This is a genomic window from Pseudomonas sp. FG36, from assembly GCF_057809275.1.
Genome location: NZ_JBMDJQ010000004.1, coordinates 1 through 57,671, shown reverse-complemented (window position 1 = coordinate 57,671; position 57,671 = coordinate 1). Strand labels below are relative to the sequence as shown.

The following is a 57,671-nucleotide window of genomic DNA, read 5'->3' as shown; positions in this document are numbered from 1 at the left end:
CGCGGCGCCCGCCAGCAATTGGCCGCCGCTGGGCTGGTCGAGCCCGGCCAGCAGGCGCAACAAGGTGCTTTTACCGCAACCACTGCGACCAACGATGGCGACGAACTGGCCAGCCGGAATGTGCAGATCGATCCCGCGCAGCACTTCGCGCTGGCCGAACGTACGACGCAGGTCCCGGGCCGCCAGGGGGATGCCACGCAGCAGGCGTGGCGGCTGTGCCTTGAGCACGGTCATCATGCGCCCTCCTTCTTCGCCACCTGGTACGCCGGGTGCCAGCGCAGCCACACCCGCTCCAGGCCCCGGGCGGCCAGGTCGGCCAGCTTGCCGAGCACCGCGTACAGGACGATGGCCAGCACCACCACATCGGTCTGCAGGAACTCGCGGGCGTTCATCGCCAGGTAGCCAATGCCGGCATTGGCCGAGATGGTCTCGGCGACGATCAGCGTCAGCCACATGAAGCCCAGGGCGAAGCGCACGCCAACCAGGATCGAGGGCAGCGCCCCCGGCAGGATCACCTGGCGGAACAGCGCGAAACCCGACAGCCCGTAGCTGCGTGCCATCTCCACCAACGCCGGATCGACGTTGCGGATCCCGTGATAGGTGTTCAGGTAGATGGGGAACAGCGTCCCCAGGGCCACCAGGAAAATCTTTGCCGACTCGTCGATGCCGAACCACAGGATCACCAGCGGGATCAGCGCCAGGTGCGGCACGTTGCGGATCATCTGCACCGAACTGTCGAGCAGGCGCTCGCCCCAGTTCGACAGGCCGGTGATGAAGCCGAGCAACAGGCCGAGACTGCCGCCGATCACGAAGCCCAGGCCGGCACGCCAGCCGCTGATGGCCAGGTGGGTCCAGATCTGGCCACTGCGCACCAGCTCGACGCCGGCACTGACCACCGCGCTCGGCGCCGGCAGGATGCGGGTCGACAGCCAGCCTGCGCTGACCGCCAACTGCCATACCGCCAGCAGCAGGATCGGCAGGGCCCAGGGCGCCAGGCGCTTGGACCAGGTGGTGGTGGATGCACGACTCATGGCCCCGGCCCTCAGCTCTGCGACACGGATTTGGGCAGGATGTCGTTGGCGACCATTTCACCGAACGGGCTCACGTAGCCGCCGGTTTTCGGCTGCTCCGGGCGCTGCACGTCCAGATGCGGGAACAGCAGCTCGGCGACGCGGTACGACTCTTCGAGGTGTGGATAGCCCGAGAAGATGAAGGTATCGATGCCAAGATCGGCGTATTCCTTGACCCGCGCCGCGACGGTCGGGCCATCGCCCACCAGCGCGGTGCCGGCGCCACCACGCACCAGGCCGACGCCGGCCCACAGGTTCGGTGCCACTTCGAGCTTGTCGCGCTTGCCACCGTGCAGCGCGGCCATGCGCTGCTGACCCACCGAGTCGAAGCGCGCCAGCGACGCCTGGGCGCGGGCGATGGTGTCGTCGTCCAGGTGCGAGATCAGCCTGTCGGCGGCAGCCCAGGCCTCCTCGTTGGTTTCCCGCACAATCACGTGCAAGCGAATGCCGAAGCGCACCTCACGGCCCTGGGCGGCCGCTTTCTCACGTACCGCAGCAATCTTCTCGGCCACCGCGGCCGGCGGCTCGCCCCAGGTCAGGTACAGCTCGACCTGTTCGGCGGCCAAGTCCTGGGCAGCGTCAGACGAGCCACCGAAGTACAGCGGCGGGCGCGGCTGCTGGATCGGCGGGTAGAGCAGCTTGGCGCCTTTGACCTGGATGTGCTTGCCGTCGTAGTCGACCGTTTCGCCTTCGAGCACCTTGCGCCAGATACGGGTGAATTCCACCGACGCCTCGTAGCGTTCCTGGTGGTTCAGGTGCAAGCCATCACCGGCCAGTTCGTCCGGATCACCACCGGTCACCAGGTTGAACAATGCACGGCCGTTGGACAGACGATCCAGGGTCGCGGCCTGACGGGCGGCGACGGTCGGCGAGATGATCCCCGGGCGCAGGGCCACCAGGAACTTCAGGCGCTCGGTCACCGGGATCAGCGACGCCGCCACCAGCCAGGAGTCCTCGCAGGAGCGTCCGGTGGGGATCAGCACGCCGCCGAAACCCAGGCGGTCGGCGGCCTGGGCGATCTGGCTCAGGTAACCGTGGTCGACGGCGCGGGCGCCTTCGCTGGTGCCCAGGTACTTGCCGTCACCATGGGTAGGGAGGAACCAGAAAATGTTAAGGCTCATTGGAGTTGTCTCCTCAAGGGTGGCTCATGCCGGGGCGACGCCCCGGCGCAGGCGAAACGTTCAAGGCGCACTGGCGACCTTGGCCGGGGGTGTCCAGATCACGTCCTTGATGCTCAAGGGCTTGGGAATCAGCTTCAGGGCCTGGAAGGTGTCGGCAATCTTCTGCTGTGCGGCGATCACTGCCGGGGTCAGCGGCGCGGCTCCGTAGCCTTGGCGCTTGACCGAAGTCAGGGTGATGTCGGCAGGCAGGCCGAGCAGCGGCGCAACCTGGTCGGTGACCTGCTGCGGATTGGCCTGGGACCATTCGCCCACGGCGCGCACCTCTTCAACCAGCGTGTTGATCACCGCCGGGTGCTGGGTCGCATAGCTGCGGGTGGCGAGGTAGAACTGGTGATTGTCGACCAGATCCTTGCCGTCACGCAGGGTGCGTGCCTGCAACTGTTGCTCGGCGGCGGCCTGGTACGGGTCCCAGATCACCCAGGCATCGACACTGCCGCGCTCGAAGGCGGCGCGGGCATCGGCCGGGGGCAGGTAGACGGGCTGGATATCGGTGTACTTGAGACCGGCGTCTTCCAGGGCACGCACCAGCAGGTAATGCACGTTGGAACCCTTGTTGAGGGCGACTTTCTTGCCCTTGAGTTCCTTCACCGACTGGATCGTCGACCCCTTCGGCACCAGGATCGCCTCACTGTGTGGAGCTGGCGGCTCATAGGCGACGTAGAGCAGATCGGCGCCCGCGGCCTGGGCAAATACCGGCGGCGTTTCGCCGGTCACGCCGAAGTCGATGGAGCCGACGTTGAGCCCTTCGAGCAGCTGTGGACCGCCGGGGAACTCGGTCCATTGCACGTCGATGCCCTGTTCCTTCAGGCGCTTTTCCAGCGAGCCCTTGGCCTTGAGCAGCACCAGGGTGCCGTATTTCTGGTAACCGATACGCAGGCTCTCGGCCTGGGCTTGGCTGATGGCGCCGAAGGACACAGCCGCCGCGAACAGGGCGACCAGACCACGACGCAAGAAGACTGTGCGCATGGCGCTCTCCTGTGCGAGTTGGGTTCGGGTAGCACCTGCTTGCCTCGTTGGCGGGCGAGTAAGGTGGGGACAGCGATGGAGCGGTCAAGCCTGGTTCAGATACTCCAGCGGGCACTGATCAGGCGTTCGTTGAGCACGCCGGGGGCGACAGGTTGGGGCCGGCGCGCCATGGCGCTGTGGAATGTTTCCAGCGAATCCTGCAGGCGCTGCTCCAGGGCAGCGGCCAGTTGCGCGGGTCGGGTGCCCTCACCGTAGGCAATCTGGCTGTCGTCGGCGAAGATCCCTTGCAGGGTCTCCTGCGCCTTGAGGGCCGACAGCACGGGTTTGAGCGCGTAGTCCACGGCCAACATGTGGGCGATGCTGCCACCGGTTGCGATCGGCAATACCACCTTGTGTTCCAGGGCCCGCTCGGGCAGCAGGTCGAGCAAAGTCTTCAAGGCCCCGGCGAAGGACGCCTTGTACACCGGGGTGGCCACCACCAGGCCGTCGGCCTGGGCTACAAGTTCGTTGAAGTGGCGCACCTGCGGGCTGTCGAAACGGGCATGCAGCAGATCCTCGGCGGGAAACTCACGCACCTGGAAGGTCACCACTTCGACGCCCCGCTCTTGCAGCCAGTCGCGCGAGCGTTCTAGCAGCACGCCGGAGCGTGAACGAAGACTGGGGCTACCACCGACAGAGACAACCAGCATTGAAAGCGCTTCCTTCGATTCGATTGCAGGGCCGCGAGGGGTTGTCCCCGCTGGATGTAACGACATTAACAGCTCGTCACATATACCTATAAATCATATTTTTTCATTTGTTTATTCCATTTATGAATTTTTGACTTGTTGTAGCCACGCAATAAAAAAGGGCCGTCGAAACGGCCCGAAGATCCCTGCTTGGCTAAGAGCAATGCAACGAGGAATGCTTCAACGATTGGGTTGCGGGGTCAGCCGCAGATAGGGTTTCACCGCTCGATATCCTTTCGGGAAACGACGTTTGATTTCATCTTCGTCCTTGAGCGAAGGGACGATCACTACCTCATCGCCGTCCTGCCAGTTGCCCGGCGTGGCGACCTTGTAGTTGTCGGTCAGCTGCAGCGAATCGATCACCCGCAGGATCTCGTTGAAGTTGCGCCCGGTACTGGCCGGATAGGTAATGGTCAGGCGCACCTTCTTGTTCGGGTCGATGACGAACAGCGAGCGCACGGTCAGGGTGTCGCTGGCATTGGGGTGGATCAGGTCGTACAGGTCGGACACCTTGCGGTCGGCATCGGCGATGATCGGGAAGTTGACCACGGTGTTCTGCGTCTCGTTGATGTCGTCGATCCACTTGTGGTGCGAGTCCACCGGGTCCACCGACAGGGCGATGGCCTTGACCCCGCGCTTGGCGAAATCATCCTTGAGCTTGGCGGTCAGGCCCAGTTCGGTGGTGCACACCGGGGTGAAGTCGGCCGGGTGGGAGAACAGCACGCCCCAGCTGTCGCCCAGCCATTCGTGGAAACGGATCTTTCCGGCGCTGGAATCCTGTTCGAAATCGGGGGCGATATCGCCGAGTTTGAGGCTCATGGAAGCGGCTCCTGTGCTGTGTCTGGCCTTGTGGGTTCAATGTGCCTGCTTCCGAATAAAAATAAAAAGAATAAATATCGATTTATTTATAACCAGATTGCATACGGATTCGCAGACACAAAAAAGCCTCGCACAAGGCGAGGCTTTCTTTGTGCAGCTACGACTTACATGAAGGCGTAAGTGTAGTTGACGATGAAGCGAGTCTGGTCCTGGTCTTTGGTGAACTCGCTGGTCGAGCCACCGCTGCCACGGTACACGCCTTGGCGCAGGCTGAAGCCCAGGCCTTTGAAGGTGCCTTGCTGGATGGTGTAGTCGACGCGAGCGTCACGCTCCCACTCGTTGTAGGTGCCGTGGCCACTCTTGTAGCGAATGTCGTCACCACGCAGGTAGGCGACGGAAGCCTTCAGGCCTGGTACGCCCAGCGCAGCGAAATCATAGGAGTACTGACCGAAGTTGGTGTTCTCGCCAGCACGAGCGAACTGGTTGATCATGCTGTCGGTGAACAGGTAGAAGCTGGAACCGCCAGCGCCTTCCGAAGTACCGCTGTCGTTTACCAGGTTGCCCTGGCCCATCCAGACGAAGCCGCCATCGTCGCCAACTTGCTGGCGACCGAGCATCAGCGCGTGGCCACCCAGGGTGTAGGTGAACATGGCCGACCAGGTCTTGTTGTCGACCTTGCCGGTGTTCTTGGCGTAGCCGCCGTTGTTGCTGAAGTTGTAGGTGGCGTCGTGGCCGTTCTTGCCGTCGCTGCTGCTGTCGAAGTAGCGCAGGTCGGTCTTGAACGACTGGTCGTCAGCGATCTTGAAGACGTGGGTGGCGCCCAGGAAGTGCTGCTTGTAGAAGTCTTCCAGGTTCGAGTAGTAGTACTGCAGGGTCAGGTCTGGAGTGAGCTTGTAATCAAGGCCACCGTAGCGGAACTTGTTGCTTTCGGCCGTGGCGCCTGCCACGGACAGACCGGTACGGTTGCTCGAGGCACGACCCATGGCGTGAGTCAGCTGACCGGCGTTGATGGTCAGGTTGTCGATTTCCTTCGATTGGATGGTGCCACCCTCGAAGGTTTGTGGCAGCAGACGGCCATCGTTGGAGACCAGAATCGGCAGGTTCGGCGCGAGAGCGCTACCGAAGTGGGCTTCGGTCTTGGAGAAGCGAGCCTTGGCATTGGCACCGAAACGGGCCCACTGGTCTGCGGCACCTTTACCGTCATCCGGGAAGAAGCCACCTTTGTGATAACCCTTGCCGCCGTCCAGACGGATACCCCACAGGGCCTGGGCGTCAACACCGAAACCGACGGTGCCCTCAGTGAAGCCCGAGATGTAGTCGAGCTTGAAGCCCTGGCCAGACTCACGCTGATCCGGGCGAGGGTTGCCGTGGGCTTCACGGTTATCGTTGTTGAAGTACATGGTGCGCGAGCTCAGGGACAGCTTGCTGTCCTCGACGAAACCTGCAGCGCCTGCTTGTTGGGCGAGAACCCCCAGTGCCACGGCCAGAGCCAGGCTGGACTTGTACATGTTTTGCTCCTCTACGTTCTAATTTTTGTGCGTCTCAAGCGGCGGAGTCTGCTGCCCCACTCACCCGGATTGGCGATTTAGCACTAAAGCGTGACCGCCAAGTCAATCGCTAACGATCGATTCGCGACTTTGGTCTAACCCGTCGATCTGCGCTACAGGATAATGACAATCCTATAAATCCAAAATGACCGTTTTATGAATCTGTAAGATTTTTACGGAATAACATCGGAACCATTCCTACAAATCGTTGTATCGACGCCGTCAATCATACCTTTAGGTTATGTGCAAACGTTTGCAGGGGTGGCGACCGACGGCCTCCCGTCGGAACCGATCAAGCCTAGCTGGCTTGGCAGATTCCGCCACCAGCACTGCCGCCCCACACGGGCAGGGGTCAGAGCGATTGGCTTTTAAGCTAATTCTAAAAAGTTATTTATTTCATATTTCTTAGATCATCTAGTCTTCTCGCCATCTATCCCCGAATGCCTGACGAGAGGTTCAACCATGATCCCGCATGCTCCGCTGCGCCTGTTCGCCGCCCTGACCCTCGCCAGTGCCAGCTGGCTGGCCCAGGCCGCCGACCTGACCGTTGCCTACCAGACCACCGTCGACCCGGCCAAGGTGGCCCAGGTCGACGGCACCTATGAAAAGGACAGCAAGGCCAGCATCGACTGGCGCAAGTTCGACAACGGCGCCGATGTGATCACCGCCGTTGCCTCGGGCGACGTGCAGATTGGCTACCTCGGCTCCAGCCCGCTGGCCGCCGCCGCCACCCGCAAATTGCCTGTGGAAACCTTCCTGATCGCCACCCAGATCGGCGCCGGTGAAGCCCTGGTCGCCCGCGACAGCATCAAGACCCCGCAGGACCTGGTGGGCAAGAAAGTCGCCGTGCCGTTCGTTTCCACCGGCCACTACAGCCTGTTGGCCGCGCTGAAGAGCTGGAACATCGACCCGTCGAAAGTGCAGATCCTCAACCTCGCGCCACCGGCGATCATCGCTGCCTGGAAACGCGGCGACATCGACGCCACCTACGTCTGGGACCCGGCCCTGGGCGTGGCCAAGGAGAACGGCAAGGTGCTGATCACCTCCGGCGAGCTGGCCGAGAAAGGCGCGCCGACCTTCGACGCCTGGATCGTGCGCAAGGACTTCGCCGCCAAGCACCCGGAGATCGTCAAGTCGTTCGCCAAGGTCACCCTCGACGCCTATGCCGACTACCGCAAGGACCCGCAAGCCTGGCTGGCCAACAAGGACAACATCGCCAAGCTGGTCAAGCTGTCTGGTGCCAAACCCGCCGATATTCCGGTGCTGCTGCAGGGCAACGTCTACCCACTGGCCGCCGACCAGGCCAGCGCACTCGGCGCACCGACCACCCAGGCGCTGACCGATACCGCGACCTTCCTCAAGCAGCAGGGCAAGGTCGATGCCGTGCTGCCGGACTACGCGCCCTACGTCAGCGCCCAGTACCTGCCCAACTGATCCGGAGCCCGTCATGGCCTTGCTCGAGCTGGAGCGCATCAGCGCACAGTACCCCGGCGCCACCACCCCGGTGCTGGCAGACATCAACCTGAGCCTGGGTCCGCGCCAGCTGCTGGTGGCCCTCGGGCCTTCCGGCAGCGGCAAGACCTCGCTGCTCAACCTGATCGCCGGCTTCGTCGCCCCCAGCGGCGGGCGCATCACCCTCGATGGCGCACCGGTGCAAGGCCCGGGCGCCGAGCGCGGCGTGGTGTTCCAGGACGATGCCCTGCTGCCCTGGCAGGACGTGCTCGGCAACGTCGCCTTCGGCCTGGAGTTGGCCGGCGTGCCGCGTGCGCAGCGTGAAGCCAAGGCGCGTGAAATGCTGGCGCTGGTCGACCTGGCCGGCTTCGGTGAGCGGCGTGTGTGGCAATTGTCCGGCGGGCAGAAGCAGCGCGTGGGCCTTGCCCGGGCGCTGGCCGCCGACCCGCGAGTGCTGTTGATGGACGAACCGTTCGGCGCCCTCGATGCCTTTACTCGCGAACAGATGCAGGAGCTGCTGCTGCAGGTCTGGCAGCGCACCGCCAAGCCAGTGTTCCTGATCACCCACGACATTGAGGAGGCGGTGTTCCTCGCCACCGAGCTGGTGCTCCTGGCGCCCAATCCGGGGCGTGTGGTCGAGCGCCTGCAACTGGACTTCGGTCAGCGCTACGCCGCTGGCGAGTCGGCCCGGGCGATCAAGTCCGATCCACGCTTCATCGAAACCCGCGAGCACGTGCTGGCGCGGGTGTTCTCGCAACGTCAGGAGTCCGCATGAGCAGTATCGAATTGCCAGCCGCCGCCAAGCAGGCAGCCCGGACGCCACCTGTCGTGAAAACCCGCAAGCCCTTGCCGACCCGCTGGATCAGCGCACTCACCCTGGCCTCGCTGCTGTTGGTGTGGTGGCTGGTTACCGCCGCCGGCTGGATCGAGCCGCTGTTCCTGCCCTCGCCCGCCGATATCCTGGCCAAGGGCTTGACGCTGCTCACCCAGGGCTACATGGACGCCAGCCTGTGGCAGCACCTCGGCGCGAGCCTGGGGCGCATCGGCCTGGCGCTGCTGGCCGCCACCCTGACCGCCATCCCGGTGGGCATCGCCATCGGCTACAACCGCGTGGCCCGCGGCATCCTCGATCCGCTGATCGAGTTCTATCGACCGATCCCGCCGCTGGCCTACCTGCCGCTGATCGTCATCTGGTGCGGCATAGGCGAGCTGTCGAAAGTGCTTTTGATCTACCTGGCGATCTTCGCCCCGATTGCCATCGCTACCGCTACCGGCGTGCGCACCGTCGACCCCGCCAAGCTGCGCGCGGCGCAGTCGCTGGGCGCCAGCAAAATCCAGCTGATCCGCCATGTGATCCTGCCTAGCGCACTGCCCGACATCCTCACCGGCATCCGCATCGGCCTCGGTGTGGGCTGGTCGACACTGGTCGCCGCCGAGCTGATCGCCGCCACCAGCGGCCTGGGCTTCATGGTGCAGTCAGCGGCGCAGTTCCTGGTCACCGATGTGGTGGTCCTGGGGATTCTGCTGATCGCCCTGATCGCCTTCGCCCTGGAGATGGGCCTGCGCGCCCTGCAGCGCAAGCTGGTGCCCTGGCACGGCCAGAGCCATTGATCACCGAATGACCACGCCGGCAACCCGGCACCTGCAACGAGAAACCACATGAGCCTGACCGTTACCCCCTTGAGCCCGGCACTGGGCGCGCAGATCAGCGGCGTGGACATCAGCCGCGACATCACTGCCGAACAGCGTGACGCCATCGAGCAGGCGCTGCTCGAGCACCAGGTGCTGTTCTTCCGCGACCAACCGATCACCCCCGAGCAACAGGCGCGCTTCGCCGCCCGCTTCGGCGACCTGCATATCCACCCGATCTACCCCAATGTGCCGGAGACACCACAGGTGTTGATCCTCGACACCGCAGTCACCGACGTGCGCGACAACGCCGTGTGGCACACCGACGTGACCTTCCTGCCGACCCCGGCGCTAGGCGCGGTGCTCAGCGCCAAGCAGTTGCCGGCCTACGGTGGTGACACTCTGTGGGCCAGCGGTATCGCTGCGTTCGAGGCGCTGTCGGCGCCGCTGCGCACGATGCTCGACGGCCTGACCGCCACCCATGATTTCACCAAGTCGTTCCCGCTGGAGCGTTTCGGCACCACGCCCGAGGACCTGGCCCGCTGGGAGGCGACCCGACGCAACAACCCCCCACTGTCGCATCCGGTGGTGCGCACGCACCCGGTCAGCGGACGCAAGGCGTTGTTCGTCAATGAAGGTTTCACCACGCGGATCAACGAATTGAATGAGCAGGAGAGCGAGGCGCTGCTCAAGCTGCTGTTCGCCCATGCGACGCGGCCGGAGTTCAGCATTCGCTGGCGTTGGCAGGAAAATGACGTGGCGTTCTGGGACAACCGCGTGACGCAGCACTTTGCAGTGGATGACTACCGGCCCAGCCGGCGGGTGATGCATCGGGCGACCATCCTGGGGGATGCGCCGTTCTGAAAGATCGAGGGGAGGCCTTTGGCCTCCTTTCGCTGGCAAACCAGCTCCCACAGGTATTGCGACAACCCTGTGGGAGCCAGCGAAAGGGCCGCAAGGCGTCCCCAGCGATCTACCTGACCAGATGCAGGTACTGCATGTGCCGCTCGTACTGGTCGAGGATGTCGTTGATGATCTGTTCCTTGCTGTAGCCCACCAGGTCGTAGTTCTGGCTGCCCTCGGACAGGTGCACCTCCGCACGGTAGTAGCGGCGGTTCTTCAAGTCCTGGGTGCCCAGCCCGCCCAGGGCGAACGATGGCGTGAAGTAACCGCGCATCTGCACCTGGTAGATGAACGGCTGTTCCTCGCCATGACCGATCTTCAGGCTGACGTTGTCGTGGCTCGGGTCGTCCTGGGTGATCAGCACCAGGCCCTTCTGCTCGAACACCTCGCGCACTTCGGCAATGGCCGGGCGCACCACGTCGTCCATGAAGCGATACACCTCGTCCCGAGACGGGAAGTGCACCGCCTGGCTCAGACGCTGGCGCCAGCCGCCGCGCCCGCGCCGGGATTGGGCGAACGGCGCCAGCGAATGCATCTGCGCGATCTGCCGCTGGCTTTCCAGGTAGAAGGCCTTGTGCAGCCCCCACATCATGCACAACAGGATCAGCGAGAACGGCAGCGAGGTCAGCACCACCGCCGACTTCAGCGAATCGATGCTGCCGGCGAACAGCAGGCTGCTGGTAATCAGCGCGGTCATCGCGCCCCAGAAGATCCGCAGCCAGTTCGGGCCGTCCTCGTCGGCGCCACCGCCCTTGGCCGACAGCGTCGAAAGCACCACGGTGCCAGAGTCGGCAGAAGTGACGAAGAACACGAAGCTGATGAACACCGTCACGGCGATCACCGTCTTGCTCCACGGGTAGGTTTCCAGCAGCAGGTACAGGCTCATCGACGGGTTTTCGAGGGCTGACTGGCCGAGCGCGGTCATGCCGTGGTTGATCACCTGGTCGAGGGCGCTGTTGCCGAAGATCGACATCCACGCCAGGGTGAAGCCCAGCGGGATCAGCAGCACGCCGAAGACGAACTCGCGAATGGTCCGGCCTCGCGAGATACGGGCGATGAACAACCCCACGAACGGCGCCCAGGCAATCCACCAGGCCCAGTAGAACACCGTCCAACCGCCCAGCCAGTCGCGCTGCTCGCCGTAGGCGTACACATCGAAGCTCTTGCGCGGCAGGGCGCCAAGGTAGTCACCGAGGTTCTGGATCAGGGTGTTGAACAGGTGCTGGGTGGGCCCGGCGAACAGCACGAACAGCAGCAGCGCGCAGGCCAGGAACAGGTTGATGTCGCTCATCACCCGCACGCCCTTCTCCACCCCGGCGACCGCCACGGCCACGGCCGCGCCCATCATCAGGGTGATGAGGATCACCTGTACCCATTGGCTGTGGCTGATGCCGAACAGGTAGTCCAGGCCTGCGTTCAGGTGCAGCACGCCAAAGCCCATGTCGGCGCCAAGGCCAAATACCGTGGCGATGATGCCGAAGCCATCCACCGCGTAGCCGATCGGCCCGTTGATGCGCTTGCCGATCAGCGGGTACAGCGCCGAGCGCAGGGCCAGTGGCAGGTTGTGACGGTAGGCGAAGTAGGCGAGCGCCATGCCGACGAAGGCGAACACACCCCAGCCGTGCAGGCCCCAGTGCAGGAACAGGATCTGCATCGCCTGCCGCCCGGCCTCGGCCGTGCCCGCCTCGCCCTGCGGCGGCTGGAGCATGTGGGTCAGCGGTTCGGAGACGCAGAAGAAGAACAGCGTGATGCTGATGCCGGCGGCGAACAGCATGCCGGCCCAGGACAGGTAGCTGAACTCGGGTTCGTCATGGTCGGCGCCGAGCTTGATCTTGCCGTAGCCCGACAAGGCGGTGACCACCACGAAGACCAGGTACAGGGTCATGGCCAGCATGTAGTACCAGCCGACCGTGTTGGCCGCCCAGTTCTGCGCGGCCAGCAACCACTCGCCGGCAGCCTGGGGCTGGGCGATGACGATCAGGCCGAAAATGAGGATGAAGCTTGCCGCGAAATAGAACACGGGGGGGTTCATGCGGATCTTGCCGTTGGCAAGGTCGGGGGTCGGTGCACTCATTGAACGGGCACCTCGTCACGGGACGTGAGGTTCGGATTGAACGGGTTCAGCAAAGGCGATTCCTCCTTTTGAACACCGGCAATGGACCAGCGTTTTTCGTTGAACAAGCGTTCAAGTTAAACATGGATTGGATTTCAATGCGACCCGATGCCGCTCCAGGGCGTGATCGAGGTGGGGGCGGGAAGTCCCGCCGCCACGCCTCATAAGCCTTGAGCTAGAGGGCTTTCTTACCCTCGCAATCCAGCTGCAGGTTCGCCTGGGTAATGTTGCTGTCAGCCGGCACGCTGCGGGTCAGCCAGACATTGCCGCCAATGGTCGAACCCTTGCCGATGGTGATCCGCCCGAGGATGGTCGCGCCGGCGTAGATCACTACGTCGTCCTCGACGATCGGGTGCCGCGCCAGGCCCTTGTGCAAGGTGCCGGACTCGTCGCTGGGGAAGCGCTTGGCGCCCAGGGTCACCGCCTGGTAGATGCGCACTCGCTCGCCGATGATCGCGGTCTCGCCGATCACCACGCCGGTGCCATGGTCGATGAAGAAGCTCGGGCCGATCTGCGCACCGGGGTGGATGTCGATGCCGGTGGCCGAGTGCGCCAGCTCCGAACTGATCCGCGCCAGCAGCGGCAAGCCGGCTCGATAGAGGTGGTGGGCCAGCCGGTGGTGGATGATCGCCAGGATGCCCGGGTAGCACAGCAGCACCTCGTCGACGCTGCGCGCCGCCGGGTCGCCGTGGAAGGCGGCAAGTACGTCGGTGTCCAGCAGCACGCGCAGCGCCGGCAGGGCCGCGGCGAAATCCTGGATCAGGCGCAGGGCGTGGGTATCGACATCGACCACATCGGTCTTGCCATGGCGCGCCGCGTAGCGCAGCTCCAGACGGGCCTGGGCCAGCAGCGCGGTGAGGGCGGCGTCGAGGGTGTGGCCCACATAAAAGTCCTCGCTTTCCTCGCGCAGGTCCACCGGCCCCAGGCGCATGGGGAACAGCGCGCCGCACAGCTGCTCGAGGATTTGCCGCAGCGCCTCGCGCGACGGCAGTTCGCGCCCGCCCTGCTCGCCGCTGCTGCGGCCATTGCTGCTGCGCCACTGCTCGCGGGCGTTGCGCAGGCCACTGACGATACCCTGCAACTGCCAGTGCCCGGTTGATGGTTGTTCGCTCACGGTGTTTCTCCTGCCAGGCGGCTTTCTCGGTATGCATACGCTCCTACAAGGAGGTGCAAAACACGATACGTCAAATCTGCCTCTTGGAAAAAACAACGCTTTATTCCATCCTGAGCTAAGTCGGGTATAAGCCGCTGCAATTTGCAGTTTGGGAATAACAACCTGATTTTTTATTATTTCCCGGCCTATGAAGCCCACCTCTATAGTCGCCACCTCACTACTTCCACAACAAGCGCGGGGCATGCCATGACCAAATTCGCCAAACCCCTTCTCAACGCCAGCCTGGCGCTCCTGCTCGGTGCCGGCCTGCTCGGCCAGGCCTTTGCCGGTGAGCAGTTGAAGACCATCCAGGAAAAAGGCGTGATCAACGTCGGCCTGGAAGGCACCTACCCACCGTTCAGCTTCCAGGACGAAAACGGCAAGCTGACCGGCTTCGAGGTCGAGCTGTCCGAATTGCTGGCCAAGGAGCTGGGGGTCAAGGCCAAGGTCCAGCCGACCAAGTGGGACGGCATCCTCGCCGCACTGGAATCCAAGCGCCTCGACGTGGTGATCAACCAGGTGACCATCTCCGAGGAACGCAAGAAGAAGTACGATTTCTCCGAGCCCTACACCGTTTCCGGCATTCAGGCCCTGGTACTCAAGGGCAGTGACAACGAGAAAAACATCAAGACTGCCGCCGATCTCGGTGGCAAGAAGGTCGGTGTCGGCCTGGGCACCAACTATGAGCAATGGGTCAAACAGGATGTGCCGACAGCCGATGTGCGCACCTACGAAGATGACCCGACCAAGTTCGCCGACCTGCGCAACGGTCGTATCGACGCCATCCTGATCGACCGCCTGGCTGCACTCGAGTACGTCCAGAAAACCGCCAAGGACAAGAAACCGACCGCACTCGCTGGCGAGAAATTCTCCAAGCTGGAATCGGGCGTGGCCTTGCGCAAAGGCGAACCTGAACTGCTCGACGCGCTGAACAAGGCCATCGACAAGCTCAAGGCCGACGGCTCGCTGGCCAAGCTGTCCGAGAAATACTTCGGTGCCGATGTCACCAAATGATCGCTGAAAGCCTGCAACTCGTTGTCGATTCCGCGCCCTTCCTGTTGAAGGGCGCGGGTTATACCGTGCTGCTCAGCGTCGGCGGCATGTTCTTTGGCCTGGTGCTGGGCTTTGCCCTAGCGCTGATGCGGCTGTCGAAGATCCTGCCGCTGGACTGGCTGGCGCGCATCTATGTGTCGTTCTTTCGCGGCACGCCGCTGCTGGTGCAGCTGTTCGTGATCTACTTCGGTCTGCCGCAGATCGGCATCGAGCTCGATCCGATCCCGGCCTCGTTGATCGGCCTGTCGCTGAACATGGCGGCGTACATCTGCGAAATCCTCCGCGCGGCAATCTCCTCGATCGACCGTGGCCAGTGGGAAGCCGCCGCCAGCATCGGCATGACCCGCACCCAGGCCATGCGCCGGGCGATCCTGCCGCAAGCCCTGCGCACTGCGCTGCCTCCGCTGGGCAACAGCTTCATCTCGCTGGTCAAGGACACCGCCCTGGCGGCGACCATCCAGGTGCCCGAGCTGTTCCGCCAGGCGCAGCTGATCACCGCACGGACCTTCGAGGTCTTCACCATGTACCTGGCTGTCGCGGTGGTCTACTGGATCCTCTGCAGCATCCTGGCGCACTTCCAGAACCGCATGGAAGCGCGGGTCAACCAGCACGACCAGGAGCATTGAGATGATCGTAGTAGAAGGCCTGACCAAGCAGTTCAAGGGCCAGACCGTGCTCAACGGCATCGACCTGAGCGTGCAACCCGGCGAAGTGGTGGCGATCATCGGCCCCAGCGGCTCGGGCAAGACCACCTTCCTGCGCTGCCTGAACCTGCTGGAAACCCCCGATGCCGGGCGCATCCAGATCGGCGATATCAGCATCGATGCCAACCGCCCGCTTGGCGGCCAACAGGGTGCGATCCGCCGCCTGCGCCAACAGGCCGGGTTCGTGTTCCAGAACTTCAACCTGTTCCCTCATCGCACCGCCCTGGAGAACGTCATCGAAGGGCCGGTGATCGTCAAGAAGACGCCCCGCGACAAGGCCATCGAGCTGGCCAAGCGCCTGTTGGCCAAGGTCGGCCTGGCAGGCAAGGAGGACGCCTACCCCCGGCGCCTGTCCGGCGGCCAGCAACAACGGGTGGCCATCGCCCGCGCCCTGGCCATGGAGCCGGAAGTGATCCTGTTCGACGAGCCCACCTCGGCGCTCGACCCCGAACTGGTCGGCGAAGTGCTGGAAACCATTCGCGGCCTGGCCGAGGAGAAGCGCACCATGATCATCGTCACCCACGAGATGAGCTTCGCCCGCGATGTCGCCAACCGGGTGATCTTCTTCGACAAGGGCGTGATCGTCGAGCAGGGCGAGGCCAAGGCGCTGTTCGCCAACCCGAAGGAAGAACGCACACGTCAGTTCCTGCGCAAGTTCCTCGGCACCGCCGCCGGCCAGGAGTGAAGCCGATGCGCGGGGCTCACACCTCGCGCAGGTTGTGGCAACGCCTGAAGCGCGCTTCCAGGTTGCGATCGGGCATCTGGTGGCTGCGCAGGGCGTTGAGGGTCTGCTCCACATAATCGCGCGTGGTGCCGTAGCGCCCCTTGGCGCTGGCGAGGATCTGGCTGAGCAGGGTGTCCGGCAGGTTGCCCGCGTAGCACGGCAGGTGCCGCTCGAGCACGAAGCCCAGGGCCTGCACCTTGCTGCCATCGTCCAGGCGGCAGCTCAACCAATGCGGACGATAGGCCGGGAACGGCATCTCTCGCTGCCACAGCGCCATCAGCGAGTCGTACAGGTTGGTTTCGTCCAGACGGAAGGCGAAGCCGCTGCAGGAGCCGCCACGGTCCAGGCCGAACACCAGGCCCGGGCACTCCGGGGTGCCACGGTGTTCGTGGGACCACAGGTAGAGGCCGCGGTGATAACCATGCACCCGCGCCCGCTGGCGCTCGACCGAGTTGCATTCGGGGCGCCAGATTAGCGAACCATAGGCAAACAGCCAGACCGGGCCGCCCTCATGTTGCGACATCGTGTCCTGCATCGAGCGATGCAATTGTTCGGCGGTGAGTTGTTGGCCGAAGTCGAGCGACGGCGGATAGGAGATTTGCCAGGATGAACTTTCAAGTGTCGACATGAGCTGCCGCCATTATTTCCTGTGAACTACCAAAGTGCGAGTATTACAGTGCCTTTTCGGTCGTTGTCGCGGGGCAAGCCCGCTGCCACCAAGGCACATCAGGGTCGCGTGGGAGCGGCGATGCGGCGGCCCGACTTGCCCCGCGCCTTGCCTTGTGCCTAACGTAAGGCAAATCGCTCTTTGCACTCAACCCCGAAAACAGGATTTCATTAAAGCATCCGCTGAACGGAAACTAATAGTCCGAGTATAGCGAAACTTATTACCCGTACCGGTAACAATCTTCGCCATATAATCAACAGGAAAACACTTGGTTATTAAACCCGGCACGCCCTTGCAGCGTGCCGTGTTACTTCACCCGCGTGGCGCGTAGGCAAACACATCAGCCCGCATACGGTGGGCATCCATGCCGGCCTCGACCAATGCGTCGAGGGTGGCGTAGACCATGTTCGGCGAGCCACTGGCATAGACATGCACCTGGTTGAGGTCGCCGATGTCCTCGCATACCGCTTCGTGGAGCAGGCCACACCGCCCCTCCCAACCGCACAGATCGCTGACCACCTTGTGCAGGAACAGGTTCGGCAGACGTTCCCACTCGGCCCAGTGCTCGATCTGGTAGAAGTCTTCAGGCCGGCGTACACCCCAGTACAAGTGCACCGGGTGCTTGAAACCCTGCGCCCGGCAGTGCTCGATCAGGCTGTGCATCTGCCCCATGCCGGTACCGGCGGCGATCAGTACCAGCGGACCATCGGGCAATTCCGCCAGGTGAGCATCCCCAAATGGCAGTTCGATGCGGGCCAGGCCATTGCGCTGCAACTGTTGGATCAACTGCACGGCACTGCTTTCGCGGGCCAGCACATGCAGTTCCAGCTCACGCCCACCGTGGGGCGCCGAAGCGAGCGAAAAAGCCGCCTTGTCCATGCCCTCGCGCTCGATCATCAGGTATTGCCCGGCGTGGTAGCGGGGCGGCTTACCGGCCGGCGCGCGCAGGCGCACGCGCCAGACATCGCCACCGATCTCGACGCACTCGCTCACGGTACAGGCCAGCTTGCGCAGCGGCAGCTCGCCCAGGGCCAGCACACCATCCCACAGCAACACACAGTCCTCCAGCGGCTCGGCGATGCAGGTGAACAGCTCACCGTGATCGCGCACCTGGCCTTCCTGGCGAACACTGCCTTCCACCAGCAGCGCGGCACACACATGGCAGTTGCCGTTGCGGCAGCTGTTCGGGCAGTCATAGCCCAGTCGCCGTGCCGCATCCAGAATCCTTTCACCCGGTTCGACCGCCAGTACCGCCCCGGAAGGCTGCAAGGTTACCTGCATCAATCTATTCCCAACTGGTCCCACAACTCATCGATACGGCGGGTGACGGCCTCGTCCTTGACGATGACCCGGCCCCATTCGCGTGTAGTCTCGCCCGGCCATTTATGCGTGGCGTCCAGGCCCATCTTTGACCCCAGCCCCGACACCGGCGACGCGAAGTCGAGGTAGTCGATGGGGGTGTTGTCGATCATCACCGTATCACGCTTGGGGTCCATGCGCGTGGTGATGGCCCAGATCACATCGTTCCAGTCACGGGCGTTGATATCGTCGTCGGTGACGATAACGAACTTGGTGTACATGAACTGTCGCAGGAACGACCACACACCCAGCATCACACGCTTGGCATGGCCCGGGTACTGCTTCTTCATGGTCACCACCGCCATGCGGTACGAGCAGCCTTCCGGCGGCAGGTAGAAGTCGGTGATCTCGGGGAACTGCTTCTGCAGGATCGGCACGAACACTTCGTTCAGCGCCACGCCGAGAATCGCCGGCTCATCCGGCGGCCTGCCGGTGTAGGTGCTGTGGTAGATCGGCTTTTGCCGGTGGGTGATGCGCTCGACGGTGAACACCGGGAAGCTGTCCACTTCGTTGTAGTAGCCGGTGTGGTCGCCGTACGGGCCTTCCGGGGCCATCTCGCCGGGGTGGATCACGCCTTCGAGGATGATCTCGGCGGTGGCCGGTACCTGCAGGTCGTTGCCACGGCACTTGACCAGTTCGGTGCGGTTGCCACGCAACAGGCCAGCGAAGGCGTATTCGGAAAGCGTATCCGGGACCGGGGTCACGGCACCGAGGATGGTCGCCGGGTCCGCGCCCAACGCCACAGCTACCGGGAACGGCTGGCCAGGATGCTTCTCGCACCATTCGCGGTAGTCCAGCGCCCCGCCGCGGTGGCTCAGCCAGCGCATGATCACCTTGTTGCGGCCGATCACCTGCTGGCGATAGATGCCCAGGTTCTGGCGGTCCTTGTTCGGCCCGCGGGTCACGGTCAGGCCCCAGGTGATCAGCGGCGCAACATCGCCAGGCCAGCAGTGCTGGATCGGCAGCTGGCCGAGGTCAACGTCATCGCCTTCGACCACGATTTCCTGGCATACCGCGTCCTTGACCACCTTCGGCGCCATGGACACGACCTTCTTGAAGATCGGCAGCTTCGACCAGGCGTCCTTCAGGCCCTTCGGCGGCTCCGGCTCCTTGAGAAACGCCAGCAGCTTGCCGATTTCGCGCAGTTCTTCGGTCGACTCGGCGCCCATGCCCATGGCCACGCGCTCGGGGGTGCCGAACAGGTTGCCCAGCACCGGGATGTCGAAGCCAGTGGGCTTTTCGAAGAGCAAGGCCGGGCCCTTGGCGCGCAGCGTGCGGTCGCAGACTTCGGTCATTTCCAGAACTGGGGAGATGGGAACCTGGATGCGCTTGAGTTCACCGCGCTGTTCCAGGCCACGAATGAAGTCGCGCAGATCGCGATACTGCATGCAAGGGCCTCGTGTTGGGCGTATCGGTCGGGGTGCAGAGTGTAGCGCCGTTCACGCCTTGTTTGGGGGCAAAAAATGAAAAGGGGCCGCTTCGCGATCCCATCGCCGCTTTGCCGGCGATGGGCTGCAAAGCAGCCCCTTTCAGTACCTGGCCGGGAAGCTTACTTGCGCTTCATCGACAGGAAGAACTCATCGTTGGTCTTGGTCTGCTTGAGCTTGTCGACCAGGAACTCGATGGCGGCGATCTCGTCCATCGGGTGCAGCAGCTTGCGCAGGATCCACATGCGCTGCAGTTCGTCGTCGGCGGTCAGCAGCTCTTCGCGACGGGTACCGGACTTGTTGATGTTGATGGCCGGGAACACACGCTTCTCGGCGATGCGGCGGTCCAGGGGCAGCTCCATGTTGCCGGTACCCTTGAACTCTTCGTAGATCACTTCGTCCATCTTCGAGCCAGTCTCGACCAGCGCGGTGGCGATGATGGTCAGCGAACCGCCTTCCTCGATGTTACGGGCGGCACCGAAGAAGCGCTTCGGCTTCTCCAGGGCGTGGGCATCGACACCACCGGTCAGTACCTTGCCGGAGCTCGGGATCACGGTGTTGTAGGCACGCGCCAGACGGGTGATGGAGTCGAGCAGGATGACCACGTCTTTCTTGTGCTCGACCAGACGCTTGGCCTTCTCGATGACCATTTCGGCAACCTGCACGTGGCGGGTCGGCGGCTCGTCGAAGGTCGAGGCGACCACTTCGCCGCGCACGGTGCGCTGCATCTCGGTCACTTCTTCCGGGCGCTCGTCGATCAGCAGGACGATCAGGTGGCACTCGGGGTTGTTGCGGGTAATGTTGGCCGCGATGTTCTGCAGCATGATGGTCTTACCGGCTTTCGGCGGTGCGACGATCAGGCCACGCTGGCCTTTGCCGATCGGGGCGCACAGGTCGATGACGCGACCGGTGAGGTCTTCGGTGGAGCCGTTACCGGCTTCCATCTTCAGGCGCTTGTTCGGGAACAGCGGCGTCAGGTTTTCGAACAGGATCTTGTTCTTCGCGTTTTCCGGACGGTCGAAGTTGATGGTATCGACCTTCAGCAGCGCGAAGTAACGCTCGCCTTCCTTCGGTGGGCGGATCTTGCCGACGATGGTGTCGCCGGTGCGCAGGTTGAAGCGACGGATCTGGCTGGGCGAAACGTAGATGTCGTCAGGGCCGGCCAGGTAAGAGGCATCCGCCGAACGCAGGAAACCGAAACCATCCTGGAGAATCTCCAGCACGCCGTCACCCGAGATCTCTTCGCCGCTTTTCGCATGCTTTTTCAGCAGGGCGAAAATCACGTCCTGTTTGCGCGAACGGGCCATGTTTTCGATGCCCATCTGTTCGGCCATTTCCAAAAGATCGGTAATCGGCTTTTGCTTGAGTTCTGTCAGGTTCATAAGGGGAGTGACGTAATCATGTAAGGAAGGGAAAAATTAAGCAGTTGGCTTAATGAGGCCGCGCCGCTAGATGGCGACAGGATCGCGTACTGATTCGAATTAGGGATGCTTCGGCGACGGCGTGCAGAGGGCACTGGAGAAGCAGTGCGAGGCCGAATGTAACACTTGCTTTTTTCGACGTCTAGTGGTTTTGGCCAGTGTTTTACGGGGCTATCCGACTGGATGGTCGCAAGGCCGGGGCTCGCCAGCCCTCAGGAAAACCACCTACAACAGATAAAGAAAAGCCCCGCATTTGCGGGGCTTCTTCACATCACAGGCTGGCGTCGAGGAACGCTTTGAGCTGCGACTTGGACAACGCGCCGACCTTGGTGGCCTCGACGTTGCCGTTCTTGAACAGCATCAGCGTCGGGATGCCACGCACGCCGTGCTTGGCAGGGGTTTCCTGGTTTTCGTCGATGTTCAGCTTGGCGATGGTCACCTTGCCTTGATATTCCGAAGCGATGTCGTCCAGTACCGGCGCGATCATCTTGCATGGGCCGCACCATTCAGCCCAGTAGTCGACCAGCACCGCGCCTTCAGCCTTGAGTACGTCGGCTTCGAAGCTGGCGTCGGTGACATGTTTGATAAGATCGCTGCTCATGGATATCTCCAGGTCGTAAGCACAAAAAAACGTTGCCCATCATAGCCGCACCCAGGCGCGACAGGAAGCCACAGACGATTGAGTGTAACTATAGTTGTGCAAGACGCCACGAATCGAAACTGTCATATCACGGTCATAACATTGCTATGACATTGCCATGCATCAAGCCTTGCAGTGCCGCTCGTTGGCGTAGGACCACGATCGTGGCACGATTGCCGGGTTAACGACCGAGAACCTCCAGACCATGCCGCATACCACCGCGAAGAACCTGTCTCTGATCGCCGCCATCGACCTGGGCTCCAACAGCTTCCACATGGTCGTGGCCAAGGCCCATCACACGGAAATCCGCATCCTCGAAAGGCTTGGAGAAAAGGTTCAGCTCGCCGCCGGCATCGACGATGAGCGCAGGCTCAGCGAAGAAGCCATGCAGCGCGGCCTGGAATGCCTCAAGCGCTTCGCCCAGCTGATCAACGGCATGCCCCAGGGCGCGGTGCGCATCGTCGGCACCAACGCCTTGCGCGAAGCACGCAACCGCAACGAATTCATCCTGCGCGCCGAAGCCATCCTCGGCCACCCGGTCGAGGTCATTTCCGGCCGTGAAGAGGCGCGCCTGATCTACCTGGGCGTGTCCCACACCCTGGCCGACACCCCGGGCAAGCGCCTGGTCGCCGACATCGGCGGCGGCAGCACCGAGTTCATCATCGGCCAGCGTTTCGAGCCGCTGCTGCGCGAAAGCCTGCAAATGGGCTGCGTCAGCTTCACCCAGCGTTATTTCCGCGACGGCAAGATCACCCCGGCGCGCTACGCACAGGCCTACACCGCCGCGCGCCTGGAGCTGATGAGCATCGAGAACGCCCTGCACCGCCTGACCTGGGACGAGGCCATCGGCTCCTCCGGGACCATCCGCGCCATCGGCGCCGCCATCAAGTCCGGCGGCCTGGGCAATGGCGAGGTCAACGCCGAGGGCTTGGCCTGGGTCAAGCGCAAGCTGTTCAAGCTGGGCGAGACCGACAAGATCGACTTCGAAGGGGTCAAGCCCGATCGCCGGACCATTTTCCCCGCTGGCCTGGCCATCCTCGAGGCGATCTTCGATGCGCTGGAGCTGCAGCGCATGGAGCATTGCGATGGCGCGCTACGCGAAGGGGTGCTGTTCGACCTGCTGGGCCGCCATCATCACGAAGACGTGCGCGAGCGCACCCTGAACTCGCTGATGGAGCGCTACCACGTCGATCAAGGCCAGGCCGCACGCGTGGAGCGCAAGGCACTGCACGCCTTCGACCAGGTGGCCAAGGCATGGGACCTCGAGGACGGAAACTGGCGCGATCTTCTTGGCTGGGCGGCGAAAGTGCACGAAGTGGGCCTGGACATCGCCCATTACCACTACCACAAGCACGGCGCTTACCTGATCGAGCACTCCGACCTGTCCGGCTTCTCCCGCGAGGACCAGCAGATGATGGCCCTTCTGGTGCGCGGCCATCGCCGCAACATTCCCAAGGACAAGTTCGCCGAGTTCGGCGACGAGGGCATCAAGCTGATCCGACTGTGCGTGCTGTTGCGCTTCGCCATTCTCTTCCACCATATCCGTGGCAACCAGCAGATGCCGAAAGTGGTACTGCAGGCTGGCGACGACAGCCTCGAAGTGGTCTTCCCTGGAACCTGGCTGGAAGAAAACCAGCTGACCCAGGCCGACTTCGCCAACGAGGCGGAGTGGCTGGCCCGGGTCGGCTTCGTCCTCAGCGTACGTTGAGGACCGGGTTGCTCAGGCGCTCCAGCAGGGTCGCCTGGGCACTGCGCGGGTTCTGGTTGCCGGTCGGGGTGCTGCGCACGTAGCGCCCGTCCGGTTGCAGGGTCCAGGCCTGGGTGTTGTCGGTCAGGTATCCCTCCAACTCCTTCTTGACCCGCAGCAACAGCTTCTTGCCTTCCACCGGGAAGCAGGTCTCGACACGCTTGTCGAGGTTACGCTCCATCCAGTCGGCACTGGACAGGTAGATCTGCTCCTCGCCGCCATTGAGGAAGTAGAACACCCGGGTGTGCTCGAGGAAGCGGCCGATGATCGAGCGCACATGGATGTTGTGCGAAACGCCCGGGATGCCCGGCCGCAGGCAGCACATTCCACGCACCACCAGGTCGATGCGCACGCCCGACTGGCTGGCCTTGTACAGCGCCTTGATGATCTTGGCGTCGGTCAGCGAGTTGAACTTGGCGATGATGTGCGCAGGCTTGCCCTCCAGGGCGAACTGGGTCTCCCGGGCGATCATGTCGAGCATGCCCTTTTTCAGGGTGAAGGGCGCGTGCAGCAGCTTCTTCATGCGCAGGGTCTTGCCCATGCCGATCAGCTGGCTGAACAGTTTGCCGACGTCCTCGGTGAGGGCGTCGTCGGAGGTCAGCAGGCTGTAGTCGGTGTACAGGCGGGCGTTGCCGGCGTGGTAGTTGCCGGTGCCCAGGTGCGCGTAACGGACGATCTCGCCCTGCTCGCGGCGCAGGATCAGCATCATCTTGGCGTGGGTCTTGAAACCGACCACCCCGTAGATCACCACCGCGCCGGCGGCCTGCAGGCGGCTGGCCATCTGCAGGTTGGACTCTTCGTCGAAGCGTGCGCGCAATTCGATCACTGCCGTGACCTCCTTGCCGTTACGCGCCGCGTCCACCAGGGCGTCGACGATCTCCGAGTTGGCACCCGAGCGATAGAGCGTCTGGCGCACGGCAAGCACGTGCGGGTCCTTGGCGGCCTGACGCAGCAGGTCGATCACCGGAGTGAACGATTCGAATGGGTGCATCAGCAGGATGTCCTGCTTGCCGATCACACTGAAGATGTTGTCGGCGTTCACCAACAGCTTGGGGATCGCCGGGGTGAACGGCGTGTACTGCAGCTCCGGGTGGCTGTCGAGCCCGGTGATGCTGAACAGGCGAGTCAGGTTGACCGGACCGTTGACCTGGTACAGCTCGCTCTCGCTCAGGCTGAACTGCTTGAGCAGATAGTCGGAGAGGTGTTTCGGGCAGGTATCGGCTACCTCGAGGCGCACGGCATCGCCGTAGCGGCGCGAGAACAACTCGCCGCGCAGTGCACGGGCCAGGTCGTCGACCTCTTCCGAGTCCAGCGCCAGGTCGGCGTTACGGGTCAGGCGGAACTGGTAGCAGCCCTTGACCTTCATGCCCTGGAACAGGTCATCGGCATGGGCATGGATCATCGACGACAGGAACACATAGTTGTCGCCAGGCCCGCCGACGTCTTCCGGCACCCGGATTACCCGCGGCAGCAGGCGCGGCGCCGGGATGATCGCCAGGCCCGAATCGCGGCCGAAGGCGTCGACACCCTCGAGCTCGACGATGAAGTTCAGGCTCTTGTTCACCAGCAGCGGGAACGGGTGGGTCGGGTCGAGGCCGATCGGGGTGATAATCGGCGCGATCTCGTCGCGGAAGAAGCGCCGTACCCAGGTCTTGAGCTTGGGTGTCCAGTAACGGCGACGGATGAAGCGAATGGCGTGCTTTTCCAGCTCCGGCAGCAGCACGTCGTTGAGGATCGCGTACTGGCGATCCACTTCGAGGTGCACCAGCTCGCTGATCCGAGCCAGCGCCTGGTGCGGCTGCAGGCCGTCGGCGCCGGCCTGTTCGCGGGCGAAGTTGATCTGCTTCTTCAGGCCCGCCACACGGATTTCGAAGAACTCATCCAGGTTGCTGGAGAAGATCAACAGGAACTTCAGGCGCTCGAGCAGCGGGTACGACTCGTCCAGCGCCTGCTCCAGCACGCGGATATTGAACTGCAGCTGCGAAAGCTCGCGATGAATGTACAGGCTGCTGTCGTCCAGGCTCGGCACGGCGATCGCCGGGGCCGGCGCAGGCGCAGGGGCCGGGGCGGCTTCAGCGACAGGTTCCGGCTGCGCTACCGCCGGCAGGTCGGGCGGGGTCTGCACCATTTCTTCGGGCACGGCCTGGGCATCCTTGATCGCGACAGGGTTGAGCACTTCGTTATTCATCTGACGTTCCTGGAGAGCGTTACTGCCCTCTCATCATTTGAGCGGCACGCACGGCGAAATAGGTCAGGATGCCATCGGCGCCTGCCCGTTTGAATGCGGTGAGGGATTCTAGGATCACGGCTTCGCTGAGCCAGCCGTTCTGGATCGCGGCCATGTGCATGGCGTACTCGCCACTGACCTGATAGACGAAGGTCGGCACCTTGAACTCGGTTTTCACCCGGTGAACGATGTCCAGGTACGGCATGCCCGGCTTGACCATGACCATGTCGGCGCCTTCGGCAAGGTCGGTGGCCACTTCGTGCAGGGCCTCGTCGCTGTTGGCCGGGTCCATCTGGTAGGAGGCCTTGTTGGCCTTGCCCAGGTTCAGCGCCGAGCCGACCGCATCACGGAACGGGCCGTAGTAGGCACTGGCGTACTTGGCCGAGTAGGCCATGATGCGCACGTTGACGTGGCCGGCCACTTCGAGGGCTTCGCGGATCGCGCCGAGACGGCCGTCCATCATGTCCGACGGGGCGACCACCTGGGCGCCGGCCTCGGCATGGGACAGCGCCTGGCGCACCAGGGCGTCGACGGTGATGTCGTTCTGCACGTAGCCTTCCTCGTCGAGGATGCCGTCTTGCCCGTGGGTGGTGAACGGGTCAAGGGCCACGTCGGTGATCACCCCCAGCTCCGGGAAGCGGGCACGCAGGGCGCGGGTGGCGCGCTGGGCGATGCCATCCGGGTTCCAGGCTTCGGCGCCGTCGAGGGATTTCTTTTCGGTCGGGGTCACCGGGAACAGCGCCAGCGCCGGAATGCCCAGCTCTACCCAGCCCTGCGCGGCTTCCAGCAGCAGGTCGATCGACAGGCGCTCGACGCCCGGCATGGACGGCACTTCTTCGCGGCGGCCTTCGCCGTCCAGTACGAATACCGGAAGAATCAGGTCATCGACGGTCAGGGTGTTTTCGCGAACCAGGCGACGGGAGAATTCGTCCCGACGGTTGCGACGCAGACGGGTGGCAGGAAACAGACGATTGGCGGGGGTAAAGCTCACGGCAGACTCCTGAGCCCGCGCAGGCGGGCGAGCGCGACAGTTATAAGCGGCCATTATGACGCCTGTGTGACACCCGAGGGCAACCCTGCGACTTGTGGCCGCAGTCATTGTCCTTGTAGGAATTGTTCACGTCGAGACACATTTGGACACTTTCCCGATCGCGCCCGAAGGGGTAGGCTGCGCGTTCATTTCGCCAGCACGCCAGAAAATGCTTCAACAATTCCTGAACGATTTCGGCTACTTTGCCCTTTTTCTCGGCACGTTCTTCGAAGGCGAGACCATCCTCGTGCTCGCAGGGTTTCTTGCGTTTCGCGAATACATGGATATCAAGCTGGTGGTCCTGGTGGCCTTCTGTGGCAGTTATGCCGGTGACCAGTTGTGGTATTTCATGGGTCGCCGCCACGGGCGCAAGATCCTCGCCCGCAAGCCTCGCTGGCAAGCCATGGGCGACCGCGCGCTGGAGCATATCCGCCGCCATCCGGACATCTGGGTGCTGAGCTTCCGCTTCGTCTACGGCCTGCGCACGGTGATGCCGGTGGCCATCGGCCTGTCCGGCTACCCGCCACGCCGCTACCTGCTGCTCAACGGCATCGGCGCCGCAGTCTGGGCCCTGGCCCTGGGCCTGGCCGCCTATCACTTCGGCGCCATTCTCGAAGGCATGCTGGGCAGCATCAAGAAATACGAGCTATGGGTGCTCGGTGGCCTGCTGGTGCTGGGCCTCGCGCTCTGGCTGCGCCGGCGCTTTCGCAACAGCCGCGCCGAGCGTCGCGCGGCGGCAGAGGGCCAGGCCGCCGAGGCTGAGCAGGCTGTACCCCAGGAGCAGCAGCCAGAACAGGGGCGTGACCGGCACTAAGCCCAGCGCGCCGGCCAGGTACAGCGCTGGCGCATTCGACAGCAGACGCGCCAGCTCCAGGCGCGCTGCCCAGGGTCGATCCTCGAGCACCACGCCCAGCACGAACAGCCCGAACGCCATTACCGTCCAGCCCAATGCCAGGGCCGCGGGCGTCACCTGTTCCGCCACGTCCATCAGATAACTGCCCAACGCCACGTATACCGCGAACTGCGCCGTGACGTACAACTGCTGAGCAGCGCCCAGCGGGATCGCGAACTTGCGAAACGCGGCGAGGTCCTGCTTGGCCTGTGGATAAGCGGTGGCCACGTCCGCCGGTCGCCAGCCTGTGGGCATGAACCAGATACGCAGCTTGTCCCACCAACGGGCCGTTCGCCGGGCGTCGTCCCACAGCTGGGCGTAGAACTGCACGTTGGCCCACAGCGGGTTCCAGCTCGCCAAGGGCGTGGTCACGCCGAAAATCACCGGCTCGCGCTCGTCCTCTTCCTGGAAGGTGCCGAACAACCGGTCCCAGATTATGAACACGCCGCCGTAGTTGCGATCCAAGTACAGAGGATTCTGCGCATGGTGGACGCGATGGTTGGACGGCGTGATGAAAATCCACTCGAGCCAGCCCAGCTTGGGCACATGGCGAGTGTGTACCCAGAACTGGTAGAGCAGGTTCAGCGAGGCCACGGTGATGAACACCAGGGGCGGCACGCCCAGCAACGCCAGCGGCAGGTAGAAGATCCAGGAAAACAGAAAACCGCTGCTGGTCTGGCGCAAGGCGGTGGTGAGGTTGTACTCCTCGCTCTGGTGATGCACCGAGTGCGCGGCCCACAACACGTTGCGCTCGTGACCCAGGCGGTGCAGCCAGTAATAGCAGAGGTCGTAGAGCACGAAGGCGACCACCCACACCCACCAGGCATCCGCCGGCAGCCGCAGCCAGGCCAGGTGCTCCCAGGCCACGGCATAGGTGATCAGCCCCCCCCCTTTGGTCAGCAGCCCGGTGCTGGTGGACAGCGCACCGGTGCTCAGGCTGTTGATCGAGTCGGCAAGCTGGTAGTTGCGGCGCCCGCGCACGCGGTCGGCGATCAGCTCCACCGCGATCAGCACGAAGAAGAACGGCACGGCCAGCAGAATCAGGTCCATGAACGGCCACCTCCAAGGTTGTCCACGAAGATTAGGCCTGCACTGGGGCAAATCCCATGGCTACATCTGCCAAACTAGAGGACATTTAGCGCCTCGACACTGGAGTATTGAGCATGACAAAAAAAGTTGCGGTGATTCTGTCCGGTTGCGGCGTGTACGACGGTGCCGAAATCCATGAGAGCGTGATCACCCTGCTGCGCCTGGACCAGCGCGGCGCCCAGGTGCAGTGCTTCGCGCCGAACATCGCGCAGATGCATGTGATCGACCACCTGACCGGGGAAGAGATGCCCGAATCGCGCAATGTGCTGGTGGAGTCGGCGCGCATCGCCCGTGGCGAGGTGAAGGACATTCGCGAAGCCAAGGTCGAGGACTTCGACGCCCTGATCGTGCCGGGAGGCTTCGGCGCGGCGAAGAACCTGTCGAACTTTGCCGTCGAAGGCGCCAACTGCACCGTGCAACCAGACGTGCTGGCGCTGGCCGAGGCCTTTGCCGATGCCTGCAAGCCGGTCGGGCTGATCTGCATCTCGCCGGCCCTGGCGGCGAAGATCTATGGGCCGGGCGTGGTCTGCACCATCGGCACTGACGCCGGCACCAGCGCGGCGGTGGTGAAGATGGGCGGCACCCATGAAGAGTGCGATGTGCACGATATCGTCGAAGATACCCAGCGCAAGCTGGTGACTACCCCGGCGTACATGCTGGCCAAGTCGATCAGCGAGGCGGCGGGTGGCATCTACAAGCTGGTGGACCGGGTGCTGGAGCTGACCCACGAAAACGACTGATTCCTACGGCCCCTAGCGTTTGGAAAGCCGTCCAAGAATCCGGTCCAGGGCATTGGCGAACGACTGCTTCTCGCGTTCGCCATAAGGTGCCTGCCCGCCGCCCACCTGCCCCTGCTCGCGCAGTTCGGTGAACAGGTTGCGCACCGCCAGGCGCTCGCCCATGTTGCGCTCGTCGAACTCGCGGCCACGCGGGTCCAGCGCGGCCACGCCTTTCTTGATCAGGCGGTCGGCCAGCGGCACGTCGCTGCAGATCACCAGCTCGCCGGGCTCGGCGTTGTCCACCAGGTAGTCGTCGGCCGCGTCCATGCCGCTGGGCACCACGATAAGCCGCACGCAGGCGAAAGCCGGCTTGATCTGCGGCTGGCCGGCCACCATCACCACCTCCAGCTTGCGCTTGAGGGCGAACTTGACGATCAGGTCCTTGGCCGCCTTGGGGCAGGCGTCGGCATCGATCCATACACGCATGGGATTAATCCTGTACTCCGGGCGGACATTATGCCAGCCCTAGCCTCATTGCGGGGCGGGGTGGCGGCACCCCACCCCTTCCCCCTGCACAGACTCAGCTGGCCGCCGCCCGGCGCTTCTCGGCCAAGCGGCTTCGCCCATAGAGGAACACGATAGCCAGCAACGCCACCGCCTGCGCGCTCAGTGAGTAGAGATCGGCGTGGATCCCCAGCCAGTCGAACTCGAAGAACGCCACCGGCCGCGTACCCAGCACGCCGGCCTCCTGCAGCGCCTTGACGCCGTGCCCGGCGAACACCACCGACAGCGCACAGAGCAAAGCCGCGTTGATGCTGAAGAACAGCGACAGCGGCAGCTTGGCCGAGCCGCGCAGGATCACCCAGGCCAGGCCCACCAGCAGCACCAGCGCCGTGGCACCGCCTGCCAGAACCGCCTGATGGCCAGCCGGGCCGGCCTGCAGCCACAGGGTCTCGTAGAACAGGATCACCTCGAACAGCTCGCGGTACACCGAGAAGAACGCCAGCACGGCAAAGCCGAAGCGCCCGCCGCCACTGACCAGGCTGCTCTTGATGTAGTCCTGCCAGGCGGCGGCGTGGCGGCGGTCGTGCATCCACACGCCGAGCCACAGCACCATCACCGCGGCGAACAAGGCCGTGCAGCCTTCGAGCAGCTCACGCTGCGCGCCACCGACGTCGATCACGTAGGCCGCCAGGGCCCAGGTGGCGAAGCCGGCGACCAGCGCCAGGGCCCAGCCGACGTTGACGCTGCGCACCGCCGACTGCTGGCCGGTGTTGCGCAGGAAAGCGAGGATCGCCGCCAGCACCAGGATCGCCTCCAGGCCCTCGCGCAGCAGGATCAGCAGGCCGGAGATGTAGCTCAACGACCAGCTAAGGCCATCGCTGCCCAGCAGCTTCGAGGCCTGTTCGAGCTTGACCTTGGCTTCGGCCAGACGCTGTTCGGCCTGGGCCACCGGCAGGCCGTCCTGCAGCGACTGACGGTAGGCCATCAGCGACTTCTCGGTGTCCTTGCGGGCCTGGGTGTCGATGTTGTCGAGCGAGCTTTCCACCAGCTCGAAGCCTTCCAGGTAAGCCGCCACCGACAAGTCGTAGGCCTGGTCGTGGTCGCCGGCGCGGTAAGCCGCCAGGCTCTTGTCCAGGGTGCTGGAGGTGTACTCGAGCAGTTGCGCCGGGCCACGCTTGACCTGCGGCGGTTGCGCCCGCTGGGCGCGGAACGCGGCCACGGCGTTCACGCCTTCATTGGCGGCAACTTCGGCCGGGGTTTGCCGGGCCAGGTCGGCGAGGTTCCAGGTCTTGTCACTCTTTGCCGCCTGCGGATCGGCGGTGAAGCTGGCGATGTAGGCCGCCACGTCCCAGCGCTGGCGCTCGTCGAGCTGGTCGGCGAACGAGGGCATCTCGGTGCCCTCGATGCCCAGCCCGAGGGTGTTGTACAGGTCGAACAGGCTGAGCTGGTCGAGGCGCGCGGCATCGCGCAGGTTGGCTGGCGCAGGCTCCAGGCCGACACCGGCCGGGCCATCGCCCAGCCCGGTATCGCCGTGGCAGATCGAGCAATTCTGGGCATACAGCGATGCGCCGCGGGCCGGGTCCGGGGTGATCACCGGTGCCTGGCTGACCTCGTAGGCCACGGCCAGGCGTGCACCCAGCTGGCGGGCCTGGCGGGCAACGCCGGCACCATCCTGACGCTGGTCGATGGCCTGGCGCAGGCTCTGGACACCCTGCTCCAGCGCCCCGCGCTCGGCATGCTCGGGCAGCCCCTTGACCAGCTCGGCCAGCACCCCGCTGAACTCCTGTTGCTCGCGGTATTCCCCGTCGTCCACCACCTTGCCGTCGCGCACGGTCGGTGGGTAGTCGGCACCGATGTAATCCAGCAGATGCAACGCCTTGGTCGCCTCGGCGGGTGCTTCGGCCAGCGTCGGGGTGCTGCACAGCGCCAGCACCGGGCCAAGCAACAGGGCAGGCAGCCAGGCAAGCAGACGGGAACGGGAAATCATGGCCAATCTCGACGGAAATACGAAAGAGAACATTGTTCACTTCCACTCTCCCCCGCTCAAGGCTCACCGGCAGATTTCATGAAAAATCTTGCGACAAATTGACCGATCAACAGCCTGGAAAGCGCTTTTCCGCCTGATGGCACGCCTGCAGAAAATGCGAAGCAATTCGCCATCACGCGGCTACTACTTTGGGTATAATCCCGCGCCGCCGTAATAGCCATTAGCAATCAAGGCGCCTCCATCGAGAGGTTCTGGCGATAAAACAGAGGGATCTGCCGCCCCCGCCCACGCGGCCAACCGTTTCAGGGAAAGAAGAAGTCCGATGGTATCCCGCGCCCTCACCCTGGCGACCCTGGTCGCCGCCGTGCAGCTTACCGGCTGCTCGGTGTTCCGCAGCTACGACAGCGAACTGCAGGAGACCAACAAGCAGTTGGCCGCCGGCAATGTCGACGCCGCCCTCGCCCTGCTGGAAAGCAACAATAAGGGCGACAAGAAAGACCTGCTCTACTACTTCGAAAAAGGCGAGCTGCTGCGCTCCAAGGGCGACCTCAAGGGCAGCCAGGACGCCTGGCGCTCGGCCGACAGCGTGGTGTTCCAGTGGGAAGAGTCGGTCAAACTCGACACCGACAAGTACCTGAGCCAGTTCGGCAGCTACCTGGTCAACGACAAGGTGCGCCGCTACGAAGGCTACGACTACGAAAAAGTCATGCTGACCACGCAGATGGCCTTGAACCTGCTGGCGCAGAACGACTTCGACGGCGCCCGCACCGAGATCAAGAAGACCCACGAGCGCGAGGCAATCATCGCCGAGCTGCGCGACAAGGAATACCTCAAGCGCGAGGAAGAGGCCGAGAAGGAAGGCATCAAGACCGAATACAAGGACCTGCAGGGTTACCCGGTCGCCAGCCTCGACGCCCCTGAGGTGGTCGGCCTGAAGAACAGCTACCAGAGTGCCTTCAGCCATTACCTGTCCGGCTATGTCTACGAGGCCCTCGGCGAGAAGGGCCTGGCCGCGCCGGGCTACCGCAAGGCCGCCGAGCTGCGCCCGAATACCCCGCTGCTGGACCAGGCGCTGCTGGAGCTGGACAAGAACAGCGCCAAGGCGGGTGAAAGCGACGTGTTGATCGTGGTACAGACCGGCCTGGCCCCGGCGCGTGATTCGATCCGCATCCCGCTGCCACTGCCGATCCAGGACAACCTGGTGATCACTCCGCTGTCGTTCCCGATCATCAGGGAAGACACTTCGACCGCGCACCTGAGCGAGATCCAGCTCAACGACAAGGCCCTGGCCCTGACCGCGCTCAACAGCACCACCGCCATGTCACGCCGCGCCCTGCGCGACGACATGCCGGGCATCATCCTGCGCACCAGCGTGCGCGCCATCAGCCGCGGCGTGGCGCAGAAGAACCTGAACCAGACCAACCCGATGGCCGGGCTGGTGGTGGGCATTGCCTCCACCGTGCTGGAAGGTGCCGATACCCGCACCTGGCGCACCCTGCCCGACGAAACCCAGGTGGCCCGCGTACGCCTCAAGCAGGGCGAACACCACCTGAGCCTGCCGTCGAGCCTCGGCGGCACCCAGGTCACGGTGAAAGTCGATCGCCCCTACCAGGTGGTCAGCCTGCGCGTGGTCGGCAACCGCGTGTTCGCTGGCGGCCCGTCCGTCGAAGTCGCCCCGCAGGCCGCAGCCACCGCTGTCGCCAGCCTCAAGTAACCCAAGGATCGAACATGCGCAAAACATGCCTCGCCCTGGCCGCCGTCGCCCTCCTGGCCGGCTGCGCCACCCCGCCCCCTGCCCCAGGCAGCGCCGCCAGCAAGGTGGTGACCATGGGCCAGCTGGATGACATCGAGATCGGCCAGATGCGCGTCGCCCGCGAAAACGGCTATCTCACCGTCAACGTGGCGCTGACCAACAGCAGCCGCAGCAACCAGACCCTGTTCTACCGCTTCGCCTGGCTGGGCAGCGATGGTTTCCCGGTGGCCGATGAAGAGAGCTGGAAGGCCCTGCCGCTGTACGGCAAGCAGGCCAAGTTCCTGCCCGCCATCGCACCGACCCCCGCAGCCCGTGACTTCCGCCTCGAAGTCCACACCCGGTAACCCCTTTCAGGAGCACATTCGATGTTTGCACGCCTTTCCCTCGCCGCCCTCGCCATCGCCCTGGTCAGCGGCTGCAGCACCCCTTCGCCGGTTCTCGGCGGCAAGAACATCAGCTACGGCGACAGCAAGGCCGTCGAACTGGTGACCAACGAGTTCGGCTCCACCGACCTGCAGATGATCGCCGAGAGCATGACCCGCTCGCTGGCCCAGTCCGGCGTGCTGCATGGCCGCCCGGTGGTGCAGGTGTACGACGTGAAGAACAAGACCAGCGAGTACATCGATACCCGCGAGATCACCACCTCGATCAAGACCCAGCTGATGAAGTCCGGCGCCGCCCGCTTCGCCAGCGACAACACCGACATGCAGAGCCAGGTCGACCAGCTCAAGCTGCAGAACCAGAGCGGCCTGTACAAGAAGAAGACCGTGGCCAAGACCGGCAACATGATCGCCGCCAAGTACCGCCTGGAAGGCTCGATCAGCTCGATCGTCAAGCGCAGCAGCGACTACAAGGACGTGTTCTACAAGTTCAGCCTGCAGCTGATCGACGTGGAAAGCGGCCTGGCCGAGTGGATGGACGAAAAAGAAATCCGCAAGACCACGGAGCGCTGATCGATGCGTGCATGGATGGCAATAATCGGCCTGGCCTGCGCCTTCGGCGCGCAGGCGGCCCCCAAGGTGGCGGTGACCGACCTGGCCTACCAGGCGCAGGTGGAGGAATACATCCACACCATCAACGCCCAGAGCAGCGGCCAGGCCGGCATGTACCACGCCAGCGGCCAGTCGAGCTACAGCGAGTACGAGAGCCTCAACAGCTACATCGAGCAGACCGAGCTGCGCAAGTTCGGTGGCGACATCAAGGGTGAGATCCTCAAGACCGGCATGTTCCAGCTGGTCCAGGGCCGCCCCTACACCGCCGACTCGAAGGAAGACGTGTACGACGTGATCCGCCGCATCAAGAACGGCGCGTTCAAGGGCGCCGACTACGTGCTGTTCGGCACCCTGTCGGACATCGACTTCCAGCAGGACATCAACTCGCTGGACCACACCGACAGCTACTCGGCGGTGCTGGGCCTGACCGTGGTCGCCGACTTCAGCCTGATCAACACCCGCACCTACGAGATCACCTCGGCGTTCACCGCCATGGGTGAAGGGCAGGACACCAAGCTGGTGAAAAGCCAGGACCGCCGCGTGACGTTGAACCGTCCGCGGGTGGTGCGGGATGTATCGAAGGCACTGGGCGAGGATGTGGCGCAGCAGTTGGCCGAGCAGTTGGGCGGCTCGGTGCCCGGGCAGGCGAAGCAGCCGCGTGGGCGGGACAACCTGCCGCCGGATGAGCCGGCGCGGGTGCTGAACTAAGCCTCTCCCCCAAGGAAAATTGGGGCTTCATAGGGGTTCGTGGGAGCGGCGATGCGGCGACCCGACTTGCCCCGCGATGGATGGCACCGGCTTCGCCGGTATCGCGGGGCAAGTCGGGTCGACGCATCGCCGCTCCCTCGCTCTTCCTCAGGGTCTGGCACTGCTTTTCCAGCCGCCACCCAAGGCCAGGAACACGCCAATCTGCCCCATCGCCACCTGACTGTTGGCTGCTGCCAACTGTGCCCGTACATCAGTGTAGGTCCGCGTCGCCTGCAGGTCCGCCAGGAACGACTCACGCCCCACCTGATAACGCAGATGCGTCTGGTCCGCCGACTCCTTGGCGGAGCGCTCCGCCTCGGCCAGCGCGTCGCGCCGATCCAGCAGCGCGCTGTATTGCGCCAGGCGGGTCTGGGTTTCGCGAATGGCATTCAGTACTACCCCATCGAAATGCGCCAGCGCCGCCTGGGTCGAGGCCTCGGCCATGCGGATGCGCGCACGGGTGCCGTTGGTGGGGATGTTCCAACTGACCTGCGGGCCGAAGCCCCAGCGGTTGGTGGCCGGCTCACCGAGGTTGTCGAGGATACCGATGGTGCCTACCTGGGCGCCGATGCTGATATCCGGGTACAGCGCGCCGGTGGCCACACCGATGGTGGCAGTGGCTGCCGCCAGCTGGCGCTCGGCCTGGCGCACATCCGGGCGGCGCTTGAGCAGAGCGGCGCCATCGCCGACCGGAACCAGTTGCGACAGCTGTGGCAGCTCGGCGCAATCGGCGGTGCCGGCAGGCAATTGCTCGACAGGCTTGGCCAGCAACGCGGCCAGCGTGTAGAGGCCCGCCTCGCGCTCGGCCTTGAAGCGCGGCAGCTCGGCGCGCAAGGACTTGAACTGGGTCTGCGACCGGGTGACCTGGCTCTCGTCGCCACGCCCGGCGTCGCGCAGACGCTGGGTCAGTTGCACGCTCTGCTGCTGCAGGCCAAGCGACTCGCGGGCGATGTGGTACTCCTCGTTCGCCGAGCACACCTGGGTGTACGCCTTGACCACATCGGCCACCAGGGTGATGCGCGCGGTGTCGGCGGCGGCTTGCACGGCATCGGCATTGGCCTTGGCGGCCTCGGTGCCGCGCTTGAAGGTGCCCCACAGGTCGAACTGGTAGCTGGCGCTGATGATCGCCTCGCCAATGTTGGCCACCGGCACTTTCTCCGGCAGCAGGAACGCTTCGCCGGACTCCTGCAGGCGCTGGGCGCCCAGCTTGACGCCACCATTGAAGCCACCCTGCGACTCGGCCACCTCCACCTGGGCGCGGGCCTTGGCGATGTTGGCAGCAGCCACGCGCAGCTCGGTGTTGGCGCCGAGCGCCTCGCGCACCAGCTGGTTGAGCCTTTGATCCTGATACAGCTGCCACCAGTCCTCGGGCACCGGCGCCGAGACCACGCTGTCGGCGTCCTGGCGCAGCGGGCCGTTGAGGTCGCCGCGCTGCACGGCGGCCTCCTTGGGCAGCTCGTAGTCCGGGCCGACCATCATGCAGGCGCCGAGGGACAGGCACAGCCCCGCCAGGATCAGCTGTTTCATGGGCGTTGACCCTCGACGATCGACACCGTGGCGGTGCGCCCGGCGATCATGCGAAAGTCTGCCGGCACTTCGTCGAAGGTGATGCGTACCGGGATCCGCTGGGCCAGACGCACCCAACTGAACGCCGGGTTGACGTTGGGCAGCAGGTTGGCGCCGCTGCTGCGGTCGCGGTCCTCGATACCGGCGGAGAGACTCTGCACTCGGCCGCGCAGGTGGGTGGGGTCGCCCATCACACGGATATCCACGGCGTCGCCGATATGGATCCCGCCCAGCTTGGTTTCCTCGAAGTAGCCATCGACGTGGTACGAGGCGCTGTCGACCACCGACAACACCGGGCGCCCGGCGCTGACGAACTCATGAGCGCGCGGGGCGCGGTCGTTGAGGTAGCCATCCACCGGGCTGCGCACCACCGAGCGGTCGAGGTTGAGCTGGGCGACATCCACCTGCACCTGGGCCTCGCTCACCGCCGAACGGGCGCGGGCCTCGCGGGACTGGCTCTCTTCAAGCTGCTCGGCCGCAACCAGGTTGCCCAGCTTGCGGTTGCGCTGGGCCTCGCGGGAGGCCTGGGCCAGGGTTTCCTGGCGTTCGGCCAGGGTTGCCTTGGCCTGGCGCAGGGCCAGGGTGAAACGGTCCTGGTCGATGGTGAACAGCACGTCACCGCGTTTGATGGTCTGGTTGTCGCGCACCTCGACCTGCTGGATCAGCCCGGAAACATCCGGGGCGATCTGGATCACGTCAGCGCGGATATGACCGTCGCGGGTCCAGGGGGCGAACATGTAGTACACCACCATCTGCCACACGAGCACGGCGGCGAAGGTCACTACCAGCAAGGTCAGGACCACGCGGCCCAAGGTCAGCAAAGGTTTTTTCATGGCAGCATCAGGCTTCGGCAAAAGTGGTCCACCGCGCCAAGCAGCACGGCATACAGGGCAACGTTGAACAGCGCCCGGTGCCAGACCAGGCGGTAGAAATGCAGGCGCACCAGTACTGCGTGCACGCCCAGGTACAACAGGTAGGTGCCAAACATCATCACCAGCAGCGTGGGCAGGAACACCCCGCTGATATCCAGTTCACCGATCACAGGGGTGCTCCGTCGAGGCCCGGGGGCAGTTGCGTTTGTTCGGCGGGCTCGAGCATCACCTCGACACCTGGCAGCAGCGCCAGGCGCAAACCGGCCAGGGCGTGCAGCAGGTGGGTACGGGCATCGCCGCGCTCGTAAAGCTCATCGAGGTTCAGCGCCAGGCGCGCGCGCTCCATGTTGCGCAGCAGTGCCGCCGGAGCATGCAGGCGCTCGCTGGCGCGCAGGCAGGCGGCGTAGTGCGCGCCGACTTCCTCGATCACCGTCTGCAAGCGCTCGCGAGCCTGGGCACCGGCGCGCGGCATGTACGCCAGCAGGTCGAGCAGGTTCAGGCCCACGCGCAGGTCGCGCAGCGCCACGCCGCTGTCCTGGCCGGTCTGCGACAGGCGTGGCAGGTGCTGCATCAGGCGGTCGAGCATCTGCACGCCGACCTGGCGGTGCTCGGCCAGGGTGGCCGGCGCAGTCATCTCGACGATGTCGCGCCAGGCGAAGCGGGTCATGCGCTTGGCCGCCAGCTCCACGCCGAACGGGCGTACCACCAGGGTCCAGATGAAGGCGAACAGCAGCCCCACGGGGCCGGCCAGGTTGGAATTGAGGAAAGTGAAGAAGTCGGCGTCGTAGGCGCCCTGGATGCTGATGAAGGTCGAGGTGTTGACGATGGTCAGCAAGGTGCCGAGATAGAAGCGCGGCTGCACCGTCAGAGTGCCGACGCAGATGAACGGCACGGCGAAGGCCAGCACCAGCATGGCGAAGTCGTGCAGGTTGGGCAGCACCAGGAACAGGTACAGGCTGGAGAAGATCACCGACATCAGCGTCCAGAAGAAGAACCGGTAGATCTGCGGCGCCGGGTCGTCCATGGCGGCGAAGAAACTGCACGACACGGCGGCGAGGATCACCGCGCTGGCGCCGTCGTTCCAGCCCAGGCCGATCCACAGGCCGCAGGCGACGACGATGGCGGTGACCGTGGAAAACACCGAGTAGAGCATCAGGCCGCGGTCGAAAAACGGTGTCAGCCGGCCCAGGCGCCAGTGACGATAGACCGCGCGCCAGGGCGTGGCGTCGTCCTTGCGCAGGGCGTGCTGCAGGCTGCAGCAGTCCTGCCAGAGGTCGGCCCATTCGGTCAGGCGATAGAGGGCGTTGGACAGCAGGAGCTCGGCGCGCTGGTCAAGGGCGGCGGCGCCCGGCTGCAGGCGGTCGATCTGCTCGTGCAGGGAGGTCCAGCGTGCCACCGAGGCGCTGTCGGCGGTGCCTTCGAGCCATTCACGGGCGCTGTCCAGCACCGGTTGCAGCAAGGCGAACTGCGCCGGGGCGCGACCCTCTAGGGCGATCAGGGCATCGTCGAGCGCGTCGATCACCGGCAGCAGATGGATCATCCGCCCGCGCAATTCGCGGGCGTTCTTCAAGGTATGCGGGCCGGCGCCTTCATGGCCAAGCTGGCCGATCATCAGCTCCAGCGAGTTGAAGGTGGTGACCATCGCGCCACGCATGCCGCCAACCTTGTCGGCGCCGGCTTCGCGGGCCAGGTAGGTGTCGCAGTAGCGGATCGCCTCGCCGAACCAGCTGCCGGTGGCGCCGACCACCACGGGCGCCAGCCGGCGCGGCCAGAATACCGCGCCAACCACCGCCGCACAGACGATCCCCAGGCAGATTTCCTGGGCCCGGGACGAGGCCACGTCGAACACTGCCAGCGGGTTGTCGACCACCGCCAGGGCGATCATCGGCAGAGTGTAGCCGGCCAGCATCAGCACGTAGTTGTTGGCCGTGCGCAGGTTCAGCGAGAGGAACAGCAACGTGCCGGTCCACAGGGCGATGGCGATGCTCAGCAGCAGCGGCGATTGCACCAGCGGCGGCACCAGCAGGATCGCCCCACCAGCGCCCAGCAAGGTGCCCAGGGCGCGGTACAGCGCCTTGGAGGTAGTCGGGCCGAGGAATGGACTGGAGACGATATAGACCGTGGCCATGGCCCAGTACGGGCGTGGCAGCTGCATCAGCAGGGCGATATACAGGGCAATCATCGACGCGGCGAAGGTGCGCACGCCGTAGAACCAGTCGCGGGCCGGCGGGACCGAGCTGAAGAAGCCACTCATGGCTGCAGGCCTGCCTGTTCGAAGGCATGGATGACCCGCAAGGTGGCCTCCAGGTCGGCCTGGTCGATGCCTCCAAGCACTTCACGACGCAGGCGCACCAGCTCGCCTTCGATGGACTCGGCCAGGGCGCGGCCCTCGACGGTCAGGCTCAGCGCCTTGGCACGACGGTCCAGCGGGTCCTCGCTGCGGCACACCAGGCCAGCCTTGCACAACTGGTCGAGCAGGCGCACCAGCGACGGGCTTTCCAACCCGGCCGCCTGGGCCACCGCCACCTGATGCACGCCATCGCCCAGGCGCACGATCATCAGCAAGGGGACGGCGCAGGCTTCGGAAATGCCATAGCCGGTCAGGGCGCCCTGGCACAGGCGGCGCCAGTGCCGGGCAGCCACAACCATGCCGCTGCTGATTTTCAGGTGCAGTGCGTCGAGGGACATGTGAGAACCGAGGATATTCATAGTTTGCTAACTATCAATATACGCCCTGCCCTCCCCCTGTCGTCAACCGCAGGTGACGGAGGGAAAAGATGAAAGGTTGTTCATGATCCCGGCAGGCGCGCTGCGCTCAAGGCTGGATCTGGTCTTCCAGCTTCATGGTCAGTGCCAGCGTGCTGCCCAGTTGGATCGCCTGGTCGCGCCAGCCCAGGTAGCGCGCCGCGTCGCGGCTGCTGAAATGCACTGCCAGCTCCTCGGCGGCCTGCATCACCCCAGTTGCCGCCGCCAACTCCAGCCAGTACAGACCGGCCTTGATATCGGCCTCGACGTACAGGCCGTGCAGCAATCGGTACCCCACCTCGAAGCGGCAGCGCTTCTCGCCACGCTCGGCGCCACGCAGAAACCATTGGTAAGCCTCGAGCGGATCGACCTGCCACACCTGGTCACCCTCGCACACCTCTTCCTCGTACAGATCGCCCAGCGCCGCGGCGGCATGCACCATGCCCCGCTCGAAAGCATGGCGGTAGTATTCGGCCGCATTGACGTACGAAACATCAACGCCCTTGCCGAAGTAGTGCTGCTGGCCGAGGTTGAACCAGGCGGCAGCGTTGCCCTGCAACGCCGCCATGCGCAACAGGTGCCCCGCCAGCACCGTGTCGCCGCGCCAGTATTTGCCATTGAGCCAGATCCAGCCCAGGTCGTTGAGCGCAGCGACATTGCCCAGCAGGGCCTGGCGGCAGAGGTCGTGGTAGACCGCCTGCAGGTCGACTGCCTCGTCCAGGCGGTCGATCAGGCCAAAGCGCTCGCCGCTCAGGGCCTGTTGGGCAGGCATGCCGACCCCGGCGAACAGCCGGTGGCGCTGTCCGGGGCGGGCCGGCGCCGGGACGATCCGCTCGGGTAGAAGCCGGGCAAGCAGCGAATGGATATTGCTGGCGGCAGACATGTTCATCCTCATTGAACGACCCACAGCTCCAACCTCCACTGTGGTGAGGCGTGATTCTGCGCGATGCCACGACAAAACCTGTCGCGAACGAATTGATCCCAGGCAACCAATTGCATCTTCCTTGATCTGAGCAGGCTGTGGCCAATTGCCATGCCCTGCCCGTGCCGCCATCCTATGCCGGCAAGCCTAGACAAGGACGTTTCCTTTTGCCGTTCGCCACCACTCGCGCCACCCTCAGCCGCCAATGGGCATTGCTGCGCCAGTTGCCCAGCCGCTCCCCCGGGATCACCAGTGCCGAACTGGTGTGGCGCCTGCGTGACGTGGGCTTCAACGTCAGCAAGCGCACGGTCGAGCGCGACCTCAATGAGCTGTCGCTGATCTTTCCGCTGGAGCGCAACGACAAGAGCATCCCGTTCGGCTGGCACTGGTCGGCCAACGCCGGCGGCGAGTTGCGCGGGAACTTCGACCTGCAGGGGTATCTGCGCGGCGATACGTTGCAGCCTGGCCAAGGGGAAGGCATCGAACTGCAGGCGTGGATCAGCGACTTGCTGGCCCGCCGTCTGCGCGAGACGCCGCTGACCGCGGACATGCAGTTGACCGCGCTGGATCAGGGACACCGATTGCGGGCAACCGTGGCGGATGGCTGGCCCTTGCGCTGGTGGTTGCTGAGCCAGGGGGATGGGCTGGTGGTGGAAGCGCCGCAGGCATTGCGCGAGGAGATTGCGCGGACATTGGCCAGCGCAGCGGCGCAATACCTGGAATGACTGGCTTGCCCCGCGATCGGGCGCGGATATCTAGCGCTGCATCCCCCAGCGCCGCACGGTCAGCCGTTCGAGGGTGTTGAACACCAGCCCCTCCACCAACAGGCCGATCAGGATCACCACCGCGAGCCCGGCGAACACCTTGTCGGTATACAGCTCGTTGCGGTTCTGGAAGATGTACCAGCCAAGCCCACCCTTGCCGCTGCTGGCGCCGAACACCAGCTCGGCGGCGATCAGGGTGCGCCAGGCGAAGGCCCAGCCGATCTTCAGCCCCGACAGGATCGACGGCAACGCCGCTGGTACCAGGATGTGCAGCACCAGGCGCAGGCCACGCAGCCCGTAGTTGCGCCCGGCCATGCGCAGGGTTTCGGACACGCCGAGAAAGCCTGCGTAGGTGTTCAGCGCCAAGGCCCACAGCACCGAATGCACCAGCACGAAGATCAGGCTGTTGTCGCCCAGGCCGAACCAGAGCAAGGCCAGCGGCAGCAGGGCTATGGCCGGCAGCGGGTTGAACATCGAGGTCAGCGTGCCCAGCAGGTCGCGCCCCAGCTGCGTCGAGACGGCCAGGCTGGTCAGGCCGAATGCCAGGACGATGCCCAGCACATAGCCCTTGAGCAGCACCACCAGCGAAACGCCGACCTTGGCTGGCAGCTCGCCGCTGAGCAGCCCGTCCCACAATGCGCTGGAGGTTTGCAGGAAGCCCGGCAGCAGCAGGTCGTTGCCGGTATAGCGAGCCACCGCCTCCCAGGCCACCGCGAGCAGCATCAGGATCGCGGCCTTGCGCAGCCAACCCTGTTGCCACAAGCGTTGCATCAGCGGCAGCTCACGCTCCAGCGGCACACCCGGGAGGGGTTGCAGCGGCACTTCGTATTCCTGGCGTACAGGTGTCGTGGTCATGTCCTGGCTCCTGTCAGTAGGCAATACGGATATCGTTGAAGCCCAGATCACCGGTGCTTTCCGGGGCGTCGGCCTGGTCGAACAGCAACCGGTGGATGCGCCGGGCGCTGGCCTGGAAATCACTGGCGCCGAGGCTGCCCAGGTCGTACTGATGGCTGTGCACCTCGGCCCGCACCCGCCCCGGATGCGGCGACAGCAGCAGGATGCGGTTGCCCACCACCAGCGCCTCTTCGATGGAGTGGGTGACGAACAACAGGGTGAAGCGCACCTCTTCCCACAACAGCAACAACTCTTCCTGCATCTTGCGCCGGGTGAGCGCATCGAGCGCGGCGAACGGCTCGTCCATCAGCAGGATCTTCGGTTGCGTGGCCAGTGCCCGGGCGATCGCCACGCGGGCTTTCATGCCGCCGGACAAGGTATGTGGGTATGCGTCGGCGAAGGCGGCCAGGCCGACCTTCTCCAGGTAATGCAGCGCCCGCTCTTCGGCCTCGGCGCGCTTGAGCTGGCCGGACACCAGCAGCGGGAACATCACGTTCTGCTTCACCGTCTTCCACGGCGGCAGCTGGTCGAATTCCTGGAACACCACGATCCGGTCAGGCCCGGGGCCGCGCACCGGCTGACCCTGGAGCAGGATCCGCCCTTCCCGGGGTTCGATGAAGCCAGCCACGGCCTTGAGCAAGGTGGACTTGCCGCAGCCGGACGGGCCGAGCAGGACGAAGCGGTCGGCGCGATCCACCTCGAAGCTGACCTGGTGGGTGGCCCGCACCACGCGCTGGGCGGTGCGGTACTCGAGGCTCAGGTTGTCCACCGTCAGCAGCGGTGGCGTGGCGACACGGCTCAGGGTGCTGGCCGTGTGGCCTGGCAATGGGGCGGTCATCGGCGCTCAGCTCCCCTGCAACGGGCGTTCATCCTGGAAGAAGTAGTCCTTCCACGATTCGGGCTTGTTCTTGATCGCGCCGACCCGGTAGAGGAACTCGGCCAGCTTGTAGGTGTTCTTCGGCGTGACAGTGAATTCGTACTGCGGGTTGTCGATCAGCTTGATCAGCGCCTCGCGGTCGATCTTGGCCTTGGTCACGCGGATGTAGGTATCAGCGGCGGCGGCCTTGTCTTTCTGGGCATAGTCGGCGGCCTCGGCCAGGGCATCGACGAAGGCCTTGTAGGTCTTGGGGTTGTCCTTGCGGAATTTCTCGGTGGCGAACAGCAGGGTCGGTGAGTTGGGGCCGAGCAAGTCGTAGCTGTTGAGCACCACGTGCACGTTCTTGTTGGCCAGTACCTGGTCCTGGAACGGCGGGTTGGAGAAGTGCCCGTTAAGCTCGGTGCCGCCGGCCAGCAAGGCCGCAGTGGCGTCCGGGTGCGGCACGGCCAGGGTGTATTTGTCGAGGCGGTTGTATTCCTTGTCGCCCCACTGCCGTGCGGCAGCGTACTGCAGGAAGCGCGACTGTACTGAAACGCCCACCGCCGGGACGGCGATGCGGTCCTTGTCGGAGATATCGGCGATGGTCTTCACATTGGGGTTGCTGCTGACCAGGTAGTACGGGAAGTTGCCCAGTGAGGCCACGGCCTTGACGTTCTGGCGGCCCTTGGTGCGATCCCACACGGTGAGCAGCGGCCCCACGCCGGCGCCAGCGATGTCCACCGAGCCGGACAGCAACGCGTCGTTGATCGCCGCGCCGCCGGACAACTGGGCCCAGTCGACCTTGATCTCGAGGCCCTGCTCCTTGCCGTGCTTCTCGATCAGTTGCTGGTCACGGACCACGTTGAGCAGCAGGTAGACGATGCCGAACTGCTCGGCGATGCGGATCTGCCCTTCGGCGTGGGCCACGGTGGGCGCCGCCAGACTGCCTAAACCCAAGCTTGCGCCCAGGCCGATACTTGCCGCCAGGCGGCTGATGGATTTGCGCATGGTGTATTTCCTCAGTCGTCAGAACGGGACATCGCCCTGGATGGTGGTGCGGTACAGCTTGCGGCGCAGGTGCGCGGGGCAACCGGCGGCCAGGTGGATCAGCGAGCGGTTGTCCCAGAACACCAGGTCGTGGGGCTGCCATTGATGGCGGTAGATGTTCTGCTCCAGCACGCTCAGGGCGTACAGCTGTTGCAGCACGTCGCGGCTTTCGTCATCCGGCAGGCCGACGATGCGGGTGGTGAAGCCTTCGCTGACGAACAGCGCCTTGCGGCCGTTTTCCGGATGAGTACGCACCACCGGGTGGATGACCTCCTGGACCTGGGCCAGTTGCTCGGCGGTCAGCGTCGGGCGCCAGTTGCCTTCGAACTTGGTCTCGGCGTAGCGGGCAGTATAGGAATGGGCGGCACTGCGGCCCTCTACGACCCGGCGCAGGGCCTCGGGCACCGCGTCCCAGGCCTTGTGCATGTCGGCGAACAAGGTGTCGCCGCCCTCGCTGGGCAGCTCCTGGGCGTGCAGCATCGAGCCCAGGCTCGGCAGCTCCTTGTACGACAGGTCCGAGTGCCAGAACTTGCCGGCGTCGCCCAAGCCGACGTTGCGGCCGTCCTCGACGATGTTGGATACGATCAGGATCTCGGGATGGCCGGCGAGCAGGAACTGCTTGAGCACATGAATCTGCAGCTCGCCGAACCGGCGACTGAAGGCGATCTGCTGCTCGGGGGTGATGCGCTGGTCGCGAAACACCAGGACATGATGGTCCAGGTGGGCGCGGTGAATGCGGGTGAAATCCTCGGCATTGACCGGACGGGCCAGGTCGAGGCCGATGATCTCGGCGCCGACGGCACCGGGGAACGGGCGGATGTCGAAGGTTTGCGGTTGGGCGCTGTCGATGGTCGACAAGGCGTTCGAGGCGGCTGGCATTGTTCACTCCCACGCAGTGCGCGACTTCAGGGCGCGCAACGATCGGAAACGCACGGGGATTGCCCGTGTGGGTTCGAGTCGTGCGGCGCGCCGATTGGTCAGCGGGTACGCAGTGGGGTGACTATAAAGTCATAAGAACAGGAATTTAAATACCTTTATTGCATATCCATATGAATAGGCTCAGCCCCGTGCAAGCAGCAAAAGGCAAAGCGTGGGAGCGGGCTTGCCCCGCTCCCACGCGCGATCAACGCTCGCGCAAGGCTTCCGAACGGGCCTTGATGATCGGCTTGAGCAGGTAGCTCATGATGGTCTTCTTGCCGGTCATGATATCCACCGTGGCCACCATCCCCGGAATGATCAGCAGCGGCTTCTCGTCGCTGCCCAGATGGCTTTTATCGGTGCGCAGCTTGATCAGGTAATAGGTGGTCTTCTTGTCTTCGTCGGTGATGGTGTCGGCACCGATCTGCTTGAGCTTGGCCTTCATCCCGCCATAGATGGTGTAGTCATAGGCGGTAAACTTGACCGTGGCTTCCTGGCCCGGGTGCAGGAAGGCAATGTCCTTGGGCAGGATCTTCGCCTCGACCACCAGGGTGTCGTCCAGCGGCACGATCTCGATGATGTCGCTGCCCGGCTGGATCACGCCGCCGATGGTGTTGACCAGCAGTTGCTTGACGATACCGCGCACTGGCGAGATGACCATGGTGCGATGCACGCGGTCGTCCAGCGCCTTGCTGGTGGCGGTGGCCTTGTTCAGCTCGGTGCGGGCCTCGTTGAGTTGGGTCAGCGCCTCGCTGCGGAACTTGCCGCGGGTCTCCTCGATCTTGCTCTCGACCTCCTTGATCGCCGCCTCGGCCCGCGGAATGGCCAGGGTGGTGGAGTCCATCTGGCCACGGTTCTCGACCTCGGCACGGCGCAGGCGCAGCACCTCGACCTGGGAGATCGCGCCCTGGGCCACCAGTGGCTCGGACATCGAGATTTCCTGGCGCAACAGCTGCAGGCTATTGGCGTACTGGGCGCGCTTGGAGTTGAACTCGCGCAGCTCCTGTTGCTTCTGCACGAGCTGCTGTTGCAGGCCGCCAATTTCGTCCTGCAACTGCTGACGCCGGCTCAGGTACAGCGACTGTTCGTTGGCCGCCTGGCTTGGCGCGGCCTTGCGCAGCTCCTCGTCGATCTGCAACGGCTTGTCCTCGACCTCGGCGTTCAGACGCTGCACCCGCAGGGCCATGGCCAGGCGCGAGGCCTCGGTCTCGTCGACGTTGGAGGCGAAGCGGGTCTCGTCCAGACGTAGCAGTGGCTGGCCGACTTCGACGATCTCCCCTTCCTTGGCGAAGATCTCGGCGACGATGCCGCCCTCGAGGTTCTGGATCTTCTGCACCTTGGACGACGGGATGGCCTTGCCCTCCCCGCGCGTCACCTCGTCGATGGGCGCGACGCTGGCCCAGATGATGAGGAACAGGAAGAACGCGATCACGCCCCAGATGGTCAGGCGCACCACTCGCGGCGCGTCCTCGATCAGCGCCTTGTTGACCTCGGGCAGCGGCTGCCCGGCCAACGACTCGGAGCCCTTGAAGTAGCGGCGCAGGTTGTCCTTGAAACGCCCGATATCCAGCTTATGCAACACTGATCTGCCCCTTCTTCAGCGCATCCATGACGGCGGCTTTCGGGCCATCCGCGACGATCTGTCCACGATCGATGACGATCAACCGGTCCACCAGCGACAGCAGCGACGCCCGGTGGGTGACCAGCAGCACGGTCTTGTTCTCGATGACTGCGGCCAGGCGCTGCTTGAGGCGCTCCTCGCCGGTGTTGTCCATGGCGCTGGTGGGTTCGTCGAGCAGCAGGATCTGCGGGTTGAGCAGCAGCGCACGACCCAGGGCGACGTTCTGCCGCTGGCCACCGGAGAGGTTCTGCCCACGCTCGCCGACCTGCAGCTCATAGCCGTCGGGGTGCAGGCGGGCGAACTCGTGAACGCCCGCCAACTCGGCGGCTTGCAGGATCAGCTCGTCCTCGATGTAGCGGGCGCCACTGACCAGGTTGTCGCGCAGGGTACCGGCCAACAGCTGGATATCCTGGGGCACGTAGCCGATGTTGTGGCGCAGTTCGCTGACGTCGATCTGGCGGATGTCCACGCCGTCGACCAACAGCGAGCCGTTGTCCGGTTCGTACAGGCCGACGATCAACTTGGCCAGCGAGCTCTTGCCCGAGCCGCTGCGGCCGATGATGCCGACCTTCTCGCCTGGGCGGATGTTCAGGTTGATGCCCTTGAGCGCCTGGTTCTGCTGGTTCGGGTAGGTGAACTCGACGCCGCGGAACTCGATGGCGCCCTGCAGCACCTGGCGGCTCAGCGGGCGCTCTTCGAAGTTGCGCTCCTGGGGCAGTTCCATCATCTGGTCAGTGGCGACCATGGTCACCTTGGCTTGCTGGTAGCGGGCCAGCAGGCCGTTCAGCGAGCCCAGCGGGCCAAGGGCGCGACCGCTGAGCATGTAGCAGGCCACCAGGCCACCCATGCTGAGGTTGCCGTCGATGATCAGGTACACGCCCACGCAGATCATCGCCACGCCGGCCAACTGCTGGATCAGCAGGGTGATGTTCATGGCCAGGCCCGACAGCACCTTGACCCGCAACTCGAGGCGGCTGAGGGTGCCGAGGGTCTGCTCCCACATGTACTGGCGCTCGCTCTCGGCGTTGTTGACCTTGATCCCGTCCAAACCGGCTAGGGTCTCGATCAGGCTCGACTGGCGCTCTGAGGCCAGCGCCATGGTGCGCTCCATGGTCGCCATCAGCGGCTTCTGCAAGGCGTAGCCGATGCCCAGGGCCAAGGGGAAGGCCAGGACCGGGATCCACACCAGGTGCCCGCCGATGATGGCGATGACCATCAGGATCAGCAGGGTGAACGGCAGGTCGATCAGGCTGGTCAGCGTCAGCGAGGCGAGGAAGTCGCGCAGCCCCTGAAACTCGTGGATATTCTGGGCGAAGCTGCCGACCCGCGCCGGGCGATACTTCATGGCCATGCCGACGATGCGCTCGAACAGCGTCGCCGAGATGATCAGGTCGGTCTTCTTGCCGGCCAGGTCCAGGCAGAGGCTGCGCAGCCCCTTTAGAATCAGGTCGAAGACATAGGCCCCGGCGATACCCACCGCCAGTACCCACAGGGTCGACGTGGCCTGGTTGGGCACCACGCGGTCGTACACGTTCATCACGAACAGCGGCGCGGCCAGGGCGATCAGGTTGATCACCAGGCTTGCGGCGATGGCATCGATGTACAGCCATTTGCTGCGCAGCAGCGTGTCGCGGAACCAGGAGCGCGCGCGGGGGATCAGGTTGCCGTGGTTGACGTCGAACTTGTGCTGCGGCTGGGCGAAGAACACCTTGCCGCTGTAGTCGCCCAGCAACGCCTCACGGGTGACATGCACTTCGCCGCCGTCGCTCTCGCTGAGCAGCAGCCGCGCGGTGTCTTCATTTTCCCAGCCCAGCAGCACCGCGCAGCGGCCTTCCTTGAGCAGCAGCATCGCCGGCATGGCGATGCTGGGTATTTGCTCCAGCTTGCGCTGCAACAGGCGCCCCTGCAGCCCGGCCCGGGCGGCTGCACGCGGCAGCAGCTCGGCGGTCAGGCGTTGCGAGGGCAAGGGCAGCCCCGTGGTCAGCATGGCCCGGCTGGCGGGCTTCTGATGCAGGACACACAGGGTCAACAGACTGTCCAGCAGCGGGTCGTCATGCTGACTGCGTGGATCGTGGCTGAGTTGGACTCGACTGACTTCGGATTCCACGCGGCGCTCTCTTCATCCTTGCGGGGGGTGGGTTCAAGGAGCCTTTCAGTTCAAGCCTGGCAGGTTCACCTTGGGTTTCAGGTCGTTCTGCACAACATTGGCCATCGGCGCTACGACACCCTGGCTCTTGAGCAGTTGACCAATGGTCGCCTTGATTCGGTACTGAGTAAACATTTGTGTGTTCTTCACCTCTACCAGACGACGCTGGGCGGTGAAGGTTTCATTCTCGCTGTCGAGCAGGTCGAGCAACGTACGCTCGCCCAGGCCGAACTGCTGCTGGTAGGCGCTGCGCACCCGGTTGCTGTGATCGACGTACTGCTGGGCGATCGGCACCTGGGTGTTGGCGTTGTCCAGAGCATTCCATGCCAAGCCTAACTCCTCATTGAGTTGGCGCAAGGCGTTGTTACGAATGTCCAGTGCCTGGTTGGCCAGGTACGACTTCGATTTCAGGTCCGCCTTGTTGCTACCGCCGGCGTACAGGTTGAAGTTCATGCGCAGCATCGCCTGCCACTCGTTGTTGTGGCCGATCGCACCGTCGAGGTTGTTGGCCACCGTTCGTCCAATTTCGGCATCGAAACGCGGGTAGAACGTGGACTTTGCCGCTTCGTATTGTTTCTCGGCGGCGGCGATGTCCGACTCGGCTGAACGCAGGATCGGACTGTCCTTGATCAACTGATGACGGGCCTCCTCAAGGGTGGCCGGCAGCAGGTCGAGAAATGGCGCAGGCGTGCTTAATTCGTCGGGCATCTGCCCGACGACGCTCAGGTAATTGGTATTGGCATCGGCCAGGTTGGTCTGCTCGGTAATCAGGTTGTTGCGGGCCTGGGCCTGCCGTGCTTCGGCCTGGTCAAGGTCGGCCAGGCGGCCCACACCACGGCTGGTGCGCAACTTGATCTGGTCGAGGATGCGGTCGTGGTTGCGCAGGTTGTCTTCGGCCAAGCGCACCATCTCACGGCGCGACAGCACGTCCAGGTAGACCTGGGCGACGGTCAGCGCGGTGCGCTCGGAGGTCCCCAGCAAGGAGTAGGCGCGGGCGTTGACGGTGGCCTGCTGACGACCGACCTCGCTGGAGGTGGCGAAACCGTCAAAGACCATCTGCCGCAGGCGAATGGCCGACTCGCCACGGTTCAGGGTCTCCCGGTTGCGAGTACTTGGGCTGTCGGTGCCCTCGCGGCCATAGCCGGCCGTCACATCGACCCGCGGCAAATAGCCGCCTTGGGCGGCACGCAACTGATAGTCCGCAGCCGTGCGTGCGTTCACGCCGGCCTGGATGTCCGGGTGCACCTCAAGGGCTTTCTGCATGGCTTCAGGCAACGTCTGGGCTTGAGCCACAGTAGTGATGAAAGTGAAAGGTAGGGCGGCGAACAAGGACACACGCATTCAACTGATTCCCGGAAAAATACTGACGCAGCTATAAAAGCTAATTTCTCCTAACCTTTTAAGATGAAAGCTCACTTGTAGTTGTAGGAATATTTCCCCAGTCATGTACGGCATGTAGGAATATTCCTCAGAAACACGGTTTCCAATATGAAGCGCACAAATTATTGCTTAGCATCATCCGAAACATGCCAAGGACTCAGGCAGTCCCTAGGGGCATAGTCAGCCCTAGGGTTTGTACGAATAGTTGTCGAGCAGCGATCAGGCAAGGCAAAACAGGCGAGGAGCGGTCGGGGTCGCGCTCGAATTTACAGGCTGTAAATGAGCATTCCGAGCCTATTTCCAACGCAGCATGCTCGTCGAGCAGGTAAAGCCTAAAGCTTGCACCACACACTTAAGTACGCCAAGCCAAAGTTACATAACAACATGGCCGCCACCATGGCAGACCACTGTATAAAAGTTTGGAGAGCTAAATGAGCACTGTTGTCGCTATCGTCAAAAGCATTATTGGCCAGGTTATCGCAGTTTCCCCAGAGGGTATCCAGCGTATATTGATCGAGGGTGACCGCTTACTTGCCGGAGAGCAACTGGACACCGGCATCGGTGGCTCGGTGACCCTTGAACTGGCCGATGGCCGCATCCTCGAACTGGGTCGCGACACCCAGTGGACCGGCACGCCCCCAGACAGCAGCGACCTCAGTAAGGCCGCATCGTCGAGTGAAGCGCTGCAGCAGACCATCACGGCAGACACAGACGCGACTATCGAGTCCGATACAACAATCGTCGCCCCAAACGCCCCTGATGACGGTGGCCATAGCAGCGTGATGCTACAAGAAACCGCGGGGATGGTTGCCCCGAGAATCGGCTTCCCAACCGAGGCAGGCCGTAGCAATCTCCACGACTCGCCTGACTATGGCGTTCGGGCGCTCAACACGATCCATGCACCTACCGCGACGCCATCCTTTACTGGTCAGCCGCAGGCCTACGTCGCCATCAACCTGAACGAGGGAGATGACAGCTACACCGGTACAGCTGATCACAACATCGTTGTGGCAGACATCGCGGGCTGGCGTGTCCTGCCCGGGCAGAACTACAACCTTGCGTTCATCGTCGACACCTCTGCCAGCATGAAAGAGCAAGGCGTAGATGCAGCGAAAAAGTCCCTCGAGTCAGTATTCAGGGTATTGGCCGCCAGCACCCAGGGCGCACACTCAGGCAGCGTGAACATCCTCCTGGTGGACTTCTCCTCCAAGGTCAACAGCATCGTTTCGGTTACCCTGAACGAAGCAGGCTTACAGCAATTGCTCGGAGGCTTGAATACCCTCAAACCGGGAGAGGGCGACAACGGTGGCACAAACTATGAAGATGCATTCAAGACAACTGCCAACTGGTTCAACAATCTCCAGAGCGCTGGCAGCTCCGCCAGTAACCAGACGTTCTTCCTCACCGATGGCGTGCCAACCCACTATCAAGAAGAACGCATCAATCCGATACTGGGTGACTCAGGTATTACCTTGGACATTTTCCTGAGCGCTATAGACTATCAGCAGGGCATGGCATACAACGGCCACCTAGACAAAGGCACTACCACTATAAACATCGATAGCGATGGCAGCCTGACGCTGAGCTCTTTCAGCGACAAAACATGGAAGCATGAGTTACTTGGAAAATTGCACGCAAATGGCAATGGCGCTTACGAGCTTTCTACTGTCGTACGTGAAGATCCAAGGATTGGCCCTAACTCCCTAATCAACGCACTTGCCAGCTTCAAACTGCTGAAAGGTCTGTCCAATGTCGAGGCCATCGGCATAAATGACAGTATCAAGCTTATGGATTTGAACCCTTTTGATTCCGACGGCGAGTCGCAGGCCAATATCGACCCCAGCAAGCTGGCCGAGGCTATCTTCGAAAATACCGAGTACGTCCGACCGGGTAACGATACCGTCAATGGTGGTGGCGCCAACGACATTCTTTTCGGCGACCTGATCACCTTCGACGGCATCGCCAGCGCGGGTGTTCATGCGATTCAAGCTTACGTCGCCGACAAATTGAGCATGCCGGTGAATACTGTAGATACCGAAACCATGCACAACTTCATCACTGAGCACAGCGCCGAATTTAACGTTTCGGGCAGCAATGATGGAGCCGACACTCTGCTGGGCGGTGCTGGCCAGGACATTATCTTCGGCCAGGGTGGCGACGATCACATAGAGGGTGGCAAAGGTGACGACGTGCTGATCGGAGGCAAAGGGGCCGATACCTTCGTATGGAGGGCCGGCGACGAAGGTAAGGATGTGATCCGGGACTTCAACGTCCAGGAAGGCGACCGACTCGACCTTCGCGATCTGCTACAGAGTGAGGAGGACATTGCCATCGACAACTTCCTCAGACTCACCACTGTCGACGGCGAGACCACGCTACAGGCGAGCAGCGACGGCAAACTGAACGCTGCCGGCGGCTTGGCAAATGCCGATGTCAGCATCAAGCTCGAGGGTGTCAACTGGTCGAACACCACGATCCAGTCACTGATCAGCGGTGCCGATCCGACCATCAAGATCGACCATTCCAACAGCTGAACCCGCTCCAACCAACGGCCTGCAGCCGCCGCCGGAAGGAGCCGGGGATACTCAAGACGTCCCTCAGTTCATGCCCGGCAGGCTCACCTTGGGCTTCAGGTCGTTCTGCACAACCGTTGCCATCGGCGCGACGACACCCTGGCTCTTGAGCAGTTGGCCGATGGTCGCCTTGATTCGGTACTGAGTAAACATTTGTATGTTCTTCACCTCCACCAGACGGCGCTGGGCGGTGAAGGTTTCATTCTCGCTGTCGAGCAAGTCGAGCAGGGTTCGCTCGCCCAGGCCGAACTGCTGCTGATAGGCGCTGCGCACCCGGTTGCTGTGATCGACGTACTGCTGGGCGATCGGCACCTGGGCGTTGGCGTTTTCCAGAGCATTCCATGCCAGGCCTAACTCCTCATTGAGCTGTCGCAAGGCGTTGTTGCGAATGTCCAGTGCCTGGTTGGCCAGGTACGACTTCGATTCCAGGTCCGCCTTGTTGCTGCCGCCGGCGTACAGGTTGAAGTTCATGCGCAGCATGGCCTGCCATTCGTTGTTGTGGCCGACCGCGCCGTCGAGGTTGTTGTCGGCCGTTCGTCCGAGTTCGGCATCGAAACGTGGATAAAAAGTAGACTTTGCCGCTTCGTATTGCTTCTCGGCAGCCGCGATGTCGGACTCGGCTGAACGCAGGATCGGGCTCTCTTCGACCAACTGGTGGCGAGCTTCGTCGAGGGAGGCCGGCAGCAGGTCGACAAATGGCGCGGGCGTGCTTAACTCGTCGGGCATTTGCCCGACGACACTCAGGTAGTTGGTATTGGCATCGGCCAGGTTGGTCTGCTCGGTGATCAGGTTGTTGCGGGCCTGGGCCTGGCGCGCTTCGGCCTGGTCGAGGTCGGCCATGCGGCCCACGCCACGGCTGGTGCGCAGTTTGATCTGGTCAAGGATACGATCGTGGTTGCGCAGGTTTTCTTCGGCCAGGCGCACCATCTCACGGCGCGACAGCACGTCCAGGTAGACCTGGGCGACGGTCAGGGCGGTGCGCTCGGAGGTCCCCAGCAAGGAGTAGGCACGGGCGTTGACGGTGGCTTGTTGACGCCCGACCTCGCTGGAGGTGGCAAAACCGTCAAAGACCATTTGCCGCAGGCGGATCGCAGATTCGCCACGGTTGAGCGTCTCCCAGCGGTTGCGGGTGCTTGGGCTGTCGGTGCCCTCGCGGCCATAACCGGCCGTCACATCGACCCGCGGCAAATAGCCGCCCTGGGCTGCACGCAGTTGATAGTCCGCGGCCGTGCGTGCGTTCACGCCGGCCTGGATTTCCGGGTGTACCTCGAGGGCCTTCTGCATGGCTTCGGGCAAGGTTTGTGCTTGAACGAAAGAGGCGGCGAGAGCGAAAGGAAGAGCGGTGAACAGTGACGCACGCATTTTTACTGGTTCCCGAGAGAGCTGTTGTCCCAAATCACAGCCGAAGCCGTGCCTGCCTTGGAAAATGGCGAACCCTGATCTGTATGTAGGAAGCTTCCGAATAGGCAGTGCGATTAATACAAAAGAAAGGGGTTGGCTGGCCAAATATCAATGTGACATTACCTTGGCGATTGTTTAGGATGGCAGCCATAAGGTCAATAGTTTGGCATAAACTTAATAGCCAGAAATTATAGACGTAAAATTGACGCAAATCAGCGTCAAAAACATTATTTGAAACATTCCATCAGTCGCCGCCCTCCAACGCCGGCCAGGCATGGAAGCCAACTGAACAGGTAGCCCGGAGAGTCCAATGAGCACTGTTGTCGCCATCGTCAAAAGCATTGTTGGCCAAGTCATCGCAGTTTCCCCAGAAGGCATCCGGCGCGTACTGATCGAAGGCGATCGCTTGCTGGCAGGTGAACAGGTAGACACCGGCGCGGGCGGCGCGGTCACCCTGGAGCTGGCAGACGGCCGTATGCTCGACCTGGGCCGTGACACCCAATGGAGCGCCGACGCGCCCGACAGCAGCACCGACTTGAGCCAGGCCACCGCACAGGCGGCGCCCTCGGTCGAAGAGCTGCAACAGGCCATCGCCGCCGGTGTCGACCCAACCACCGAGCTGGAAGCCACCGCAGCCGGCCCGGCCGCGGCAGGCGGCGGCTCGGTCGGCGGCGGACACAGCTTCGTCTTGCTCGAGGAGACCGCCGGGGTGGTCGATCCGAGCATCGGCTTCCCCACCGGCCCGATAGGCTTCGGCAATGGCCTGGCGGTCGAGGAGCTAGGCGGACTGGACGGCAACGCTGCCAACACCAACACGACCAACGTCCCGCTCACCACCGGCCTGACCCTGAGCGCCACCCCCACGATCACCGAGGCGGGTGGCGTCATCGTCTATACCGCCACCGTCGGCCAGCCTCCGCTGACCAACCTGACCGTGACCCTGTCCAACGGCGCCGTCATCGTGATCCCGGCCGGCCAGACCACCGGTACCGTCAACGTCAATATCCCGGCCAACGACACGCCCTACATTGATGGCGGCCAGATTTCCGCGACCATCACCGGCACCAGCGGCGGCAATGGCCTGATCGTCACGCCGAGCACCACCCCGGCCGTGACCCAGGTCACCGACACCATCGACACCACCACTGCCACGCTCACTGCCACCCCGAGCGTGACCGAAGGTGGTGTGATCACCTACACCGTGACCCTGACCAACCCGGCCCAGACCCCGGTCACCGTCACCCTGTCCAACGGCCAGACCGTCACCATCGAGGCCGGCAAGTCGTCCGGCAGCGTCGACTTCCAGACACCGGCCAACGACGTCTACAACAACGGCAGCACCGTCAGCACCACGATCACGGGGGCAACGGGCGGCAACTTCGAGAAACTGGAGCCGAACCCGGCACCAGCGGAAACGAAGATCAACGACTCCGTCGACACCACCACCGCCACCCTGACCGCGACCCCAAGCGTGACCGAAGGCGGCGTGATCACCTACACCGTGACCCTGACCAACCCGGCCCAGACCCCGGTTACCGTCACCCTGTCCAATGGCCAGACCGTCACCATCGAGGCCGGCAAGTCGTCCGGCAGCGTCGATTTCCAGACCCCGGCCAACGACGTCTATAACAATGGCAGCACTGTAAGCACCACGATCACGGGGGCAACGGGCGGCAACTTCGAGAAACTGGAGCCGAACCCGGCACCAGCGGAAACGAAGATCAACGACTCCGTCGACACCACCACCGCCACCCTGACCGCGACCCCAAGCGTGACCGAAGGCGGCGTGATCACCTACACCGTGACCCTGACCAACCCGGCCCAGACCCCGGTTACCGTCACCCTGTCCAATGGCCAGACCGTCACCATCGAGGCCGGCAAGTCGTCCGGCAGCGTCGATTTCCAGACCCCGGCCAACGACGTCTATAACAATGGCAGCACTGTAAGCACCACGATCACGGGGGCAACGGGCGGCAACTTCGAGAAACTGGAGCCGAACCCGGCACCAGCGGAAACGGAGATCAACGATTCGATCGACACCACCACCGCCACCCTGACCGCGACCCCAAGCGTCACCGAAGGCGGCGTGATCACCTACACCGTGACCCTGACCAACCCGGCCCAGACCCCGGTCACCGTCACTCTGTCCAATGGCCAGACCATTACCGTCAAGGCAGGAGAATCGACCGGCAGCGTTGACTTCCAGACGCCGGCCAACGATGTGTTCGTCAACGGCAGCACGGTCAGCACCAGCATCACCGGAGCCACCGGCGGCAACTTCGAAAAACTGGTGCCCGACACCACGCCAAGCCAGACCGTGATCAGCGACAGCATCGACACGGTGACCGTCAGCATTGCCAGCAATGGCAACGTAACCGAGGCTGAACAGCCGACCTTCACTGTATCGATCAGCCAGAAGCTCGACCATGACCTGACCGTGACCCTGTCCAATGGCGCCACTGTAGTCATCAGCGCCGGCCAGACCCAGGCCACCTACAGTCTGCCGGCCCAGGGCGACGACGTGTTCAAGGACGCCGGCTCCGTGACCCTCGGCGTGACCGATGCCAGCGTGGCGGGCAAGACCTTCGAGAACCTGCAGTTGGGTGGCGATGCCACCGTGCAGATCACCGACACCGTCAGTGAAGTGGTCGCGACCCTGACCGCCGATAAGACCACTGTGTCGGAAGGTGGCCAGATCACCTACACCGTGACCCTGACCAACG

At 63.7% G+C, this 57,671-nt stretch carries 49 protein-coding genes and 1 pseudogene (1 of these 50 running past the window's edge); 17 read left to right on the top strand and 33 right to left on the bottom strand.

The genetic code is table 11. From position 1 onward, the window contains the following. From ssuB to ACODS9_RS05330, 7 genes are all read right to left on the bottom strand, one after another. Positions 1-234, bottom strand: partial view of an aliphatic sulfonates ABC transporter ATP-binding protein gene (ssuB, locus tag ACODS9_RS05360; protein ID WP_038707158.1) — the 5' portion only. It extends 579 nt beyond the left edge of the window; only the first 234 of its 813 coding nucleotides appear in the window; its start codon is at positions 232-234; its stop codon lies beyond the left edge, outside the window. Beyond that, the gene (gene ssuC, locus ACODS9_RS05355) at positions 234-1,031 is read right to left on the bottom strand and encodes an aliphatic sulfonate ABC transporter permease SsuC (RefSeq protein ID WP_046857519.1); all 798 of its coding nucleotides are present in this window, start codon (positions 1,029-1,031) and stop codon (positions 234-236) included. The genes ssuB and ssuC overlap by 1 nt, the downstream gene beginning before the upstream one ends. Before the next feature lie 11 nt (positions 1,032-1,042). Next, a complete protein-coding gene (gene ssuD, locus ACODS9_RS05350; RefSeq protein ID WP_038707156.1) occupies positions 1,043-2,191 on the bottom strand; it encodes an FMNH2-dependent alkanesulfonate monooxygenase in 1,149 nt (382 codons plus the stop codon). 60 nt (positions 2,192-2,251) lie between these two features. Further along, entirely contained in the window at positions 2,252-3,217 is a 966-nt protein-coding gene (locus tag ACODS9_RS05345) for a sulfonate ABC transporter substrate-binding protein (RefSeq protein WP_367857413.1), read from the bottom strand. A gap of 95 nt (positions 3,218-3,312) precedes the next feature. Next, on the bottom strand, positions 3,313-3,906 hold the full coding sequence (ssuE, locus tag ACODS9_RS05340) for an NADPH-dependent FMN reductase (RefSeq protein ID WP_046857521.1): 594 nt from the start codon (positions 3,904-3,906) through the stop codon (positions 3,313-3,315). A 219-nt stretch (positions 3,907-4,125) separates the two neighbouring features. Then, positions 4,126-4,764, bottom strand: coding sequence for a peroxiredoxin (locus ACODS9_RS05335; RefSeq protein WP_046857522.1), 639 nt, complete (start codon positions 4,762-4,764; stop codon positions 4,126-4,128). Between the two features lie 164 nt (positions 4,765-4,928). Then, positions 4,929-6,272: an OprD family porin gene (locus ACODS9_RS05330; RefSeq protein WP_023632432.1), complete on the bottom strand. Its 1,344-nt coding sequence runs from the start codon at positions 6,270-6,272 to the stop codon at positions 4,929-4,931. 501 nt (positions 6,273-6,773) lie between these two features. Between ACODS9_RS05330 and tauA the strand changes: the two genes are divergently transcribed. The 4 genes from tauA to tauD are packed head-to-tail and all read left to right on the top strand — an operon-like array spanning position 6,774 to position 10,256. Beyond that, the gene (gene tauA / locus ACODS9_RS05325) at positions 6,774-7,745 is read left to right on the top strand and encodes a taurine ABC transporter substrate-binding protein (protein WP_489093441.1); all 972 of its coding nucleotides are present in this window, start codon (positions 6,774-6,776) and stop codon (positions 7,743-7,745) included. A 13-nt stretch (positions 7,746-7,758) separates the two neighbouring features. After that, positions 7,759-8,538, top strand: coding sequence for a taurine ABC transporter ATP-binding subunit (gene tauB, locus ACODS9_RS05320; protein ID WP_046857525.1), 780 nt, complete (start codon positions 7,759-7,761; stop codon positions 8,536-8,538). After that, positions 8,535-9,374 carry a taurine ABC transporter permease TauC gene (gene tauC, locus ACODS9_RS05315; protein ID WP_489093440.1) on the top strand — a complete coding sequence of 280 codons (840 nt, stop codon included), beginning with the start codon at positions 8,535-8,537 and terminating at the stop codon, positions 9,372-9,374. The genes tauB and tauC overlap by 4 nt, the downstream gene beginning before the upstream one ends. A gap of 48 nt (positions 9,375-9,422) precedes the next feature. Next, on the top strand, positions 9,423-10,256 hold the full coding sequence (gene tauD / locus ACODS9_RS05310; RefSeq protein WP_489093439.1) for a taurine dioxygenase: 834 nt from the start codon (positions 9,423-9,425) through the stop codon (positions 10,254-10,256). 109 nt (positions 10,257-10,365) lie between these two features. Here the strand turns inward: tauD and betT are convergent, their stop codons facing one another. Further along, on the bottom strand, positions 10,366-12,327 hold the full coding sequence (gene betT / locus ACODS9_RS05305; RefSeq protein WP_172670945.1) for a choline transporter BetT: 1,962 nt from the start codon (positions 12,325-12,327) through the stop codon (positions 10,366-10,368). A 256-nt stretch (positions 12,328-12,583) separates the two neighbouring features. Next, positions 12,584-13,522: a serine O-acetyltransferase EpsC gene (epsC, locus tag ACODS9_RS05300; protein WP_046857529.1), complete on the bottom strand. Its 939-nt coding sequence runs from the start codon at positions 13,520-13,522 to the stop codon at positions 12,584-12,586. 246 nt (positions 13,523-13,768) lie between these two features. Between epsC and tcyJ the strand changes: the two genes are divergently transcribed. The 3 genes from tcyJ to tcyN are packed head-to-tail and all read left to right on the top strand — an operon-like array spanning position 13,769 to position 16,003. Next, positions 13,769-14,575 carry a cystine ABC transporter substrate-binding protein gene (gene tcyJ / locus ACODS9_RS05295; protein ID WP_023630289.1) on the top strand — a complete coding sequence of 269 codons (807 nt, stop codon included), beginning with the start codon at positions 13,769-13,771 and terminating at the stop codon, positions 14,573-14,575. Continuing rightward, a complete protein-coding gene (tcyL, locus tag ACODS9_RS05290; RefSeq protein WP_046857530.1) occupies positions 14,572-15,240 on the top strand; it encodes a cystine ABC transporter permease in 669 nt (222 codons plus the stop codon). Before tcyJ ends, tcyL begins: the two co-directional genes overlap by 4 nt. 1 nt (position 15,241) lies before the next feature. Beyond that, entirely contained in the window at positions 15,242-16,003 is a 762-nt protein-coding gene (gene tcyN / locus ACODS9_RS05285; RefSeq protein ID WP_401107506.1) for an L-cystine ABC transporter ATP-binding protein TcyN, read from the top strand. A 16-nt stretch (positions 16,004-16,019) separates the two neighbouring features. On the opposite strand, the gene ACODS9_RS05280 is transcribed toward tcyN, so the two are convergent. From ACODS9_RS05280 to trxA, 5 genes are all read right to left on the bottom strand, one after another. Further along, positions 16,020-16,670: a gamma-glutamylcyclotransferase gene (locus tag ACODS9_RS05280; RefSeq protein ID WP_489093438.1), complete on the bottom strand. Its 651-nt coding sequence runs from the start codon at positions 16,668-16,670 to the stop codon at positions 16,020-16,022. Between the two features lie 351 nt (positions 16,671-17,021). Continuing rightward, positions 17,022-17,990: a CDP-6-deoxy-delta-3,4-glucoseen reductase gene (locus ACODS9_RS05275; protein ID WP_102683474.1), complete on the bottom strand. Its 969-nt coding sequence runs from the start codon at positions 17,988-17,990 to the stop codon at positions 17,022-17,024. Next, positions 17,990-19,456 carry a 4-hydroxy-3-polyprenylbenzoate decarboxylase gene (gene ubiD / locus ACODS9_RS05270; protein WP_186660587.1) on the bottom strand — a complete coding sequence of 489 codons (1,467 nt, stop codon included), beginning with the start codon at positions 19,454-19,456 and terminating at the stop codon, positions 17,990-17,992. Before ubiD ends, ACODS9_RS05275 begins: the two co-directional genes overlap by 1 nt. A 161-nt stretch (positions 19,457-19,617) precedes the next feature. Beyond that, a complete protein-coding gene (gene rho / locus ACODS9_RS05265; RefSeq protein ID WP_011536308.1) occupies positions 19,618-20,877 on the bottom strand; it encodes a transcription termination factor Rho in 1,260 nt (419 codons plus the stop codon). A gap of 310 nt (positions 20,878-21,187) precedes the next feature. Then, on the bottom strand, positions 21,188-21,517 hold the full coding sequence (gene trxA, locus ACODS9_RS05260) for a thioredoxin TrxA (RefSeq protein WP_046857535.1): 330 nt from the start codon (positions 21,515-21,517) through the stop codon (positions 21,188-21,190). A 244-nt stretch (positions 21,518-21,761) separates the two neighbouring features. Between trxA and ppx the strand changes: the two genes are divergently transcribed. Continuing rightward, complete coding sequence (ppx, locus tag ACODS9_RS05255) at positions 21,762-23,264, top strand: exopolyphosphatase (RefSeq protein ID WP_401107501.1); 1,503 nt, start codon at positions 21,762-21,764, stop codon at positions 23,262-23,264. Here ppx and ppk1 read toward each other — a convergent pair. Next, complete coding sequence (gene ppk1 / locus ACODS9_RS05250; RefSeq protein WP_376786904.1) at positions 23,251-25,431, bottom strand: polyphosphate kinase 1; 2,181 nt, start codon at positions 25,429-25,431, stop codon at positions 23,251-23,253. The genes ppx and ppk1 overlap by 14 nt on opposite strands. A 79-nt stretch (positions 25,432-25,510) precedes the next feature. Continuing rightward, positions 25,511-26,521 (bottom strand): porphobilinogen synthase, encoded by a 1,011-nt coding sequence (hemB, locus tag ACODS9_RS05245; RefSeq protein ID WP_023631873.1) that lies wholly within the window; start codon positions 26,519-26,521, stop codon positions 25,511-25,513. Between the two features lie 208 nt (positions 26,522-26,729). Here hemB and ACODS9_RS05240 point away from each other — a divergent pair, with 208 nt between their 5' ends. Next, a complete protein-coding gene (locus ACODS9_RS05240) occupies positions 26,730-27,374 on the top strand; it encodes a DedA family protein (RefSeq protein ID WP_489093437.1) in 645 nt (214 codons plus the stop codon). 501 nt (positions 27,375-27,875) lie between these two features. On the opposite strand, the pseudogene ACODS9_RS05235 reads toward ACODS9_RS05240, so the two are convergent. Then, positions 27,876-28,502: pseudogene (locus ACODS9_RS05235) on the bottom strand (sterol desaturase family protein); the annotation flags it as partial. 113 nt (positions 28,503-28,615) lie between these two features. Here ACODS9_RS05235 and elbB point away from each other — a divergent pair. Further along, positions 28,616-29,281 (top strand): isoprenoid biosynthesis glyoxalase ElbB, encoded by a 666-nt coding sequence (gene elbB / locus ACODS9_RS05230; RefSeq protein WP_401107497.1) that lies wholly within the window; start codon positions 28,616-28,618, stop codon positions 29,279-29,281. A 12-nt stretch (positions 29,282-29,293) separates the two neighbouring features. Here elbB and ACODS9_RS05225 read toward each other — a convergent pair whose 3' ends face one another. Together ACODS9_RS05225 and ACODS9_RS05220 are read right to left on the bottom strand one after the other, a co-directional pair. Then, complete coding sequence (locus tag ACODS9_RS05225; protein WP_401107495.1) at positions 29,294-29,746, bottom strand: YaiI/YqxD family protein; 453 nt, start codon at positions 29,744-29,746, stop codon at positions 29,294-29,296. Between the two features lie 94 nt (positions 29,747-29,840). Next, entirely contained in the window at positions 29,841-31,784 is a 1,944-nt protein-coding gene (locus ACODS9_RS05220) for an FTR1 family protein (RefSeq protein WP_489093436.1), read from the bottom strand. Between the two features lie 289 nt (positions 31,785-32,073). On the opposite strand from ACODS9_RS05220, the gene ACODS9_RS05215 reads away from it, so the two are divergent. Genes ACODS9_RS05215 through ACODS9_RS05200 form a run of 4 tightly spaced genes read left to right on the top strand, consistent with a single transcriptional unit; the run spans position 32,074 to position 35,204 of the window. After that, complete coding sequence (locus tag ACODS9_RS05215) at positions 32,074-33,465, top strand: COG3014 family protein (RefSeq protein ID WP_046857542.1); 1,392 nt, start codon at positions 32,074-32,076, stop codon at positions 33,463-33,465. A 14-nt stretch (positions 33,466-33,479) separates the two neighbouring features. Then, the gene (locus tag ACODS9_RS05210) at positions 33,480-33,848 is read left to right on the top strand and encodes a YcfL family putative periplasmic lipoprotein (protein WP_038707145.1); all 369 of its coding nucleotides are present in this window, start codon (positions 33,480-33,482) and stop codon (positions 33,846-33,848) included. Positions 33,849-33,869: 21 nt separating this feature from the next. After that, positions 33,870-34,457 (top strand): penicillin-binding protein activator LpoB, encoded by a 588-nt coding sequence (lpoB, locus tag ACODS9_RS05205; protein WP_023632455.1) that lies wholly within the window; start codon positions 33,870-33,872, stop codon positions 34,455-34,457. A 3-nt stretch (positions 34,458-34,460) separates the two neighbouring features. Continuing rightward, positions 34,461-35,204 (top strand): hypothetical protein, encoded by a 744-nt coding sequence (locus ACODS9_RS05200; RefSeq protein ID WP_046857545.1) that lies wholly within the window; start codon positions 34,461-34,463, stop codon positions 35,202-35,204. A gap of 147 nt (positions 35,205-35,351) precedes the next feature. On the opposite strand, the gene ACODS9_RS05195 is transcribed toward ACODS9_RS05200, so the two are convergent. The 6 genes from ACODS9_RS05195 to ACODS9_RS05170 all read right to left on the bottom strand — a co-directional run bounded on the left by ACODS9_RS05195 (position 35,352) and on the right by ACODS9_RS05170 (position 41,309). Further along, complete coding sequence (locus ACODS9_RS05195; protein ID WP_489093435.1) at positions 35,352-36,770, bottom strand: efflux transporter outer membrane subunit; 1,419 nt, start codon at positions 36,768-36,770, stop codon at positions 35,352-35,354. Next, positions 36,767-37,642 (bottom strand): efflux RND transporter periplasmic adaptor subunit, encoded by an 876-nt coding sequence (locus ACODS9_RS05190; protein ID WP_046857548.1) that lies wholly within the window; start codon positions 37,640-37,642, stop codon positions 36,767-36,769. Before ACODS9_RS05190 ends, ACODS9_RS05195 begins: the two co-directional genes overlap by 4 nt. Then, complete coding sequence (locus ACODS9_RS05185) at positions 37,639-37,851, bottom strand: DUF1656 domain-containing protein (protein WP_011531590.1); 213 nt, start codon at positions 37,849-37,851, stop codon at positions 37,639-37,641. Before ACODS9_RS05185 ends, ACODS9_RS05190 begins: the two co-directional genes overlap by 4 nt. Then, entirely contained in the window at positions 37,848-39,935 is a 2,088-nt protein-coding gene (locus ACODS9_RS05180; RefSeq protein ID WP_489093434.1) for an FUSC family protein, read from the bottom strand. The genes ACODS9_RS05185 and ACODS9_RS05180 overlap by 4 nt, the downstream gene beginning before the upstream one ends. After that, positions 39,932-40,369: a MarR family winged helix-turn-helix transcriptional regulator gene (locus ACODS9_RS05175; protein ID WP_023630816.1), complete on the bottom strand. Its 438-nt coding sequence runs from the start codon at positions 40,367-40,369 to the stop codon at positions 39,932-39,934. The genes ACODS9_RS05180 and ACODS9_RS05175 overlap by 4 nt, the downstream gene beginning before the upstream one ends. A 127-nt stretch (positions 40,370-40,496) precedes the next feature. Next, positions 40,497-41,309 carry a tetratricopeptide repeat protein gene (locus tag ACODS9_RS05170; protein WP_401107478.1) on the bottom strand — a complete coding sequence of 271 codons (813 nt, stop codon included), beginning with the start codon at positions 41,307-41,309 and terminating at the stop codon, positions 40,497-40,499. A gap of 206 nt (positions 41,310-41,515) precedes the next feature. On the opposite strand from ACODS9_RS05170, the gene ACODS9_RS05165 reads away from it, so the two are divergent. Continuing rightward, the gene (locus ACODS9_RS05165; protein ID WP_102684983.1) at positions 41,516-42,073 is read left to right on the top strand and encodes a WYL domain-containing protein; all 558 of its coding nucleotides are present in this window, start codon (positions 41,516-41,518) and stop codon (positions 42,071-42,073) included. Positions 42,074-42,103: 30 nt separating this feature from the next. Here the strand turns inward: ACODS9_RS05165 and ACODS9_RS05160 are convergent, their stop codons facing one another. The 7 genes from ACODS9_RS05160 to ACODS9_RS05130 form a co-directional block, all read right to left on the bottom strand. Further along, positions 42,104-42,967: an ABC transporter permease gene (locus ACODS9_RS05160; RefSeq protein WP_046857552.1), complete on the bottom strand. Its 864-nt coding sequence runs from the start codon at positions 42,965-42,967 to the stop codon at positions 42,104-42,106. A 13-nt stretch (positions 42,968-42,980) separates the two neighbouring features. After that, positions 42,981-43,844, bottom strand: a complete 864-nt coding sequence (locus tag ACODS9_RS05155) for an ABC transporter ATP-binding protein (RefSeq protein WP_401107476.1) — start codon at positions 43,842-43,844, stop codon at positions 42,981-42,983. 6 nt (positions 43,845-43,850) lie between these two features. Next, positions 43,851-44,870 carry an ABC transporter substrate-binding protein gene (locus tag ACODS9_RS05150; protein ID WP_401107474.1) on the bottom strand — a complete coding sequence of 340 codons (1,020 nt, stop codon included), beginning with the start codon at positions 44,868-44,870 and terminating at the stop codon, positions 43,851-43,853. 18 nt (positions 44,871-44,888) lie between these two features. Beyond that, complete coding sequence (locus ACODS9_RS05145; protein ID WP_401107471.1) at positions 44,889-45,788, bottom strand: TauD/TfdA dioxygenase family protein; 900 nt, start codon at positions 45,786-45,788, stop codon at positions 44,889-44,891. Positions 45,789-46,032: 244 nt separating this feature from the next. Beyond that, a complete protein-coding gene (locus ACODS9_RS05140; protein WP_489093433.1) occupies positions 46,033-47,409 on the bottom strand; it encodes an HlyD family type I secretion periplasmic adaptor subunit in 1,377 nt (458 codons plus the stop codon). Beyond that, complete coding sequence (locus ACODS9_RS05135) at positions 47,399-49,555, bottom strand: type I secretion system permease/ATPase (protein ID WP_046857557.1); 2,157 nt, start codon at positions 49,553-49,555, stop codon at positions 47,399-47,401. Before ACODS9_RS05135 ends, ACODS9_RS05140 begins: the two co-directional genes overlap by 11 nt. A gap of 45 nt (positions 49,556-49,600) precedes the next feature. Beyond that, a complete protein-coding gene (locus tag ACODS9_RS05130; protein ID WP_489093432.1) occupies positions 49,601-50,935 on the bottom strand; it encodes a TolC family outer membrane protein in 1,335 nt (444 codons plus the stop codon). A gap of 470 nt (positions 50,936-51,405) precedes the next feature. Between ACODS9_RS05130 and ACODS9_RS05125 the strand changes: the two genes are divergently transcribed. Continuing rightward, positions 51,406-53,508, top strand: a complete 2,103-nt coding sequence (locus ACODS9_RS05125; RefSeq protein ID WP_489093431.1) for a retention module-containing protein — start codon at positions 51,406-51,408, stop codon at positions 53,506-53,508. Between the two features lie 63 nt (positions 53,509-53,571). Here ACODS9_RS05125 and ACODS9_RS05120 read toward each other — a convergent pair whose 3' ends face one another. Next, complete coding sequence (locus ACODS9_RS05120; protein WP_489093430.1) at positions 53,572-54,909, bottom strand: TolC family outer membrane protein; 1,338 nt, start codon at positions 54,907-54,909, stop codon at positions 53,572-53,574. 349 nt (positions 54,910-55,258) lie between these two features. Between ACODS9_RS05120 and ACODS9_RS05115 the strand changes: the two genes are divergently transcribed. Continuing rightward, positions 55,259-57,671: retention module-containing protein (locus ACODS9_RS05115; RefSeq protein ID WP_489093429.1), on the top strand; the 2,413-nt coding region annotated here is incomplete at its 3' end.

Coding starts and splice junctions, on each gene's coding strand:
- elbB (WP_401107497.1), top strand. CDS start 28,616: ATGACAAAAAAAGTTGCGGTGATTCTGTCCGGTTGCGGCGTGTACGAC.
- ACODS9_RS05180 (WP_489093434.1), bottom strand. CDS start 39,935: ATGAGTGGCTTCTTCAGCTCGGTCCCGCCGGCCCGCGACTGGTTCTAC.
- ACODS9_RS05210 (WP_038707145.1), top strand. CDS start 33,480: ATGCGCAAAACATGCCTCGCCCTGGCCGCCGTCGCCCTCCTGGCCGGC.
- ACODS9_RS05275 (WP_102683474.1), bottom strand. CDS start 17,990: ATGCAGGTAACCTTGCAGCCTTCCGGGGCGGTACTGGCGGTCGAACCG.
- ACODS9_RS05145 (WP_401107471.1), bottom strand. CDS start 45,788: ATGCCAGCCGCCTCGAACGCCTTGTCGACCATCGACAGCGCCCAACCG.
- ACODS9_RS05215 (WP_046857542.1), top strand. CDS start 32,074: ATGGTATCCCGCGCCCTCACCCTGGCGACCCTGGTCGCCGCCGTGCAG.
- lpoB (WP_023632455.1), top strand. CDS start 33,870: ATGTTTGCACGCCTTTCCCTCGCCGCCCTCGCCATCGCCCTGGTCAGC.
- ACODS9_RS05330 (WP_023632432.1), bottom strand. CDS start 6,272: ATGTACAAGTCCAGCCTGGCTCTGGCCGTGGCACTGGGGGTTCTCGCC.
- ssuD (WP_038707156.1), bottom strand. CDS start 2,191: ATGAGCCTTAACATTTTCTGGTTCCTCCCTACCCATGGTGACGGCAAG.
- tauA (WP_489093441.1), top strand. CDS start 6,774: ATGATCCCGCATGCTCCGCTGCGCCTGTTCGCCGCCCTGACCCTCGCC.
- tcyN (WP_401107506.1), top strand. CDS start 15,242: ATGATCGTAGTAGAAGGCCTGACCAAGCAGTTCAAGGGCCAGACCGTG.
- tauD (WP_489093439.1), top strand. CDS start 9,423: ATGAGCCTGACCGTTACCCCCTTGAGCCCGGCACTGGGCGCGCAGATC.
- ACODS9_RS05170 (WP_401107478.1), bottom strand. CDS start 41,309: ATGTCTGCCGCCAGCAATATCCATTCGCTGCTTGCCCGGCTTCTACCC.
- ACODS9_RS05335 (WP_046857522.1), bottom strand. CDS start 4,764: ATGAGCCTCAAACTCGGCGATATCGCCCCCGATTTCGAACAGGATTCC.
- ACODS9_RS05345 (WP_367857413.1), bottom strand. CDS start 3,217: ATGCGCACAGTCTTCTTGCGTCGTGGTCTGGTCGCCCTGTTCGCGGCG.
- tauC (WP_489093440.1), top strand. CDS start 8,535: ATGAGCAGTATCGAATTGCCAGCCGCCGCCAAGCAGGCAGCCCGGACG.
- ACODS9_RS05130 (WP_489093432.1), bottom strand. CDS start 50,935: ATGCGTGTGTCCTTGTTCGCCGCCCTACCTTTCACTTTCATCACTACT.
- ACODS9_RS05220 (WP_489093436.1), bottom strand. CDS start 31,784: ATGTTCTCTTTCGTATTTCCGTCGAGATTGGCCATGATTTCCCGTTCC.
- ssuE (WP_046857521.1), bottom strand. CDS start 3,906: ATGCTGGTTGTCTCTGTCGGTGGTAGCCCCAGTCTTCGTTCACGCTCC.
- ACODS9_RS05120 (WP_489093430.1), bottom strand. CDS start 54,909: ATGCGTGCGTCACTGTTCACCGCTCTTCCTTTCGCTCTCGCCGCCTCT.
- tauB (WP_046857525.1), top strand. CDS start 7,759: ATGGCCTTGCTCGAGCTGGAGCGCATCAGCGCACAGTACCCCGGCGCC.
- rho (WP_011536308.1), bottom strand. CDS start 20,877: ATGAACCTGACAGAACTCAAGCAAAAGCCGATTACCGATCTTTTGGAA.
- ppx (WP_401107501.1), top strand. CDS start 21,762: ATGCCGCATACCACCGCGAAGAACCTGTCTCTGATCGCCGCCATCGAC.
- ubiD (WP_186660587.1), bottom strand. CDS start 19,456: ATGCAGTATCGCGATCTGCGCGACTTCATTCGTGGCCTGGAACAGCGC.
- ACODS9_RS05280 (WP_489093438.1), bottom strand. CDS start 16,670: ATGTCGACACTTGAAAGTTCATCCTGGCAAATCTCCTATCCGCCGTCG.
- betT (WP_172670945.1), bottom strand. CDS start 12,327: ATGAACCCCCCCGTGTTCTATTTCGCGGCAAGCTTCATCCTCATTTTC.
- ACODS9_RS05240 (WP_489093437.1), top strand. CDS start 26,730: ATGCTTCAACAATTCCTGAACGATTTCGGCTACTTTGCCCTTTTTCTC.
- tcyL (WP_046857530.1), top strand. CDS start 14,572: ATGATCGCTGAAAGCCTGCAACTCGTTGTCGATTCCGCGCCCTTCCTG.
- ACODS9_RS05195 (WP_489093435.1), bottom strand. CDS start 36,770: ATGAAACAGCTGATCCTGGCGGGGCTGTGCCTGTCCCTCGGCGCCTGC.
- trxA (WP_046857535.1), bottom strand. CDS start 21,517: ATGAGCAGCGATCTTATCAAACATGTCACCGACGCCAGCTTCGAAGCC.
- ACODS9_RS05125 (WP_489093431.1), top strand. CDS start 51,406: ATGAGCACTGTTGTCGCTATCGTCAAAAGCATTATTGGCCAGGTTATC.
- ACODS9_RS05160 (WP_046857552.1), bottom strand. CDS start 42,967: ATGACCACGACACCTGTACGCCAGGAATACGAAGTGCCGCTGCAACCC.
- ACODS9_RS05225 (WP_401107495.1), bottom strand. CDS start 29,746: ATGCGTGTATGGATCGATGCCGACGCCTGCCCCAAGGCGGCCAAGGAC.
- ACODS9_RS05190 (WP_046857548.1), bottom strand. CDS start 37,642: ATGAAAAAACCTTTGCTGACCTTGGGCCGCGTGGTCCTGACCTTGCTG.
- ssuC (WP_046857519.1), bottom strand. CDS start 1,031: ATGAGTCGTGCATCCACCACCACCTGGTCCAAGCGCCTGGCGCCCTGG.
- ACODS9_RS05200 (WP_046857545.1), top strand. CDS start 34,461: ATGCGTGCATGGATGGCAATAATCGGCCTGGCCTGCGCCTTCGGCGCG.
- ACODS9_RS05175 (WP_023630816.1), bottom strand. CDS start 40,369: ATGTCCCTCGACGCACTGCACCTGAAAATCAGCAGCGGCATGGTTGTG.
- tcyJ (WP_023630289.1), top strand. CDS start 13,769: ATGACCAAATTCGCCAAACCCCTTCTCAACGCCAGCCTGGCGCTCCTG.
- ppk1 (WP_376786904.1), bottom strand. CDS start 25,431: ATGGTGCAGACCCCGCCCGACCTGCCGGCGGTAGCGCAGCCGGAACCT.
- ACODS9_RS05150 (WP_401107474.1), bottom strand. CDS start 44,870: ATGCGCAAATCCATCAGCCGCCTGGCGGCAAGTATCGGCCTGGGCGCA.
- ACODS9_RS05155 (WP_401107476.1), bottom strand. CDS start 43,844: ATGACCGCCCCATTGCCAGGCCACACGGCCAGCACCCTGAGCCGTGTC.